The 54,436-nt window shown below is 62.4% G+C and carries 61 protein-coding genes and 1 other RNA gene (1 of these 62 cut by a window edge); 36 read left to right on the top strand and 26 right to left on the bottom strand.

The window, feature by feature from the left end; translation table 11 throughout:
* A protein-coding gene (locus LCM4573_RS02910) for an N-formylglutamate amidohydrolase (RefSeq protein WP_071004308.1) crosses the window boundary here: on the bottom strand, positions 1-161 show its start. 631 nt of this gene lie to the left of the window's left edge; 161 of the gene's 792 nt are visible here — the first part of the coding sequence; its start codon is at positions 159-161; the stop codon falls past the left edge of the window.
* A 246-nt stretch (positions 162-407) separates the two neighbouring features.
* Here LCM4573_RS02910 and LCM4573_RS02905 point away from each other — a divergent pair, with 246 nt between their 5' ends.
* Entirely contained in the window at positions 408-839 is a 432-nt protein-coding gene (locus LCM4573_RS02905; protein ID WP_244505238.1) for a DUF1036 domain-containing protein, read from the top strand.
* Positions 839-2,278, top strand: a complete 1,440-nt coding sequence (gene pyk / locus LCM4573_RS02900; protein WP_071004306.1) for a pyruvate kinase — start codon at positions 839-841, stop codon at positions 2,276-2,278. The genes LCM4573_RS02905 and pyk overlap by 1 nt, the downstream gene beginning before the upstream one ends.
* Positions 2,279-2,334: 56 nt before the next feature.
* On the opposite strand, the gene LCM4573_RS02895 is transcribed toward pyk, so the two are convergent.
* The 6 genes from LCM4573_RS02895 to LCM4573_RS02870 all read right to left on the bottom strand — a co-directional run bounded on the left by LCM4573_RS02895 (position 2,335) and on the right by LCM4573_RS02870 (position 6,198).
* Positions 2,335-3,378, bottom strand: a complete 1,044-nt coding sequence (locus LCM4573_RS02895; protein ID WP_071004305.1) for an alpha/beta fold hydrolase — start codon at positions 3,376-3,378, stop codon at positions 2,335-2,337.
* Positions 3,379-3,405: 27 nt separating this feature from the next.
* Positions 3,406-4,038, bottom strand: coding sequence for a hypothetical protein (locus LCM4573_RS02890; protein WP_071004304.1), 633 nt, complete (start codon positions 4,036-4,038; stop codon positions 3,406-3,408).
* Between the two features lie 95 nt (positions 4,039-4,133).
* Positions 4,134-4,259, bottom strand: coding sequence for a type B 50S ribosomal protein L36 (ykgO, locus tag LCM4573_RS02885; protein ID WP_003497670.1), 126 nt, complete (start codon positions 4,257-4,259; stop codon positions 4,134-4,136).
* Positions 4,260-4,388: 129 nt separating this feature from the next.
* Positions 4,389-5,468 (bottom strand): 5-(carboxyamino)imidazole ribonucleotide synthase, encoded by a 1,080-nt coding sequence (locus LCM4573_RS02880; RefSeq protein ID WP_071004303.1) that lies wholly within the window; start codon positions 5,466-5,468, stop codon positions 4,389-4,391.
* A gap of 21 nt (positions 5,469-5,489) precedes the next feature.
* On the bottom strand, positions 5,490-5,981 hold the full coding sequence (purE, locus tag LCM4573_RS02875; protein ID WP_046794629.1) for a 5-(carboxyamino)imidazole ribonucleotide mutase: 492 nt from the start codon (positions 5,979-5,981) through the stop codon (positions 5,490-5,492).
* Positions 5,982-5,994: 13 nt separating this feature from the next.
* On the bottom strand, positions 5,995-6,198 hold the full coding sequence (locus LCM4573_RS02870; RefSeq protein WP_046794628.1) for a YdcH family protein: 204 nt from the start codon (positions 6,196-6,198) through the stop codon (positions 5,995-5,997).
* Positions 6,199-6,428: 230 nt separating this feature from the next.
* On the opposite strand from LCM4573_RS02870, the gene LCM4573_RS02865 reads away from it, so the two are divergent.
* Positions 6,429-6,605, top strand: a complete 177-nt coding sequence (locus tag LCM4573_RS02865) for a YdcH family protein (protein WP_046794627.1) — start codon at positions 6,429-6,431, stop codon at positions 6,603-6,605.
* 124 nt (positions 6,606-6,729) lie between these two features.
* Here the strand turns inward: LCM4573_RS02865 and LCM4573_RS02860 are convergent, their stop codons facing one another.
* Positions 6,730-6,990: a helix-turn-helix transcriptional regulator gene (locus LCM4573_RS02860; RefSeq protein WP_071004302.1), complete on the bottom strand. Its 261-nt coding sequence runs from the start codon at positions 6,988-6,990 to the stop codon at positions 6,730-6,732.
* A 277-nt stretch (positions 6,991-7,267) separates the two neighbouring features.
* Here LCM4573_RS02860 and LCM4573_RS02855 point away from each other — a divergent pair, with 277 nt between their 5' ends.
* Entirely contained in the window at positions 7,268-7,921 is a 654-nt protein-coding gene (locus LCM4573_RS02855) for a thiamine phosphate synthase (RefSeq protein WP_071004301.1), read from the top strand.
* Positions 7,921-9,105 carry a tetratricopeptide repeat protein gene (locus LCM4573_RS02850; protein WP_116285276.1) on the top strand — a complete coding sequence of 395 codons (1,185 nt, stop codon included), beginning with the start codon at positions 7,921-7,923 and terminating at the stop codon, positions 9,103-9,105. The genes LCM4573_RS02855 and LCM4573_RS02850 overlap by 1 nt, the downstream gene beginning before the upstream one ends.
* Before the next feature lie 66 nt (positions 9,106-9,171).
* Here LCM4573_RS02850 and LCM4573_RS02845 read toward each other — a convergent pair whose 3' ends face one another.
* Together LCM4573_RS02845 and LCM4573_RS02840 are read right to left on the bottom strand one after the other, a co-directional pair.
* Entirely contained in the window at positions 9,172-9,828 is a 657-nt protein-coding gene (locus tag LCM4573_RS02845) for an SdpI family protein (RefSeq protein ID WP_071004300.1), read from the bottom strand.
* On the bottom strand, positions 9,825-10,127 hold the full coding sequence (locus LCM4573_RS02840) for an autorepressor SdpR family transcription factor (protein WP_071004299.1): 303 nt from the start codon (positions 10,125-10,127) through the stop codon (positions 9,825-9,827). Before LCM4573_RS02840 ends, LCM4573_RS02845 begins: the two co-directional genes overlap by 4 nt.
* Positions 10,128-10,303: 176 nt before the next feature.
* On the opposite strand from LCM4573_RS02840, the gene LCM4573_RS02835 reads away from it, so the two are divergent.
* From LCM4573_RS02835 to LCM4573_RS02820, 4 genes are all read left to right on the top strand, one after another.
* Positions 10,304-11,104, top strand: coding sequence for an inositol monophosphatase family protein (locus LCM4573_RS02835; protein ID WP_071004298.1), 801 nt, complete (start codon positions 10,304-10,306; stop codon positions 11,102-11,104).
* A gap of 109 nt (positions 11,105-11,213) precedes the next feature.
* Entirely contained in the window at positions 11,214-12,269 is a 1,056-nt protein-coding gene (locus tag LCM4573_RS02830) for a flagellar motor protein MotA (RefSeq protein ID WP_071004297.1), read from the top strand.
* A 3-nt stretch (positions 12,270-12,272) separates the two neighbouring features.
* Positions 12,273-13,304, top strand: coding sequence for a peptidoglycan -binding protein (locus LCM4573_RS02825; RefSeq protein ID WP_071004296.1), 1,032 nt, complete (start codon positions 12,273-12,275; stop codon positions 13,302-13,304).
* 14 nt (positions 13,305-13,318) lie between these two features.
* Positions 13,319-13,537 (top strand): hypothetical protein, encoded by a 219-nt coding sequence (locus LCM4573_RS02820; RefSeq protein WP_071004295.1) that lies wholly within the window; start codon positions 13,319-13,321, stop codon positions 13,535-13,537.
* Between the two features lie 10 nt (positions 13,538-13,547).
* Here LCM4573_RS02820 and LCM4573_RS02815 read toward each other — a convergent pair whose 3' ends face one another.
* Positions 13,548-15,467 (bottom strand): ABC transporter transmembrane domain-containing protein, encoded by a 1,920-nt coding sequence (locus LCM4573_RS02815; protein ID WP_407071704.1) that lies wholly within the window; start codon positions 15,465-15,467, stop codon positions 13,548-13,550.
* A 64-nt stretch (positions 15,468-15,531) separates the two neighbouring features.
* On the opposite strand from LCM4573_RS02815, the gene rpmE reads away from it, so the two are divergent.
* Positions 15,532-15,753 carry a 50S ribosomal protein L31 gene (rpmE, locus tag LCM4573_RS02810; RefSeq protein WP_071004294.1) on the top strand — a complete coding sequence of 74 codons (222 nt, stop codon included), beginning with the start codon at positions 15,532-15,534 and terminating at the stop codon, positions 15,751-15,753.
* A gap of 337 nt (positions 15,754-16,090) precedes the next feature.
* On the opposite strand, the gene LCM4573_RS02805 is transcribed toward rpmE, so the two are convergent.
* The 3 genes from LCM4573_RS02805 to LCM4573_RS02790 form a co-directional block, all read right to left on the bottom strand.
* Entirely contained in the window at positions 16,091-16,603 is a 513-nt protein-coding gene (locus LCM4573_RS02805) for a DUF1465 family protein (protein WP_071004293.1), read from the bottom strand.
* A 339-nt stretch (positions 16,604-16,942) separates the two neighbouring features.
* Complete coding sequence (locus LCM4573_RS02795) at positions 16,943-17,134, bottom strand: DUF1192 domain-containing protein (RefSeq protein ID WP_071004291.1); 192 nt, start codon at positions 17,132-17,134, stop codon at positions 16,943-16,945.
* Complete coding sequence (locus LCM4573_RS02790) at positions 17,118-18,413, bottom strand: MFS transporter (RefSeq protein ID WP_071005150.1); 1,296 nt, start codon at positions 18,411-18,413, stop codon at positions 17,118-17,120. Before LCM4573_RS02790 ends, LCM4573_RS02795 begins: the two co-directional genes overlap by 17 nt.
* A gap of 196 nt (positions 18,414-18,609) precedes the next feature.
* Here LCM4573_RS02790 and LCM4573_RS28230 point away from each other — a divergent pair, with 196 nt between their 5' ends.
* Positions 18,610-18,771 carry a hypothetical protein gene (locus LCM4573_RS28230; RefSeq protein ID WP_198539676.1) on the top strand — a complete coding sequence of 54 codons (162 nt, stop codon included), beginning with the start codon at positions 18,610-18,612 and terminating at the stop codon, positions 18,769-18,771.
* Here the strand turns inward: LCM4573_RS28230 and LCM4573_RS02785 are convergent, their stop codons facing one another.
* The 7 genes from LCM4573_RS02785 to tkt all read right to left on the bottom strand — a co-directional run bounded on the left by LCM4573_RS02785 (position 18,772) and on the right by tkt (position 28,000).
* Positions 18,772-19,677, bottom strand: coding sequence for a PhzF family phenazine biosynthesis protein (locus tag LCM4573_RS02785; protein WP_071004290.1), 906 nt, complete (start codon positions 19,675-19,677; stop codon positions 18,772-18,774). It abuts the gene before it with no gap.
* A gap of 113 nt (positions 19,678-19,790) precedes the next feature.
* Positions 19,791-20,237 carry a hypothetical protein gene (locus LCM4573_RS02780; protein WP_071004289.1) on the bottom strand — a complete coding sequence of 149 codons (447 nt, stop codon included), beginning with the start codon at positions 20,235-20,237 and terminating at the stop codon, positions 19,791-19,793.
* A 191-nt stretch (positions 20,238-20,428) separates the two neighbouring features.
* The gene (locus tag LCM4573_RS02775; protein WP_071004288.1) at positions 20,429-21,325 is read right to left on the bottom strand and encodes a fructose bisphosphate aldolase; all 897 of its coding nucleotides are present in this window, start codon (positions 21,323-21,325) and stop codon (positions 20,429-20,431) included.
* Positions 21,326-21,542: 217 nt separating this feature from the next.
* A complete protein-coding gene (locus LCM4573_RS02770; RefSeq protein ID WP_071004287.1) occupies positions 21,543-22,745 on the bottom strand; it encodes a phosphoglycerate kinase in 1,203 nt (400 codons plus the stop codon).
* 70 nt (positions 22,746-22,815) lie between these two features.
* A complete protein-coding gene (locus tag LCM4573_RS02765; RefSeq protein ID WP_071005149.1) occupies positions 22,816-24,669 on the bottom strand; it encodes a potassium/proton antiporter in 1,854 nt (617 codons plus the stop codon).
* Between the two features lie 294 nt (positions 24,670-24,963).
* Positions 24,964-25,974, bottom strand: a complete 1,011-nt coding sequence (gap, locus tag LCM4573_RS02760) for a type I glyceraldehyde-3-phosphate dehydrogenase (protein ID WP_071004286.1) — start codon at positions 25,972-25,974, stop codon at positions 24,964-24,966.
* 43 nt (positions 25,975-26,017) lie between these two features.
* Positions 26,018-28,000, bottom strand: coding sequence for a transketolase (gene tkt, locus LCM4573_RS02755; protein ID WP_071004285.1), 1,983 nt, complete (start codon positions 27,998-28,000; stop codon positions 26,018-26,020).
* Positions 28,001-28,326: 326 nt separating this feature from the next.
* Between tkt and LCM4573_RS02750 the strand changes: the two genes are divergently transcribed.
* The 8 genes from LCM4573_RS02750 to LCM4573_RS02715 all read left to right on the top strand — a co-directional run bounded on the left by LCM4573_RS02750 (position 28,327) and on the right by LCM4573_RS02715 (position 34,078).
* Positions 28,327-28,599: a DUF4164 domain-containing protein gene (locus LCM4573_RS02750; RefSeq protein ID WP_071004284.1), complete on the top strand. Its 273-nt coding sequence runs from the start codon at positions 28,327-28,329 to the stop codon at positions 28,597-28,599.
* Positions 28,600-28,612: 13 nt separating this feature from the next.
* Positions 28,613-28,990 carry a cell division protein ZapA gene (locus LCM4573_RS02745; protein ID WP_071004283.1) on the top strand — a complete coding sequence of 126 codons (378 nt, stop codon included), beginning with the start codon at positions 28,613-28,615 and terminating at the stop codon, positions 28,988-28,990.
* A 72-nt stretch (positions 28,991-29,062) separates the two neighbouring features.
* A non-coding RNA gene (ssrS, locus tag LCM4573_RS02740) (6S RNA) lies at positions 29,063-29,222 on the top strand.
* Positions 29,223-29,542: 320 nt separating this feature from the next.
* Complete coding sequence (locus tag LCM4573_RS02735; RefSeq protein ID WP_083347282.1) at positions 29,543-30,823, top strand: hemolysin family protein; 1,281 nt, start codon at positions 29,543-29,545, stop codon at positions 30,821-30,823.
* Positions 30,823-31,401: a 5-formyltetrahydrofolate cyclo-ligase gene (locus LCM4573_RS02730; RefSeq protein WP_071004282.1), complete on the top strand. Its 579-nt coding sequence runs from the start codon at positions 30,823-30,825 to the stop codon at positions 31,399-31,401. The genes LCM4573_RS02735 and LCM4573_RS02730 overlap by 1 nt, the downstream gene beginning before the upstream one ends.
* Positions 31,402-31,412: 11 nt before the next feature.
* On the top strand, positions 31,413-32,237 hold the full coding sequence (locus LCM4573_RS02725; RefSeq protein ID WP_071004281.1) for a TIGR00282 family metallophosphoesterase: 825 nt from the start codon (positions 31,413-31,415) through the stop codon (positions 32,235-32,237).
* 126 nt (positions 32,238-32,363) lie between these two features.
* On the top strand, positions 32,364-33,209 hold the full coding sequence (locus tag LCM4573_RS02720) for an MBL fold metallo-hydrolase (RefSeq protein WP_071004280.1): 846 nt from the start codon (positions 32,364-32,366) through the stop codon (positions 33,207-33,209).
* 122 nt (positions 33,210-33,331) lie between these two features.
* Positions 33,332-34,078 carry a YebC/PmpR family DNA-binding transcriptional regulator gene (locus LCM4573_RS02715; RefSeq protein ID WP_071004279.1) on the top strand — a complete coding sequence of 249 codons (747 nt, stop codon included), beginning with the start codon at positions 33,332-33,334 and terminating at the stop codon, positions 34,076-34,078.
* 112 nt (positions 34,079-34,190) lie between these two features.
* Here LCM4573_RS02715 and LCM4573_RS02710 read toward each other — a convergent pair whose 3' ends face one another.
* Positions 34,191-35,198, bottom strand: coding sequence for an LLM class flavin-dependent oxidoreductase (locus LCM4573_RS02710; RefSeq protein ID WP_071005147.1), 1,008 nt, complete (start codon positions 35,196-35,198; stop codon positions 34,191-34,193).
* Positions 35,199-35,315: 117 nt separating this feature from the next.
* On the bottom strand, positions 35,316-36,293 hold the full coding sequence (locus LCM4573_RS02705; RefSeq protein WP_071004278.1) for a methyl-accepting chemotaxis protein: 978 nt from the start codon (positions 36,291-36,293) through the stop codon (positions 35,316-35,318).
* A 203-nt stretch (positions 36,294-36,496) separates the two neighbouring features.
* On the opposite strand from LCM4573_RS02705, the gene ruvC reads away from it, so the two are divergent.
* From ruvC to LCM4573_RS02665, 8 genes are all read left to right on the top strand, one after another.
* On the top strand, positions 36,497-37,006 hold the full coding sequence (ruvC, locus tag LCM4573_RS02700) for a crossover junction endodeoxyribonuclease RuvC (RefSeq protein WP_071004277.1): 510 nt from the start codon (positions 36,497-36,499) through the stop codon (positions 37,004-37,006).
* 59 nt (positions 37,007-37,065) lie between these two features.
* The gene (locus LCM4573_RS02695) at positions 37,066-37,320 is read left to right on the top strand and encodes an AbrB/MazE/SpoVT family DNA-binding domain-containing protein (protein ID WP_071004276.1); all 255 of its coding nucleotides are present in this window, start codon (positions 37,066-37,068) and stop codon (positions 37,318-37,320) included.
* Between the two features lie 3 nt (positions 37,321-37,323).
* Positions 37,324-37,755, top strand: a complete 432-nt coding sequence (locus LCM4573_RS02690; protein WP_071004275.1) for a type II toxin-antitoxin system VapC family toxin — start codon at positions 37,324-37,326, stop codon at positions 37,753-37,755.
* Positions 37,752-38,369 carry a Holliday junction branch migration protein RuvA gene (gene ruvA / locus LCM4573_RS02685; protein WP_071004274.1) on the top strand — a complete coding sequence of 206 codons (618 nt, stop codon included), beginning with the start codon at positions 37,752-37,754 and terminating at the stop codon, positions 38,367-38,369. Before LCM4573_RS02690 ends, ruvA begins: the two co-directional genes overlap by 4 nt.
* A gap of 72 nt (positions 38,370-38,441) precedes the next feature.
* On the top strand, positions 38,442-39,482 hold the full coding sequence (gene ruvB / locus LCM4573_RS02680; protein WP_071004273.1) for a Holliday junction branch migration DNA helicase RuvB: 1,041 nt from the start codon (positions 38,442-38,444) through the stop codon (positions 39,480-39,482).
* Positions 39,483-40,379 (top strand): metallophosphoesterase, encoded by an 897-nt coding sequence (locus LCM4573_RS02675; RefSeq protein ID WP_071004272.1) that lies wholly within the window; start codon positions 39,483-39,485, stop codon positions 40,377-40,379.
* Positions 40,380-40,384: 5 nt separating this feature from the next.
* Entirely contained in the window at positions 40,385-40,894 is a 510-nt protein-coding gene (locus LCM4573_RS02670; RefSeq protein ID WP_071004271.1) for an NUDIX hydrolase, read from the top strand.
* Between the two features lie 52 nt (positions 40,895-40,946).
* Positions 40,947-41,327, top strand: a complete 381-nt coding sequence (locus LCM4573_RS02665; RefSeq protein ID WP_083347281.1) for a hypothetical protein — start codon at positions 40,947-40,949, stop codon at positions 41,325-41,327.
* Here the strand turns inward: LCM4573_RS02665 and LCM4573_RS02660 are convergent.
* From LCM4573_RS02660 to LCM4573_RS02650, 3 genes are all read right to left on the bottom strand, one after another.
* Positions 41,311-42,198 carry an NAD(P)-dependent oxidoreductase gene (locus LCM4573_RS02660; protein WP_071004270.1) on the bottom strand — a complete coding sequence of 296 codons (888 nt, stop codon included), beginning with the start codon at positions 42,196-42,198 and terminating at the stop codon, positions 41,311-41,313. The genes LCM4573_RS02665 and LCM4573_RS02660 overlap by 17 nt on opposite strands.
* The gene (locus LCM4573_RS02655; protein WP_244505211.1) at positions 42,195-43,007 is read right to left on the bottom strand and encodes a glycosyltransferase; all 813 of its coding nucleotides are present in this window, start codon (positions 43,005-43,007) and stop codon (positions 42,195-42,197) included. Before LCM4573_RS02655 ends, LCM4573_RS02660 begins: the two co-directional genes overlap by 4 nt.
* A 201-nt stretch (positions 43,008-43,208) precedes the next feature.
* Positions 43,209-44,429 (bottom strand): NAD-dependent epimerase/dehydratase family protein, encoded by a 1,221-nt coding sequence (locus LCM4573_RS02650; protein ID WP_071005145.1) that lies wholly within the window; start codon positions 44,427-44,429, stop codon positions 43,209-43,211.
* A 123-nt stretch (positions 44,430-44,552) separates the two neighbouring features.
* Between LCM4573_RS02650 and ybgC the strand changes: the two genes are divergently transcribed.
* From ybgC to ftsH, 9 genes are all read left to right on the top strand, one after another.
* Positions 44,553-45,002 carry a tol-pal system-associated acyl-CoA thioesterase gene (gene ybgC, locus LCM4573_RS02645; RefSeq protein WP_071005144.1) on the top strand — a complete coding sequence of 150 codons (450 nt, stop codon included), beginning with the start codon at positions 44,553-44,555 and terminating at the stop codon, positions 45,000-45,002.
* A gap of 270 nt (positions 45,003-45,272) precedes the next feature.
* Positions 45,273-45,992, top strand: coding sequence for a protein TolQ (tolQ, locus tag LCM4573_RS02640; RefSeq protein ID WP_071004268.1), 720 nt, complete (start codon positions 45,273-45,275; stop codon positions 45,990-45,992).
* Between the two features lie 15 nt (positions 45,993-46,007).
* Positions 46,008-46,466, top strand: a complete 459-nt coding sequence (gene tolR, locus LCM4573_RS02635; RefSeq protein WP_071004267.1) for a protein TolR — start codon at positions 46,008-46,010, stop codon at positions 46,464-46,466.
* A gap of 6 nt (positions 46,467-46,472) precedes the next feature.
* The gene (locus tag LCM4573_RS02630; RefSeq protein ID WP_071004266.1) at positions 46,473-47,600 is read left to right on the top strand and encodes a hypothetical protein; all 1,128 of its coding nucleotides are present in this window, start codon (positions 46,473-46,475) and stop codon (positions 47,598-47,600) included.
* A gap of 26 nt (positions 47,601-47,626) precedes the next feature.
* Positions 47,627-48,934: a Tol-Pal system beta propeller repeat protein TolB gene (gene tolB / locus LCM4573_RS02625; protein WP_071004265.1), complete on the top strand. Its 1,308-nt coding sequence runs from the start codon at positions 47,627-47,629 to the stop codon at positions 48,932-48,934.
* A 190-nt stretch (positions 48,935-49,124) separates the two neighbouring features.
* Entirely contained in the window at positions 49,125-49,658 is a 534-nt protein-coding gene (gene pal, locus LCM4573_RS02620) for a peptidoglycan-associated lipoprotein Pal (RefSeq protein WP_071004264.1), read from the top strand.
* A 172-nt stretch (positions 49,659-49,830) separates the two neighbouring features.
* Positions 49,831-50,847 carry a tol-pal system protein YbgF gene (ybgF, locus tag LCM4573_RS02615; protein WP_071004263.1) on the top strand — a complete coding sequence of 339 codons (1,017 nt, stop codon included), beginning with the start codon at positions 49,831-49,833 and terminating at the stop codon, positions 50,845-50,847.
* A gap of 16 nt (positions 50,848-50,863) precedes the next feature.
* Positions 50,864-52,177, top strand: a complete 1,314-nt coding sequence (tilS, locus tag LCM4573_RS02610; RefSeq protein WP_244505210.1) for a tRNA lysidine(34) synthetase TilS — start codon at positions 50,864-50,866, stop codon at positions 52,175-52,177.
* Positions 52,178-52,278: 101 nt separating this feature from the next.
* Positions 52,279-54,213 (top strand): ATP-dependent zinc metalloprotease FtsH, encoded by a 1,935-nt coding sequence (gene ftsH / locus LCM4573_RS02605; protein ID WP_071004261.1) that lies wholly within the window; start codon positions 52,279-52,281, stop codon positions 54,211-54,213.
* The last annotated feature ends 223 nt before the right edge of the window (positions 54,214-54,436 follow it).

Below are 54,436 nucleotides of genomic sequence, written 5' to 3'. Positions count from 1 at the left end.
TCTATACCGATGTCGTAGGCGATGTGACGCCGGAAGGCCTCGTCGGGCAGGCCGAGGGTTCCATAGGCCGGCGGCAGGCGGTTCATCGCATGGTCGGCGAGAAGCACCATGCCGCTGTCATAATCGCCGTCTATGATTTCGAAAGGAATGAAGTCCTGCATGTCGCCGAAACAGTAAATCAAGAAGTCATGGATGGATGGGTGTTGATGGCATGCGCAGAATGCGGGCGCAAGCAGTGCCAGCGTATGGTGCGATACAGTTCCTTCCAAGAACGAGGCTATAATCGATTAGACCTTCGTTGACTTTCGCAACCTGTCGCGCGAAGAAAGTCTCTCACGAATAACCATGGAGTCCCATCGGAAACCGTGTCGAAGAGATCCTCCGTTTTTCCCATCCGCTCCTTTTCCATTTTCCCGGCACTGGCATTCGCAGCGGCGCTCGGTGCGCCGCTCTTTGTCGCCGATGCCGCACATGCGGATTTCCGCGTCTGTAACGGGACCCAGAACCTCGTCGGTGTGGCGATCGGCTACCGGGCCGAGGAAGGCTGGACCACCGAGGGCTGGTGGCAGGTGCCGGCCTCCACCTGCGCCACGCTGATCGAGGGCGAGCTGAAATCCCGCTATTACTACCTCTATGCGGAGGATGCCGCGCGCGGCGGCCGCTGGACGGGCGACATCAACATGTGCGTCGCCGAAAACGAGTTCAAGATCGCCGGTGTTCAGGACTGCTTTGCCCGCGGCCATCAGCGGATGGGCTTCAAGGAATATGACACCGGACGACAGGGAAGCTGGATGGTCCAGCTTTCCGATACGCCTGCCACGCAGGAAGGCCAGAATTGATGAAGCGTAATCGTAAAGTAAAAATCCTCGCGACGCTGGGTCCCGCCTCGTCCGAGGAGGAAATGATTCAGAAACTGCACGAGGCAGGCGCCGACCTCTTCCGCATCAACATGAGCCATGCCAGCCACGACGTGATGCGCAGCCTGATCAAGCGCATCCGTGCTGTGGAAGCCCGCTCCGGCCGGCCGATCGGCATTCTGGCGGACCTCCAGGGGCCGAAGCTGCGCGTCGGGAAATTCGCCGCGACCAAGGTTGCACTGACGCCCGGACAGACCTTCACGCTCGACAATCGCGACGAGCCGGGCGATGAAACCCGTGTCTTCCTTCCGCACCCGGAAATTCTCGAAGCCGTGAAGCCCGGCCACCGGCTGCTGATCGATGACGGCAAGCTGACGCTCAGGGCCGAAAAGACGGATGGCAAAAGCATTGTCTGCACCGTCGTCGCCGGCAACGGTATTTCCGACCGCAAGGGTGTCAGCCTGCCCGATACGCTGCTCCCCGTCGGCGCGCTCACCGACAAGGATCGCGTCGATCTCGACGCCGTGCTGGCCACGGACGAAGTCGACTGGGTGGCGCTTTCCTTCGTGCAGCGGCCGGACGACCTTGCCGAAGTGCGCAAGATCGCCCGCGGCCGCGTCGGCATCATGTCGAAGATCGAGAAGCCGCAGGCCCTGGAGCGCATCGACGAGATCATCGAGCTTTCCGACGCGGTCATGGTGGCGCGCGGCGACCTTGGCGTCGAAATGCCGATCGAAGCCGTTCCGGGCATCCAGAAGCAGTTGACGCGCGCTTGTCGCCGCGCGGGCAAGCCCGTGGTCGTTGCTACCCAGATGCTGGAATCGATGATTACCGCGCCGGTGCCCACGCGCGCCGAGGTTTCGGACGTTTCCATCGCCGTCTTCGAAGGCGCCGATGCGATCATGCTCTCCGCCGAATCCGCGTCCGGCCAGTATCCGGTCGAGGCGGTCTCGATGATGGCGTCGATCGCTCACCAGGTGGAGCAGGACCCGCTCTATCCGACCATCATCTACGCCCAGCGCGCGACGCCGGAAGCGACGGGGGCGGATGCCATTTCGCTTGCCGCCCGCCAGATCGCCGAAACGCTGAAGCTCTCGGCAATCGTGACCTATACCTCGTCCGGCACGACGGGCCTGCGCGCCTCGCGCGAGCGGCCCCAGGTGCCGATCATCGCGCTCTCGCCGATCATCCAGACGGCGCGGCGGCTCTCCGTCTGCTGGGGCCTGCATTGCGTCGTCACGCATGACGCCACCGATCTCGACGACATGGTCAACCGGGCTTGCCGGATCGCGGTTTCGGAAGACTTCGGCAAGCCGGGCGACCGGATCATCATCTCGGCGGGCGTGCCGCTTGGAACTCCCGGTGCCACCAATATGCTGCGCATCGCCTATATCGGCTCGGACGGTCAGACGGGTGTCTGAAGACAAGCCTCATTCAGGAAAAGAACCCGCTGGAGCGATCCGGCGGGTTCTTTTCTTTATGAGGTCTTTTCGATCGAAAGATCGATGATCGGCTCGGGCTCCGCTGCACGAGGGGCGAGCCTCGTCTCGGCGATGCGTGCAGCAGCCTCAAGGTCCCGCTCGAACCCTGAGAGTTTCTCTATCGCCGCGATTACCACATCGGTCGCCATGTAATCCGGCTTGTGGCCGAGATTGCGGATGAAGACGAGCTCGGACCCCTCGATATCGCGCGCCAGGCCGCGCGAGTGGATTTCCTCGGCAACGATTGCGTCACTATCTCCGGTGACGACGATCGTCGGGGCCGCAATCTCGCGGTAGCGCGGTGAAACGCGAGTCACATATTCATTCAGATTGGCCACATCGATCGCATTGTGACGGAATGCCTTCGGCCTCAGCACCAGCGCCGGCGCGCCATCCGAAAGATAGGTTTCGGGTCGCGGATTGGGGTGGAAGACGGAGTGCGTCGCGCGCTCGATCAGCGCCAGCCCGGCCGGAAGTGCAAGCAGGCGGCTGAAGAGCCAGCCCGAAAAGGGGCGCTTGGCGAGCTTGTAATACCAATCGATATCGCCGGGCCAGGGATGCGTGGCGGGTGCGAGGAGGAGAAGGCCGAGCGTCTTTTCCGGATGATGGAGGGCGAAACTCGCGGCGATCGCCGCGCCGAAGGAGTGGCCGCAGATGATCGCGCGCCCGATGCCGCGCTTCTCCATCAGCCTTGCTATCGCCGCCGCCTGCCCATCCGGAAAGCCGTTCTCGGGTCCGCCGCGCTCGGAATAGCCGTGGCCGGGGCGATCGACGAAAAGAAGTTCAGCGCGGCCTTCGAGCGGCCTGCGGAAAGCCGTCTCCTGATCCTTGAGATTGCCGCTCGCGCCATGAATGAAGACGATCGGCGGGCACTCCGCCGGGGCGCGGGCGGGGACATGCAGCGAGTTCATCGAAAACCCGCCAACGTCTACGAGTTCTCCCCCATTCGGGAATTCGGCCTCGATGGCGGAGGCCTTCCAGGCGGAGAAGCCGAAGGCGGCTGCGATCAAGCCGGCGAAAACGAGAGGCAGGAGGAGCATGGAAGGCAATATAGCAGCAGCCGGCTGTTACGTCCTGCTGCCGGCGAGCTTCTCGGAAATTTTCGTCACTGCTTCCTGCGCATCGCGATCGGCCGGATAGATTTCGAGATAGCGTTCCCAGGCCTTGAGAGCGAGTTCATCCTGTCCGGCCTCGGTGAGGATCGCGGCCATGCCGGCAATCGCGCCGAAATGGCGAGGCTCGCGCTTCAACACCTCATTGATGTCACCCATGGATTTGCGTTTGTTGCCCATGGCGTAGTGCAAGGTGGCGCGGCGGTTCCAGGCTTCCGTATAGGCGGGCTGCAGCAGCGTTGCCCGATCAAGGAAATCGAGCGCGGCGGCGTTGCGCTTCTCCTCCACCGCAGTGGAGGCCCATTGCATCAGGAGGTTGACGGTGGGGCTGCCGGAATCGCTCATCTCGGTGGCGATCTGGCTTGCGATGCCGCGCGCCTTGTCCGGATTTCGCTCGCGCTTCAGCGCCTCGAACAGCGGATTGAGCGGATTGGCGGGCGCTGGGGCTGCCTGCGGAGCGGGCGCGGGTGTCGTCGCCTCGGGAGCGGGTGCAGGGGAGGGAGCCGCGGCATCGGGCGCCTGCGCCCAGCCGGGTGGGGCAAGAAGGGCGGTGCCGAGAATCAGGGTCGCGAAACGAAAACAGCGCATGCGGATAAGGTAATCCGCATGCGCTGAAGTTCAAACCCGAATTGTCGCGTTATCGACAATGTGATCGGCGGCAGCGCAAAAGCTGCCGGTATCGATCAGCCCTGGCGGGCCTTGAAGCGCGGGTTCTGCTTGTTGATGATGTATACGCGGCCCTTGCGGCGAACCAGACGGTTATCGCGATGACGAGCCTTCAGCGCCTTGAGCGAGTTCTTGATCTTCATTGTACTGGTCCAGCAGTCTGTGGGCCTTTTTGAGGCCGCTTGTCTTTCTATCAATCAAAAGCGCGCCGCCTGTTGGTGCGAGGGGCGCGCTCTCAGTTGGGGTGCAGATAACCCGAGCTACCGCATCTGTCAACCTTGCGAGGGCGTTTTCCGGCCCTTCAATTCGGTCACATGCCCCATTTTCCGGCCGGGCCGGGCTTCCGTCTTGCCGTAGAGATGCACCAGCACGTCCTTTCGGGCGAGCCATTCGGGCACGGCATGGATGTCGTCGCCGACGAGATTCGTCATTACGCAATCGGAATGGCGGGACGAATCGCCCAGGGGAAGACCGGTGATGGCGCGGATATGCTGCTCGAACTGGGAGACGACCGAGGCCGCTTCCGTCCAATGGCCGGAATTGTGGACGCGCGGGGCGATCTCGTTGGCAATCAGCCGGCCGTCCACCATCACGAAGAACTCCATGCCGATGACGCCGACATAATCGAGCGCGGCGAGCAGTTTCTCCGCGGATTCTCGGGCGGCTTGCGTCGCATCCTCCGAAATGTGGGCGGGCAGGGTAGAGGTGTGGAGAATACCGTTCCTGTGGACGTTTTCCGCCGGATCGTAGCACGAAACCCTGTCGTCCCTGCCGCGTGCGGCGATGATCGACACCTCGCGTTCGAAAGGCACGAAGCTCTCGAGGATGAGCGGCACGCCRCCCAGGGCCTCAAATGTCCCTGCCGGATCGTCGGCTGCGGAGCGGAAGACGCGCTGGCCCTTGCCGTCATAGCCCAGGCGGCGGGTCTTCAGCACGCCCTTGCCGCCGAAATCAGCAAGCGCCGCTTCGAGGTCGGCCTGGCTGCCGACGGCATGGAACTTCGCCGTCTCGATGCCGCAGGCATTGAGAAATGTCTTCTCGGTCAGCCGGTCCTGGGAGACCTCCAGCGCCTTGGCGGGCGGATAGACGGGAACCGTCTTCTGCAACGCTTCGGCGGCGGTGACCGGCACGTTCTCGAATTCATAGGTCACGACGTCCGAGCGGCGCGCGAGTTCGGCAAGAGCGGCGGGATCGTCATAGGCGGCGGCGATCTGTTCGTTCGCCACTTGGGCGGCCGGACAGTCCGGCTGCGGCTCGAGGATGACGGTGCGGAAATTCAGCCTTGCGGCGGCGACGGCAAGCATGCGGCCCAATTGTCCGCCGCCGATGATGCCGATCGTCCTGATGGTCATATGGTCTTTACTCTCGGGCACTCAATCGATCGGATAGTCGGCAACGGTGGCGGTCTGGCGGAGACGCCATTCATCGAGCCGATCGGCGATATCGTCGTCCTGCAGGGCGAGCACGGCGGCGGCGAGCAGGGCGGCATTGATGGCGCCGGCCTTGCCGATCGCCAGCGTTCCGACGGGAATCCCGGCCGGCATCTGCACGATCGAAAGCAGGCTGTCCTGGCCGGAAAGCGCCTTCGACTGCACCGGCACGCCGAAAACCGGCAGTGGGGTCATGGCGGCGGCCATTCCCGGCAGGTGGGCGGCCCCACCCGCGCCGGCGATGATGACCTGGAAACCTTCCTCGCGGGCGCCCTTGGCGAAGCTCACCAGGCGGTCGGGCGTGCGATGCGCCGAAATGATACGAGCCTCGTAACCGATATCCAGCGCTTCCAGCGTATCGGCGGCGTTCTTCATGGTTTCCCAGTCGGACTGGCTGCCCATGATGATGGCTACGGCGGGTCTTTCTGGCGACATGATCGGGCCCTCCTTACGCAATGATATCCGGGATGATCTGGTCCTCGAGCTGGCTCATCTTATCCTTCAGCGCGAGCTTTTTCTTCTTCATACGCTGGATTCGCAGAGCGTCGCATCCGACCTGGATCATGGCATTGATGGCAGCGTCGTAATCCTCGTGCTCCTGGCGGAGCCGCGCGAGCGCCAGCCTGACATCCGCCTGTTCCTGATCGGCCATTTTTCCTGTCCCTATTCCGCTTCCGGTCTCTGCCTGGTTGCCGCGACGTGCGCAAGCTCCTACCACCAAATGCCTTTAACTGGAAGTTAGGCTTCGCCATGATTTTGCCGCGCCGATAACAAGATTTGACCTTCGACAAACGGCTCTGATCGTGTCACACTCCCGTCGCAAACCTGAAGCCTCCGGCCCAGGAGTTGGCGGGGGCAGGTACCTAAAGGAGGACATGCCACATGACCATTCAGGCTCATCTTGCATCTCTCGAAAAGAAGCACAGTGCTCTCGAAGAAGAGTTGCAAAGTGTTCTATCGTCCCCCTCTTCCGACGACCAACAGATCGCAGCAATCAAACGGCGCAAGCTGCTCCTCAAAGACGAGATGGAGCGCCTGAGGTCCAAGACCCGCCACTGATCGTCGTGAACGAAAACATCCTTCGCCGCCCGCGCCGGGTTTGTTGAGTATCAGGGAATGCAGGCGGCAAACCAATCCAGAAATAAACTTCAAGAAATCATCACGGTTCTGGTCGCGGCCGGTGTCACGACCAGAACTGATCCAGCCACAGGTTCAGCCTGTCGAATCCCTTGTTATTGACGGAATAGACCCGTCGGGTTCCCCTGGCGGTGACCGTCACGAGATTGCTTTCGAGCAGCGCCTTCAAATGCTGGGAAACGGCGGGGCGGCTGATCGGCAGGCCCTGCGCCAGTTCATTGACCGTTTTCGGGGAGCGCCGAAGCTCTTCCAGCAGATGCCGGCGGTTCGGATCAGCTATGGCTGCGAAGGGATCAACGCTCGTCATTCCCTGAACTTACGGTAAACGCCGGATGACGGCAAGATTTTATTGTGCATTGCAGCAGGAGCTTTCCTTGCGCTCCACACTTTCCGTCTTGAAGCGCGTCGCGATCCTTCAGATTCGCTTCTTGCGCCTTAAATCCTGTTTTGAGGCAGTCGTTATCGCAAAACCGCCGCGCACTTTTGCGCGACATGCATTGGGCCGGCGATTGATCCTTGCCGCTGTCCGGTCTATCGGATTGTTCCAGAAGATAAACAAATGCCGTGCCTGAACAGGATATGCCATGACCGAACCGGAAGACCGTTGCCGCCTCGTGCTGATCGTGCCGGAAAACGAGGATGCGGCAGTCCAGGCGAAAGGTATCGAGGATGCTTTGCGCGGCGGTGACGTATCCTCCGTCATCCTGCCGCAATACGGCCTGGACGATCAGACCTTCCAGAAGCGGGCCGAGAAACTGGTGCCGATCATCCAGGCGGCGGGTGCTGCGGCGCTGATCGCAGGCGACAGCCGGGTTGCCGGTCGGGCGAAAGCGGACGGCCTGCACATGACCGGCGGCCCCGCCGAAATCGGCGAGGCGATCGAGAAGTTCACGCCGAAGCTCATCGTCGGCGCGGGTGGCGCGGCCGACCGCCATGCGGCGCTGGAGATCGGGGAACTGAGGCCCGACTACATCTTTTTCGGAAAGCTCGACGGCGACATCAAGCCGGAGGCGCATCCCAAGAACCTGGCGCTCGGGGAGTGGTGGGCCTCGATGGTGGAAATCCCCTGCATCGTGATGGGCGGCAGCGAGATCGCCTCGGCTCTCGCGGTGGCCGAGACGGGGGCGGAATTCGTTGCCCTCCGCTCGGCGGTCTTCGCCCACCCCGCCGGCGCGGCTGTCGCGGTTGCGGAAATCAACGCGATGCTGGACGAAAAAGCGCCACGGTTTGAGGTTTGATGGAGCCCATGCCGCTGAACCGCCGAACCCGACTGATCCGTGATGCGTTGCTGGCGACGGCGTTCGCCTGCGCCGTCCTGCCTGGGCTTGCCGTGGCGCAGGCCCAGCCGCCGGCTGTCTCGCGTCCGCTGGAGCCGGTCGCCGAGCCGATCAAGAAGGGGCGGGTCGGAGCGCAGGAGGGCAATGCGGAGACGGGCGGGCTGCAGGAGCCGGAGGCCCAGCCGGACGGCATCGTGCCTTCCGGAGGCGTTGAACTCTATCAGCGCATGGGCGCGAGACTGCCGCCGGCACCGGCTGAAAAGCCCGCTACAGTGCCCGCCGACGATGCTTACGGCGCCTATCAGCGAGGCCTTTACGTGACCGCGCTCGACCTGGCGCTCGCCCGCGCCCAGAAAGGGGATGCCGCAGCCCAGACGCTGGTCGCCGAAATGATGATGAAGGGGTTCGGCATCAAGCGCGACGCGGAGGCGGCCACGTTCTGGTATGGGCAGGCGGCGGAGCGCGGCGATCCGGCCGCGATGTTTCAATACGCGCTGCTCCTGATGAGCGGCCGGCATGTTGCGCATGACAAGACCAAGGCCGACGAATACATGCGCAAGGCTGCGGAAGCCGGAAACTCCTCTGCGCAGTTCAACTGGGCGCAGATCCTGGTTTCGGACAATCCCGGCGAGAAAGGGCTGAAGCTCGCGCTGCCGTTCTATGAAAAGGCGGCCGCGCAGGGGCTCGCCGACGCGCAATATGCGGTTGCGCAGCTCTACGTCGCCGTCAAGGACGCGCCGGCGGAGAAGAAGACCCAGGCCCGCGAATGGATGGAGCGCGCCGCCAAGGCCGGCTTCGATACCGCCCAGCTTGATATGGGGCTTTGGCTGGTGAACGGCGTCGGAGGCCCGCGCGATTACGAGAAGGGTTTCGACTGGCTCAGGATTGCGGCTCATCGCGGCAATGTGGTGGCCCAGAACAAACTCGCGCATCTCTATATTAATGCGCTCGGCACCAGGCCCAATCCGGTAGAAGCGGCGAAATGGTATGTGCTCTCCCGCCGTGCCGGCCTGCAGGATCCGGCGCTCGAGGATTTCTATCTCGGCATCAACGACGAACAGCAGCGCCAGGCGATCGACGCCGCGAACAAGTTCCGGCGCGGTGTGAGCACCGGTTCGGCGCAGCCGAAGCAATCGATCCAGTGAATCGATTGTCGATGCGAACGCACCAAGCGCAGGCGAGGGAGCGGGAAGGTGTCGGTTCGACGCAGCTCAGGTCGCTTTCCGCCGAGAGAGCCAGAAGGAATACCCCGTCGGCACGACCGCGGTTGCAATCAGTGCCCCAATGCCGATGATGCCCACTAGGTGAGTCGATTTCGCGAAGAGCGCGGCAAGGATGACGGCGAGCCCGCAAACGACTGAAAACCACCCGTAAAGGCGATGCGTTTTTGTCCAGTTGTCGCCGTCGGCGAGCGTCCAGGGTGTTCTGACGCCGACGGTGCGATTGGGCCGGATCTTCCCCGCGATATTGCCGGTCGCGATTAGCAGCAATCCTAAGCCCCCTACCATGCCGTGAGTCACCGAGACTTCGATGCCGAATGCCCGCGCAAGGATAAAACCGTGGGCGGCGGCCAAAAGAACGAGGGTTACGGCCCAGACGGTCGCATATGCGCGGCCGGAGCGAGCAAGATTTTCGCGCCGCTTTTCGAAACGCGGAGCAAGGCAGAACATCAATATGGCGAAAAGGGCCGCCGTCGGCATTATGGAAACGGCCAAGAGCGGCGTGGCGAAGCGGTCCGGATTGCCGCTCAGGTCGAAATGGACGCCTATCGAGGCATCGGCCGGAAGTATTGCAAGAGCAATGGCCGAGGCGGCCGCCATGGCCGCCAGCAGAATGAGGCTGAGGGTCAGAGGCACGGCGATCTTCATGGCTGCTTCTCCTTTCCCGTCATGGCTTCCGAAACCGTTTCCCCGATGCCGAACTTATCCATGAGCAGGCGCAGAGCGTCCTCGAGCACGGAAAGGTGCAGGCTGTAGGTGATGGTTGTTCCCGCCTTTTCACCGTGGATCAGGTCCGCCTCGCGCAGTACCGCGAAATGGCCGGTGAGCGTCGGTTTCGCCAGCGAGAAATGGGAGGCGATCTCGCCGGCACTCATGTCGCGCTTTCGCAAGAGGCGCAGGATTTCGCGCCTGGTCGGGTCGGCAAGRGCTTTGTAAACGGTATCCATATTTGTAATTTAGGAAACTACCAAAATATAGTCAAGCGCACGGCTGTGCATGGAGTAGGGGCCGCAAGGCTTGAATTTCCCGCGGTTTTGTGGTCTTGAACCGCCAATCTCGACATCGCCCGTAAAACGCCCGTCCCGATCACACCAGTACGGGACACCCGCCAAGGATTTCCCGCATGGCCCGCTCCGCCCTTCTCAACGTCATGGTTCAGGCTGCCATCAAGGCCGGCAAGTCTCTCAGCCGCGATTTCGGCGAGGTGCAGAACCTGCAGGTTTCCGTGAAGGGGCCGAGCGATTTCGTGTCCCAGGCGGACCTGCGGGCGGAGAAGATCGTTCGCGAAGAGCTGATCAAGGCGCGTCCCACCTATGGCTTCCTCGGCGAGGAGAGCCAGGAGGTGAAGGGCACGGATGGCGCGCATCGCTGGATCGTCGATCCGCTCGACGGCACGACGAACTTCCTGCACGGCATTCCACAGTTCGCGGTCTCGATCGCGCTGGAGCGCAACGGCGAGATCGTCGCCGGCGTCATCTTCAATCCTGCCGCTGACGAGCTCTACACCGCCGAAAAGGGCGGCGGCGCCTTTCTTAACGATCGCCGCATCCGCGTCGCGTCGCGCCGCGTGCTTTCCGACTGCGTCATCGGCTGCGGCGTACCGCATCTCGGGCGCGGCAACCATGGCAAGTTCCTGGTGGAGCTGCGCCATGTGATGGGCGAAGTGGCCGGGATGCGGCGCATGGGCGCGGCAGCACTCGATCTCGCCTATGTGGCGGCGGGCCGTCTCGACGGCTTCTGGGAAGCCGACCTTTCGCCATGGGACATGGCGGCGGGCCTCATCCTCATTCGCGAGGCGGGCGGGTTCACCAGCGACATGAAGGGTGCGACCGATATTTTCGGCAGCGGCAACGTGGTCGCCGGCAACGAACTCATCCACAAGGCGCTGATCGAGGTCGTCAACCGGCCGATACCGACCCGCTGAGCGCTGCCGACGGGCAATAGTCCCGTCTTTTCCACGGCCTGCACACTTCAATTCGTCGCATTTTTCCACTAGCCTCCGGCCAATGGTACCCGGAGGCAAAAGGCATATCATGATGGATGCGAGGGTGGACGATCTGGACGAAGCGGAAACGGACCGCGGCTACAACTACAAGCTCTCCAATCCCGTTCCCTTCCTCTGGACGATGGTGCTCTTCCTCATCATCGTCGGATTCGTCTCCGCCATTCTCTACCGACAGGCCGCGCATGCCTTCCAGACCAATCCAGGTCTCAACGGCCTCATCCTCGGCGTATTGCTGATCGGTATCGTTCTCGTCTTCAACCAGGTGATCGGCCTCATTCCGGAGGTGCGCTGGTTCAACTCCTTCCGGGCTGCCGGCAGCGCCGAAAAAGTTGGCCGCGAACCAAGACTGCTCGCGCCGATGCGTTCGCTGATCGGGCGACGGCAGACGCGGCTCTCGACCACGGCCTTCCGCTCGATCCTCGATTCGATCGGCACCCGGCTGGACGAATCGCGCGATACTTCCCGCTACCTCATCGGCCTCCTGGTCTTTCTCGGCCTGCTCGGCACCTTCTGGGGCCTTATCCAGACGATCGGCTCGATCAGCAACGTCATCGGCGCGCTGGACCCCAATTCCGGCGAATCGAGCGATGTGCTGGCGGCGATCAAGAGCGGGCTTGCCCAGCCGCTCGGCGGCATGGGCACGGCGTTCTCCTCCTCGCTGCTCGGCCTTTCGGGATCGTTGATCCTCGGTTTCCTCGATCTGCAGGCCGGCCGTGCGCAGAACCGCTTTTATACGGAGCTCGAGAACTGGCTTTCCTCCGTGACCGATGTCGGTTCCGACCTGCCTTCCGCGCTCACTGGAACAGCCGTCGCGTCCGGTTCGGCGGATGATCTGCGGCTGGTGGCGGAGCAATTGCGCAAGCTTGCCGCCAGCCAGGCTGCGCTCGCCAAGAGCCAGGACGGGCCGCAAAGCGACCGCTCTCTCGCCGCCATGGCCAATCTCGCCGAAGGCATTCAGGGCCTCGTGCGCAACATGCGCAACGAACAGCAGATGCTGCGAGACTGGATCGAGGCGCAGCAGGAGGAATCCAGGGCCCTGCGGCGGACCCTGGACCGGCTTTCCGACAAGATCGGGGGCAAGTAGGCGATGGCGCTCGCAAAGAACCGCCGTCGCGAGCGGGGTGTCGACTACTGGCCGGGCTTCGTGGACGCGCTTTCCACGCTGCTGCTTGCCATCATGTTCCTGCTCACCGTTTTCGTGCTGGCGCAATATCTGCTCAGCCGCGAGATCAGTGGCCGCGACGAGGTTTTGAACCGGCTCAACAGCCAGATCGCCGAGTTGACGCAGCTCCTGGCGCTGGAAAAGGGCAACAACCAGGACATGGAGGATATGCTGGCGACGCTGCAGTCCTCGCTTGCCACGTCTGAAAGCGAGCGTTCCCGCCTACAGACCCTGCTCGACCAAGGCGCCGGCAGCAGCAATGCCGCCAATGCGCAGATCGGCGAGCTGACCGGCAAGCTCTCGGAGGAGCAGCAGGTGAGCGCGCGGGCCATGAACCAGATCGAGCTGCTCAATCAGCAGATTGCTGCGCTTCGCGCTCAGATCGCCGCGGTGGAGGCGGCATTGCAGGCTTCCGAAGCAAAGGATCAGGCCTCGCAGACCCAGATCGCCGATCTCGGAAGGCGTCTGAACGTTGCTCTTGCCCAGCGCGTGCAGGAGCTCAACCGCTACCGTTCCGACTTTTTCGGCCGGCTCAGGGAAATCCTCTCCGATCGCGAGAACATCCGCATCGTCGGCGACCGTTTCGTTTTCCAGTCGGAAGTGCTCTTCCCGCCGGGCGGCGATCAGCTCGACCCCGCAGGACAGGCAGAGATGGACAAGCTGGCTACCGCGCTGCTCGATCTTGCCAAGGAAATTCCTCCGGAAATCAACTGGGTGCTGCGGGTCGACGGGCACACGGACAATGTCCAGCTTTCCGGTACCGGCCGTTTCCAAGACAATTGGCAGCTTTCCTCGGCACGTGCCACCTCGGTCGTCAAGCACCTGATTTCCAAGGGCGTGCCGGCAAACCGTCTCGTGGCCGCGGGCTTCGGCGAATATCAGCCGATCGCCGAGGGCGACACGCCGGAGGCGCGTTCGCAGAACCGCCGTATCGAACTGAAGCTGACCGAGCGCTGAGCAAGAACCTATTCATGGTCAATCACAAGCCGGACATGGCCGCTCTTCTGAAGGCGGTCGCCGAGAGCCCCAAGCGCGACAACAGCGCCTACCACAAGGCCATGGCGGAAGCGCGCGAAGCTTTCGAACAGGCGGAGGCGCTGCTCGGCGGACCGGTCGAAGTGCGAGCCAAGACCAAGGTGAAGCGCAACGGCGAGTATGTCGTGAAGTGGACTTTCAAACCCGCAGAGTAACCGGCCGTATTCAGAGAGCGGCGGCGCTCTGCCGTTCGATGTCGTGGAATTGCAGCCGGGCGAGCTTGGCATAGAGCCYGCCGGCCGCGATGAGGCTCTGATGCGTGCCTTCCTCGACGATGCGGCCATCATCCATGACCAGAATGCGGTCCGCCTTCAGCACCGTCGCCAGACGGTGGGCGATCACCAGCGTGGTGCGATCCCGCATGAGACCATCCAGGGCTTTCTGCACAAGCGTCTCGCTTTCGGCATCGAGCGCGGAGGTCGCCTCATCCAGCAGCAGCACCGGCGCGTTCTTGAGGATCGCCCGGGCAATCGCAATCCGCTGGCGCTGGCCGCCCGAAAGCGTGATGCCGCGTTCACCGGCCATGGTGTCGTAGCCCTGGTCGAGCCTGGAAATGAACTCATCCGCCTGGGCAGCGACGGCCGCGGCACGCACCGCATCGCGGCTGGCGTCGGGGCGACCGAAGGCGATGTTGTCGTGGATGGAGGTGGCGAAGATCGTCACGTCCTGAGGGACGATGGCGAGCCGAGAACGGAGGTCGGCGAGCGCTGCCTGACGGAGATCGACGCCATCGAGGCGCACGGCGCCGGCGGTCGGATCGTAGAAGCGCAGGAGCAGCGAGAGGATCGTGCTCTTGCCGGCGCCGGAAGGGCCGACGATCGCGACCGTCTCACCGGCCCGGATGCGGAAGGAAAGATCGTTGAKGGTGATGGCGCTGATGCGCGCCGGATAGGCGAAGGAGACGCCCTCGAACTCCACTTCGCCGCGTGCCGGGGAGGGGAGAGCGACCGGGTTCTCCGGGTCGCGGACGGCCGGCACTTCGTGCAGCAGTTCGGTCAGCCGTTCGGCCGCGCCACCTGCCTGGGAAAGTTCGCCCCAGACCTCGGAAAGCTGGCCGAGCGAGCTGGCGGCAATGACCGAATAGAGCACGAACTGGCCGAGCGTGCCGGCGGTGATGGTGCCGGAAAGTACGCTCTGGGCGCCATACCAGAGGACGCCGACGATGCTGCCGAAGACGAGCAGGATGGCGAAACCGGTGAGCAGGGCGCGTGCCCGGATGGCGGCCCGCGCTGCATCATAGGCTGCCTCCACCGCCCCGCCGTAGCGGTTTTCGGAGGCGGCTTCGCTGCCGAAAGCCTGCACGGTACGGGTCGCGCCGATGGTTTCGGCGGCGAAGGCTGTGGTTTCCGCAAGTGTATCCTGGGCCGCGCGCGAACGGCGGCGCACCGAGCGTCCGAAGGCGACGAGCGGAAAGACGATCAGCGGGATGGCGCCGAGCACCAGGCCCGAGAGGCGCGGGCTCGTATAGATCATCATGCCCATGGCACCGAGACAGAGAATCGTGTTGCGAAGCGCCTGGGATGCCGCCGACCCGAAGGCGGACTTGATCTGCGTCGTATCCGCGGTCAACCGGGACACGATCTCGCCCGACTGATTGACGTCGAAAAAGGAGGGCGAAAGGCGCGTCACATGGGCGAAGACCTCGCGGCGCAAATCCGCCACCACCCGCTCGCCGATAGTGATGACGTAGTAATAGCGCATGGCGCTGGCGACCGCGAGAAGGGCGGCGAGCGCCAGGAGCATGCCGAAATAGTTGTTGATGAAGCTGCCGTCGGCGGCGGCGAAGCCGTGGTCCACCATGCGGCGTACGGCAAGCGGCAGCGCCAGCGTGGTCGCGGCGGCCAATATCAGAAAGAAAACGGCGGCGGCGACCAGCTGGCGATAGCGGGCAAGATAAGGGAGGAGCCTTGCGAGCGGCTTCAGCGCCCTGCCTCTGTTTTCGGTTTCCCGGGCTTCGGCCAATTTTTTCCTCTGTTTTCCTTCGGCCGCTTCAAGGCCATACGGGTACTTGTACTTCCAGCGACCTTCCTGTATAGGCTCCGCATCGAATTGGGAAGCCGTGGCCGGATCGGTCTGCGGCTTCATTTATTGAAGAGGCTTCCCGCTCGCAATTGCGACAAATGGACCTCGTGAGAGCAGGATTATCGACATGAAGGCTGACATTCATCCCGACTACCACACGATCAAGGTCGTCATGACCGATGGTACCGAATACGAGACCCGCTCGACCTGGGGTACCGAAGGCGCGACCATGAACCTTGAAATCGACCCGAAGTCCCACCCGGCCTGGACCGGCGGCAACCAGCAGATCATGGATCGCGGCGGCCGCGTTTCCAAGTTCAACAAGCGTTTCGGCGGCCTCGGCCTCTRATCATCCGCTTGGATGGAACGAACAAGGAGCCTGGCGAAAGCCGGGCTTTTTTGTTGCCAGAGAATCGGGCGGCGCCCTCCTTGAGGGGAGATCAAACCGGAGGTTCGAGAGGAGTGAAGTGACTAAAGCGTATCGTGATCTTCCGGGTTCGCCTTCCGCACTCCAGGTATTAGTTTTATTCGTGCGTTGTGGTGCGTTATGCCTCATCACCCCACCCGGCACCACGTGCCGCCCCCTCAAGGGGAGGGTGAGCGTCTGCCGCAACTGGCACAGTCAATCAGCTCAAACAAAAAGGCAGGCGCATGGCCTGCCTTTTTGTTTTCGGATTTTACTTAGCTCAATTCCCGAACGCGGTGTGCAGTAGGCTGATCTGGGCGCGGACGCTGTTTTCGTTATCCGGGATGACCGGAGCGTCGTTCGGGCGGTAGATCTCGCGATCGAGAAGAGCGATGCGGTTCTGCAGGCGCAGAGAGCGTTCGACGAGATCGCGGAAACCTTCCGGCAGGTCGAGCCAGCCGGGCGCGTTGCGATCCACGTTGAAGCCGTCGAGGCGGACCTTGCTCTTTTCGGAAAGAACCTGCTCGCGGCTCATTTCGCCGTTGTTGACCGCGCGCTGCAGCAGAAGCCAGGAAGCCATCTGCATGAGGCGGGTGGTGAGACGCATGGATTCAGCGGCATAGAGAACGGATGCCATGCGGGGCAGAACCTTGGAGGCGGCGCGTCCGGTGCCATCGAGATAGCTCGCCGTCTCCTCGACCAGCGCCATGCCTTCGGAATAGAGCGCCTTGAACTGCGGGGAGGCAGCGGCGCGCCCAGCAAAGCTGATCGTGTTCAATCCCTGTTCTGACATGATTTCATTCCCGCTAACGCATCACATTCAGGCAATGGGGACGTCGGCAGAAAGTTCCCGTGCCGTTCTAATTGACCTGAACATGAGCCTTATAGCGGAAATCCGCAAGACGTTTCTTAAGGAAAGGTTAATACCCACAATTTCGGTGGGGGCCATTAAAAGAAGAGCCGCAAAAGCGGCTCTCAAGGTAAAACAGGGAGAAAATCAGACCTATTCGCCGAACGGTGAAACTGTCTGAATCCAGAAGGTCTGGATGCCCCATGATATAGTCCATTAATGATTAATACCGCGTTAAACCGGCTACCGGTTTTCACAGAATTCCCGGTTTGACGCAGGCTTTCAGCTCTTGAAGAAACTGTCCGCCGCGCGCCTGCCGGCCGTCTTGCGCTCCTTCTCCGCCTCCATCCGGAGGATCTCCTCCTTCAGCAAGCCGATGCGGGTGTCGAGTTCGTCAACCGAAAGCATCGAAAGATCGGAGCCCAGCTCGTGGGCGGCAGGCTTTTTCGGTCTATCGTCATCGAGAAAGCTCATGCTGACTCTCCTGCGGTTGGTTCATGTCGGTTGCCGCCTCCGTGTTGGCGCGCGGATCGAGCGACAGTCCTTCCGGCGTTCCGAGCGGCGTCGTCGCGGCGGGCGCGGTCGTGTAGGTGTCGCGCTCGTCCACCGGTACGGGGGGGCGGGCTCGGCTGCGCAGGACCGCATAGGCCGACACTAGAATATGCGCGCCGGCGGTAACTGCAAAGACCGCATGCGGCCCGAGCGAAGTCATCACCGGTCCGCCGAGGCTCGGACCGATGATGGTGCCGATACCGAAGAGCAGCAGCAGCCCGCCCGAGACCTTCACGAAATCTTCCGGCGCGGCATAGTCGTTGGCGTGCGCCACTGCGATCGGATAGAGCGCATTGGCTGCGGCGCCATAGCACGCGACGAGCACAATGATGACGTAGACATTGGCGGGCTGAAAGAGGACGAGGGCGAGTCCGGCAACCGCAGAGACCGCGGAGAGCCCCGCCAGCACATGGCGGCGGTCCATCCGGTCGGAAAGCCGGCCTGCCGGAAACTGCGCAATCGCGCCCGCGAAAATGGTGATGCTGACCATGGCGGCGACGGCGGCGTGATCCATCCCCACCCTGGTTGCGAAGACCGCGCCGAGCGTGCCGTAGGCGCCATTGGCAATGCCAATCAGCAGAATGCCGACACAGGCAATGGGGGAGTTGCGGAAGAGCGCCCGGAGATCGAGGTTCACGCGCTTCAGCGGCTGGGGGGAGGCCGCCTTGGAAAGCGTCGTCGGCAATTGCGCCACGCAATAGAGAATGCCGCAGACCATGAAAAGCAGCGGCGTCGAGACATCCGCGAAGGGCACCATGAGCTGGCCGCCGACGACGCCGAACAGAGTGATCGAAATGTAGAAGGAGAAAATCGCGCCGCGGCTCTCGTTGGTTGCCCTCTCGTTCAGCCAGCTTTCGATGATCATCGAGGTGCCGGCCGTGCAGAAGCCGGTAATGGCGCGCAGCACCAGCCAGGAAGTCTGCTCGACGAAAATGCCGGTGATGAGCACGTTGAGGCAGATAAGCGCCAGGAAGCCGGAAAACGCCCGCACATGGCCTATGCGCCGCACCACGTTCGGTGCCACGAAGCAGCCAAGGACGAAGCCTGCCGCCCAGGTTGTTCCGAGAAGGCCGAGGACGTCGTTGGAATAGCCTTCCTGGGTGCCGCGGAGCGGCAGAAGCAACCCCTGGAGACCGTTGCCGAGGAAGAGAAATAGCGTACCGGAAAGCAGGGCGAGGACGGGCAGCAGGTTTCGGCTCATTTCGATACTGTCTTTTTCTTTCGTATCGGCGATCAACCCTGAGAACCCAGGGCGGTGAGTAGCTTTGTTGCCTTGTGGTAAAGCACGCGTTAACGCAGTCCCTGCCGGATGCCGTTCCCGAATCCCTGCAATGGCTATCTGTGGTGAAGCGCAAAAATGTCCAGCCTATGGCGCGCGAGGGCGAGGTTAAAAAGCAATGACGAAAACGATCTCGGTCCTGCTGATCCTGGCCATGCTGGTGCAGATCATTCGTCCGCTCGACCTGCCGGGTCTGAGGCGGCGTGGGGATTTCTGGAAGCTTGCGGTCTTCGCCTTCGCGATATGGGCCGTGGCTCTGTTGCTCAGGGATTTTACCTGATCACCAGTCGATAGCGCCGCGCATGGCGGAAACGCAGCGGCCGGAGATGCGGACGTCGCGGACGATGCCGCCCCGCTTTCTCACATCGAGTTCGATGATGCTCGCGCGGCCCATCTCCACACCCTGCTCGACGATGATTTGGGTATCGAGTTCCGTTTCCTCGGCAAGCGTCACCAGATAGGCGGCGAGTGCGGCCGATGCGCTGCCGGTCGCCGGGTCTTCCGTCACATTGTCGAGCGGCGCGAACATGCGGGCGCGCACCTGCCACGGCTCCTGGCGGACATAGAGGAAAAGCGAGAAATCAGTCACCCGGTGACGGCTTGCCGCTTCACGGAAGGCGGAAAGATCGGGACAGGCGGCGCCGAGCGCCTGGAGCCCATCGATTTCGGCAAGCGCGAAGGGCAGGCCCACGGAGGCGAAGATCGGGGCATGGGTTCGGGTAAGGACTGCGGCGGGTTCGATGGAAGCACAGCGGGCGATGAGATCGGGCGTCACCTCGTCGCCGACATCGAGAGGGCGCGGTGCGCGGATGGTGGCGCCGATGACGCGGCTTTCCTCGCGCTGGAGTTCGACCTCCACCAAGCCCGCCAGTTCCTCGAAGCGCAGCCTGTCTCCGACCGGCTTGCCGAAGAGTTCGGGCCGCTGGCCGAGCACATAGGCGGTGCCGACATTCGGATGGCCGGCGAAAGGGACTTCCGCCGTCGGCGTGAAGATGCGGACAAGGGCGCTGTTTTCCGGACTTTCGGGCGGCAGCACGAAAGTGGTTTCCGAATAGCCGAACTCCGTTGCGATCTTCTGCATGGCCTCGCCGCTAATGCCGCGCGCATCGGGGATAACGGCAAGCGGATTGCCGCTGAAGCGTTCGGAGGTGAAGACATCGACGGTGACGTATTCGGCGGTCGGCATGAGGTCTCCTTTGGGGCGGATGTCCCGATTAAAACGCTTCGTCCCTGCTGCCGCCAGCCAATGTTTTTGATCGCTCCATCAGCAAAACAGAAGCGATCCTGGACGGTCTCGCATCAGGCGAGACCGTGATCCTTCATCGCCTTCTGTTCGTCGGCGGTGACATAGGCGAAAATCTTCGGTTCGCCGCTTGCGATCGCGACGAAATAGAAATTGGTGAAGCAGATATTGCCTGTCTTGCCCGCCTTGTTTTCATAGGCGAATTCCCAGTCGACCGCGGCGACCGCATGCAGGTCGTCGAGCGGTGTGATCTGCAAGCCCTGCAWCAGCATCCGCTTTCCGCCGACCTCGCGATAATGGGCGAAGCCCTGGGGTATCACCTTCCTGAGCTTGGCGTCATTTGCCCCGGCGAATACGCCTTGCGGGGCCGAGCCGACGAAGTGCTCCGCAAAGGCATCGGCAAGGCGCTCGAAGTCCGCCGCCTGCGGAGCCACCAGAGCCTGGTCGCTGATCCGTCCGTAATCATCGAAAAGAGCGCGGACCTGTGTTTTCAAGTCGCTCATGGCTCACCTCCTCTCCATGGAACGCCGGATGCGTAGTTAAGTTCGAAGGCGCAAAATGAAAGGCCGTGCCGGAGCGCCGGCACGGCCTTTCATCATTATCGGTTCGTCCCTCGGCGGCGAGGCTGTCCATCTTGCGCGATGCGAAAAGGCGCGCTGGCCGGCAGATTAACGATATGCCTTACAGCCGATCATCAGGACTTGTTGACGCTTGCGGCGTAGATTTGATCGATCGTTTCGGCCAGGCTGGCATCGAATTCCGCGTCGCTCATCGTGACGCGCAGGTTTTCCGCCAAGGCGCGGGAGAAACTCGCGATCATGCCATGGTTATGGCTGAGCTTTTCGCAGGCTTCCGCGGTGCTGTAGCCGCCGGAAAGGGCGACGACGCGGACGACCGATTTGTGGGCGATCAGAGGAGCATAGAAATCGGCGACCGTCGGGATCGTCAATTTAAGCATGACCGTCTCGCCCGCGGGAAGCTTGTCGAGCTGCTGTGCGATCTCATCGCGCAAAATCGTTTCAGCCTGTTCCTTCGTCGGGCTCTTGATGGAAACTTCCGGCTCGATGATCGGCATGAGGCCCTGGCCGATAATCTGGCGCGCCACCTCGAACTGCTGCTTTACGACGGCGGCGATCCCGGCCTTGTCGGCGTGGCCGATTACCGAGCGCATCTTGGTTCCGAAGATCCCCTTTTCGCGACCGCGGATCAGGAGAGCATCCAACTCGGGCATAGGCTTCATCGTCTGAACGCCGTTTTCTTCGGCATTGAGGCCCTTGTCGACCTTGAGGAAGGGCACGACGCCGCGCTTCTCCCAAAGGTAGGACGGAACGGCTTCACCATCGACGTCGCCGTCCATGGTCCGCTCGAAGAGGATAGCGCCGATAACCTTATCGCCTTTGAACGCGGGCGCGCTCATGATGCGGACGCGCATGGCGTGCACCAGGCGGAACATCTCCTCATCACCCTGATAGTCGGAGTCGGACACGCCATAAAGACGCAACGCTTTAGGTGTTGAACCACCGCTTTGGTCCAGCGCCGCAATAAATCCGGGCGCAGAACTCATCTTGTTCAACATCTTCGCGTCCACCATACTACACTCCTGTCCCTAAAGTTGGCGCGAAACGCGCTCATATCTCCCAATCTGGCAATTCGCCGATAACAGAAGTTATAGAGAAGGAAAATCCTGCCTTAAACGACTGAAACGATTGAAATTATTTCAATCGTTTAAAACAAATGAATTTTTTAAAAGGTCTTGACCGCGCGGCGCCCGGGCCTATGTCCGAGCGCCGTTTCCACCAAAGTTCGGATCAGGCGTTCTTGGCGAGCACCGCTACGCCCGGCAGTTCCTTGCCTTCCATCCATTCCAGGAAAGCGCCACCGGCGGTGGAAACATAGCTGAAATCGTCGGCCACGTCAGCGTGATTGAGCGCTGCCACCGTATCGCCGCCACCGGCGACCGAGATCAGCTTGCCCGCCTTCGTCTCTTCGGCCGCGTGCTTTGCCGCTGCAACCGTCGCAGCATCGAAGGGCTCGATCTCAAAAGCGCCGAGAGGGCCGTTCCAGACGAGGGTATTGGCTCGGGAAATCCAGGAATTGACCGCTTCGACGGACTTTGGGCCCACGTCCAGCACCATGGCGTCGGCGGGAATGGCTTCGATATCAACCACTTCGCTGGCGGCACCCGCCTTGAACTCGCGTGCCACGACGCCATCGACCGGCAGGATGATGGCGCAGCCCGCCGTTGCCGCCTCGATCATGATCTGCTTGGCGGTATCGGCGAGGTCATGCTCGCAGAGCGACTTGCCCACATTGGTGCCGCGTGCGGCAATGAACGTGTTGGCCATGCCACCGCCGATCACCAGCGCGTCGACCTTCTTCACCAGGTTCATGAGGAGGTCGATCTTGGTGGAAACCTTAGCGCCGCCGACGATCGCCACGACCGGATGGGCCGGATTGCCGAGCCCCTTTTCCAAGGCCTCCAGCTCTTCCTGCATGGTGCGGCCGGCATAGGCCGGTAGATGGTGGGCAAGACCTTCTGTGGAGGCGTGTGCGCGATGGGCGGCGGAGAAGGCGTCGTTGACGTAGATGTCGCCGTTCTTGGCCAGTGCTTCCGTGAAGGCTGGATCGTTCTTTTCCTCGCCTTTGTGGAAGCGGGTGTTCTCCAAGAGCAGGACGTCACCGTCCGCCATTTTCGCGATCGCTTCCTCAGCCGCCGGGCCGATGCAATCGGAGGCGAAGAGAACCGCATGATCGAGAGCCTGTTCGACGGCGGGGACAATCAGCGACAGCGACATATCCGCGACTGGCTCGCCCTTCGGACGGCCGAAATGGGCGAGCAGGATTACCTTGGCGCCCTTTTCAGACAGTTCCGTGATGGTGGGCGCGACGCGCTCGATACGAGTCGTATCCGTCACCTTGCCGTCGGCAACGGGGACGTTGAGATCGACACGCACGAGAACGCGCTTGCCTGCGATGTCGGAAAGGTCGTCGAGGGTCTTGAAGGCCGGCATGGCTGGGTGCATCTCCTGGGAAGTGGTTGGAGCCGGACCATACTATGCCTGACCGGTGACGCAAGCCTCATCACACCGCTGTGCCGGGACCTCCCGATGGGCCAGCACTTTTCGGCGGGACCGGCTTGCCTCTCTGCCTGCGCAGGAAGTCGCGGACGCGGTGGGCGATCTCGCGCATGTTGATGAAGATCGGCAGGTTGGTCGCGGGCTCGACCGGTTCCAGGGAGATGCCGATGCCGTGGATGTTGTCGTGCTCGTCGAGTTCGCGCACGATCAGCACGATGGAGCCGAAGCGCATGCGGTCGGCGTAATCCGCCTTGCCGCCGAGCCGGTGGACCATCAGTTCCCCGACGGTCATGTCCTTTTCGGCAGGGGAGAGCAGGCCGGGACCATAGGCCGCATCGAGTTCCTTGGCGGGGCCGGTCGGTGAAATCGAGAAAGCGCCGAAGAATTCGGTATCGTCCTCCTCCACCGGTACGCGGCTGGCAAAGAGCCGGTCGAGCAGGCGCGTATAGGCGGGCGAGACGAAGAGATAGACTTGGTCGCCCTCACGCAGCCGGCCGGCATATTGGTAGCGCATGCTCTTGCCGTCGCGGATGACGAGCGACGGCAAGGCCCAACGCGGAATGCGCTCGCCGCTGAGAATGGGGCTGTCCTTCACGACGCGGTAAGAGATCAGCTCGTGATGGGCGGCGCCGGGCAGGTCGAGTTCCACCTTGTCCACCGCACCCATCCGGGGCGGGGTGATGAGGCCGAGCCGCTGGGCTACCGGCTTGATCGTCCAGCCCTGCAGGAAGAGCGAGACGAGCACGATGATGAAGGCGGTGTTGAAATAGATCACGCCATTCTCGAGCCCGCCGATGACCGGCAGGATGGCGAGCAGAATGGAGACCGCGCCGCGCAGGCCCACCCAGGCGACGAAGCCCGTTTCCTGCTGGGTAAGGTCGTAGGGCATCAGGCTCAGCCAGACGGCGATCGGGCGGGCGACGAAGATCAGGAACAATGCAAGCGCCACCGCCGGCAGGATGATCGGCGGGAATTGCGAGGGCGTGGCGAGCAAGCCCAGCACGAGGAACATGATGATCTGCGCCAGCCAGGTGAGCCCCTCGTGGAAACGGGCGATCGCCTGTTTGGCGAACATCTTGCGGTTTCCGGCATAGATGCCGGCCACATAGACGGCGAGGAAGCCGCTGCCGCCGATCGCGCCGGTGAAGGCGAAGACGAGGAGCGCCAGCGTCAGCGCGAAGATCGGAGCGAGCCCGCGATCGGAGGTGAAGCGGTTCAGCACCCACACGATCATCATGCCGCCGAGTAGGCCGAAGATCATGCCGAGCCCCATTTCCTCGATGAAGAGAAACAGGAAGTGCAGGTCGAGCCCGCCGAAACCCCGGCCCGCCGCCAGCAGGTCGACAAGGGCGATGGTGAGGAAGATCGCCATCGGGTCGTTGGTGCCGGATTCCACTTCCAGCGTGGAGCGCACCTTGTCGCGGATGTTGATGCCGCCGATACGCAGCAGGAAGAAGACGGCTGCCRCATCCGTCGACGCGACAATGGAGCCGAGCAGCAGGCCTTCGAGAAGCGAGAGGCCGAGAAGCAGGGAGGCGGCGAAGGCGAAGATGCCGGCCGTCAGGAGCACGCCGACGGAGGCAAGCGTGAGCGCCGGAAGCGCTGCGATGCGGAAGGAGTGGATCGAGGTGCCGAAGCCGGAATCGAAGAGCACGATCGCCAGCGCCAGTGAGCCCAGCATGTAGGAGAAGGGGAAATTGTCGAACTGGATACCGAGGCCGTCGACGCCGGCGATCAGCCCGATCGACAGAAAGATGAGCAGCAGCGGCGCGCCGAAGCGGTAGGCTAGCAGGCTCGAGAATGCGGCCGCCAGCACCAGGATCGTGCCGACCAAGAGGATGATGTAGAATGCCTCCACGAAGCCGTTCCTTCCTTCACACGCAGCCATGCCGTCCGCACGATTCCCGCCTCCCAGCACCCGCCAATGGCGGGCACTGTGCCGTTGTCGCCGGGCGACCTGGGGTATGAGGCGGACACCGGCGGGGACGCCGGAGAATCGGACAATGAGCTGATTAGGCAGGAACAATTCCGGCAAGAGAAGGGCAGGGAACGAAAAAGAAGAGCGGGCCGGAGATTTTCCGGCCCGCTCTTCTTAGTGCTGTTTCATCTTACCCTCTCCCTGTGGGGAGAAAGTAAGCGGCCATGCCGCTGATCAGATCAACTTCGCGAAAGCGACCGCAGTATCGTTCATGCGGTTGGAGAAGCCCCATTCGTTGTCGTACCAGGTGAGGATACGCACGAAGTTGCCTTCCATGACTTTGGTCTGGTCGATCGCGAAGATCGAGGAATGGTTGTCGTGATTGAAGTCGCGCGAGACGAGCGGCTCTTCCGTATAGCCGAGGACGCCTTTCAGCTTGCCGTTGGCGGCGGCCTTGATGGTCTCGTTGATTTCCTGAACCGTAGTCGCCTTCTTGGCGACGAACTTGAAATCGACGACCGAGACGTTCGGGGTCGGAACGCGGATCGAGGTGCCGTCGAGCTTGCCCTTGAGGTGCGGCAGGACGAGGCCGACGGCCTTGGCGGCGCCGGTGGAGGTCGGGATCATAGACAGAGCGGCAGCGCGGGCGCGGTACAGATCCTTGTGCATCTGGTCGAGCGAGGGCTGGTCGTTCGTGTAGGAGTGGATCGTGGTCATGAAGCCGTGGTCGATGCCGACCGCGTCGTCAAGAACCTTTACGACCGGAACCAGGCAGTTCGTGGTGCAGGAGGCGTTGGAGATGACCATGTGCTCGCTGGTGAGCTGGTCATGGTTGACACCGTAGACGACCGTCAGGTCTGCGCCTTCGGCCGGGGCTGAGACGAGGACGCGCTTTGCGCCGGCGGTCAGGTGTGCTGCGGCCTTCTCGCGTGCGGTGAAGATGCCCGTGCATTCCATCGCGATATCGACGCCGAGTTCCCGGTGCGGCAGGGTTGCCGGGTCCTTGATCGCCGTGACCTTGATCGGCCTGCCGTTGTTGATGATGATGGTGTCGCCCTCGACCTTCACCTCGGCCGGGAAGCGGCCATGGATGGAGTCGTAGCGAAGCAGGTGAGCATTGGTCTCGACGGGGCCGAGATCGTTGATGGACACCACTTCGATGTCGGTGCGGCCGGATTCGACGATGGCGCGCAAAATGTTGCGGCCGATGCGGCCGAAGCCGTTGATGCTCACTTTGACAGTCATTTCACAAACTCCCGCTTGCTTTCAAATCTTCACGTAGGTTGCCTCAGCCGAGGTGCTGTTCAGCAGCGGCGACGACCGCTTCCGCGGTGATGCCGAAGTGCTTGAACAGTTCCTTGGCTGGGCCGGAGGCGCCGAAGGACTTCATGCCGATGAAGACGCCGTCGGAGCCGATGATGTGGTCCCAGCCCTCGCGGACGGCAGCTTCCACGGCAATCTTGACCGGCGCATGGCCGATGATCGCCTCGATATAATCTTCCGACTGTTCGGCGAAGAGCTCGACGCAGGGCACGGAGACGACGCGCGTCGGGATGCCCTTCTGCTCCAGCAGACCTTGAGCCTTGATCGCGATTTCGACTTCCGAGCCGGAAGCGAAGATCGAAACCTTGGCGTCGCTCGCCGAAATCAGCTCATAGGCGCCATAGGCGCAGAGGTTCTTCTCTTCGTATTCCTTGCGCGCCGGCGTCAGGTTCTGGCGGGTGAGGGCCAGGCCGGACGGACGATGCTTCTCCTTCAGTGCAAGCTGCCAGCATTCCGCCGTTTCGGTCTCGTCGGCCGGGCGGAAGAGGAGCAGGTTGGGGATGGCGCGGAGTGCGGCCAGATGCTCGACCGGCTGGTGGGTCGGGCCGTCCTCGCCGACGCCGATGGAATCATGCGTCCAGACATGGACGACGCGGATGCCCATGAGTGCGGCGAGACGAACCGAGGGACGGCAGTAATCGGAGAAGATCAGGAAGCCGCCGGAATAGGGGATGAGGCCGCCATGAAGCGCGATGCCGTTCATGGCCGCAGCCATGGCATGCTCGCGGATGCCCCAATGCACGTAGCGGCCGGTGAAATCGGTCGGGGTGATCGACTTCATCTGGCTGGTCTTGGTGTTGTTGGACGGCGTCAGGTCCGCCGATCCGCCGATCGTCTCGGTGACGATGCTGTTGATGACCTCAAGCGCATCCTCGGATGCCTTGCGGGTGGCGACCGTCGGGTTGTTCTCGGCGACCTTCTTCTTGAAGGCATCGATGGCGCTGTCGAAGCCGCCCGGCAGATCACCGGCGAAGCGGCGCACGAATTCCGCCTTCTTCTCCGGAGCGGTGGCGGCAAGACGCTCTTCCCATTCCTTGCGGGCCTTGGTGGAGCGCAGGCCGGCGAGACGCCAGGCATCCAGCACGTCGGCGGGAACGGTGAAGGCCTCTGCCTCCCAGTTCAGCGCCTTGCGGGTGGCGGCGATTTCCTCCGCGCCGAGCGGCGCGCCGTGGACCTTGTGGGTGCCGGCTTTGTTCGGAGCACCGAAGCCGATGACGGTCTTGCAGGCAATGAAGGTCGGGCGATCCGACTTCTGCGCCTCTTCGATCGCGGCCGCGATCTGGTCGATGTCGTGGCCGTCGATCGCGATGGTGTTCCAGTTGGCGGCCTTGAAGCGGGCGACCTGGTCGGTGCTGTCGGCCAGCGAGACGGCGCCGTCGATGGTGATGGAATTGTTATCCCAGAAGAGGACGAGCTTGTTGAGCTTCAGGTGGCCGGCGAGCGTGATCGCTTCCTGGCTGATGCCTTCCATGAGGCAGCCGTCGCCGCACAGCGCATAGGTGAAGTGGCTCTGAAGGTCGCTGCCGAACTCGGTTTCGAGCTTGCGCTCGGCGATCGCCATGCCGACGGCATTGGCAATGCCCTGGCCGAGCGGGCCGGTGGTGGTCTCGATGCCCGAGGCGTGGCCGTATTCCGGGTGGCCGGCGGTCTTGGAACCGAGCTGGCGGAACTGCTTCAGATCCTCGATCGTCATATCCTCGTAGCCGGTGAGGTAGAGGAGAGAATAGAGCAGCATCGAGCCGTGGCCGGCGGACAGCACGAAGCGGTCGCGGTCGGGCCAGAGCGGGTTCTTCGGGTCGAATTTCAGGTAGCGCGTGAAGAGAACCGTCGCGATGTCGGCCGCGCCCATCGGAAGGCCGGGATGGCCGGAATTGGCCTTTTCCACAGCATCCATGGCAAGGAATCGGATCGCATTCGCCATCCGGTTATGTTTGTCGCGAGAGGTCATGGCTAATCCGTTTTTCCGGTGTCGATCACGGCCTGGGAGAGGACCGTATGAAAGCGGGTGATCCTTAGCAGGTGCAACGCGCAAGTCAATAAAACTGCGCTCCGGAAAAGGGCCCTTTGGCCAACAATCCCGCAGCCTGCCTGAATTATGAGCAGGTGCGGCAAGTGCCTGCAATGCGCCGGGAAAAACGATGATCCACAGGTAGGACAGGCACTTAACCGCGGGTTTGTTGACCGGTTTCGTGACGGGGACTAGTCTCGCGTCATGTCGGAAAGGGCGGCTTCACGATTCGGCCAGCCCTCGGTGCCAGCAGCGGAAAAAAGTGGATGCCCGCGGAAAAGACGGTGGAGCAGGCGATTTCGGAACTCAAGGCGGCGATCGGCGGCCTGGAAAATGCCGTCGATATGCGCATCGAGCGGCAGCGCATGAATAGCGATGTCGAGGGCGAGGTAAGGCGGGTGCATGCCGACCGGGCAAGACTCGCGCAGGAACTCGATCAATCGCAGTTCAGGGCGAACCGCTTGGAAGAGGTCAACCGGGAGGTTTCCCGGCGGCTGGTAACGGCGATGGAGACGATCCGCGCCGTGCTGGACCGTTAAACGAGGATATGCGATGGCCCAGGTTACGGTGACGATCGACGGCAAGGCCTATCGCATGGCTTGCGAGGAGGGGCAGGAGGATCACCTGGCCGAACTCGCCGATCGCTTCGACCGCTATGTCAGCCATTTGAAGAGCCAGTTCGGCGAGATCGGCGATCTTCGCGTCACGGTCATGGCCGGCATCATGATCATGGACGAGCTTTCGGAAATGACGCGCAAGATCGCGGCGCTGGAAGGCGAGATCGCTTCGCTCGCGTCCAATCGCGACGGCGCTCTGGAAGTGCGGCAGCGAAGTGACGAGGCCTTGGCGCTTGCGCTCAGCGACCTCGCCGTACGGCTCAACGGGCTGACGGCCAAGCTCAACGGCCGTGTCGCCGCAACGGTCAATTGATACGAACCAGACAAGCCGGGAAAAAATCAAAGCGCCACTGGCGCAAGTCTCGGTTCGCCCTTATATTGCGCGGGCGGTCTGCGCTTCTCGACAGGAACAAATGAATCCTCGGGGCCATACCCGATCCTAAGGGAGCTGTCCCTGGCCAGACTCGTGGGTCTGGACACACGGCGCCCACCTACGTTTGTAGGCGCCCAGGATCGAAAGTTTCCACCGGTTGTGTGGATCGCGCTTCCTTCTTTTTCGAAATTCGTAAAGCGGTGCGCCGCCGTTTCACGACGTCCGCAAGCTGGCCGCCTCGTCGGGTTTTCACCGGCTTGAGGCATTATCCGCCAAACATTGCCGTTGCCTTTGTTCCAAGCATTGCATTGGCCGAGCTGCCCCCCTATGATCCAGCCGAGTGAAGGTGCATAGCTCCGAAAACCGGTTCCGGTTTTCTGAACTGTGCGCGAAATATCGTTTCCGGAATTGCCGGCTGTTTTGCGGCGGCACGGCCTTCGAAGCGGTAAGCTGTTTCGTGCGCAGGATATTGTCCCAGCTAAAGAGCTTCTCTTGTTAACTGAAATATTCATCGTCATTGCCCTCACCGTTCTGAACGGTGTCCTCGCAATGTCGGAACTTGCCGTTGTTTCATCCCGCCCCATCCGTCTGAAAGTCATGGCCGAGCAGGGCAACCGGGGGGCGGCGACCGCCATACGGCTTGCGGAAGATCCCGGCCGCTTTCTTTCCAGCGTTCAGATAGGCATTACACTCGTCGGCATTCTGTCCGGTGCCTTCTCGGGCGCGACGCTCGGCACCCGTTTCAGCAACTGGCTGCAGGTCCAGGGCCTTTCGGCAAGCGCGGCGGATGCGCTTGGCGTCGGCTCGGTCGTGGTCGCCATCACCTATCTTTCGCTGATCGTCGGCGAACTCGTGCCGAAGCAGATCGCGCTGCGCGCTCCGGAAGCGGTCGCGGCGCGCGTTGCCCCTGCCATGAAGCTGATTGCCACGCTGGCAGCGCCGATCGTCTGGTTCCTGGACGTATCCGGCCAGACGGTACTGCGGCTTCTCGGGCAAAGGGGAGATACCGGCGACCGTGTGACGGACGAGGAGATCCGCACCGTGCTTGCCGAGGCGCAGAGCGCCGGAGTGATCGAGACCGAGGAATCGGCGATGATCTCGGGCGTCATGCGGCTTGCCGACCGTACTGCGCGCGGCCTGATGACGCCGCGACGCGACGTCGAGGTGGTCGACACGGAGGATGATCCGGAAGAGCTCCGGACGCAGCTCAGGGCGACGACCCGTTCCCGCCTGCCGGTGCGCAAGGGCAGTTCCGACGAAATCATCGGCGTGCTCTTCGTCAAGGATGCCTATGATTTCATGGCCGGCGGCAAGCTGTTCGATATCAAGAGCATGATGCGCGACGCGCCGGTGGTTTCGGATCTCACCGGGGCACTCGATGTGATCCAGGCGCTTCGGCGTGCGCCGGCTCATATGGTGCTGGTCTATGACGAATATGGCCATTTCGAAGGCATCATCACCTCCGGCGACGTGCTAGAGGCCATTACCGGCGTCTTCCAGGAAGATGAGGAGCAGGAGCCTGCCGTGGTATCGCGCGAGGATGGCTCCTTCCTCGTCGCCGGCTGGATGCCTGTCGATGAGTTCGCCGACCAGATGGGGGTCTCGCTAGGCAACAATCCGGACTACGAGACGGTTGCCGGCTTCGTGCTGGACGAACTGAAGCATATCCCCGAACTGGGCGAGAGTTTCACAAAGGACGGCTGGTGCTTCGAGGTGATCGATCTCGATGGACGCCGCATCGACAAGCTGCTGGTGCGGCGGGCGGACGACTGATGACGGAAAGCCGCAGGAAAGCAGCCCTGAGGGAGGAGCGACTTGCCGCGCGCGACGCGATCCCGCCTGAAGAGCGCATCGAAAAGAGCCTTGCCCTGACGGCTTTCGGGCAAGAGGTGGTCGACGTCCGTCTCGGCACGATCGTTTCCGCTTTCCTTCCCATACGGTCAGAGGTCGACCTTCGGCCTCTGATGACTTTCCTGAGGGATCGTGGGGCGCGAATCTGCGTCCCCGTCATCCTGGACAAGCAGACCATCGTCTTCCGCGAACTGATCCGCGGCGCGGAACTGGTGAAGGGCGTTTTCGGCACTTCGGCGCCTGGACCGGAGGCGCCGGAACTCGAGCCCGACATCATGCTCGTGCCCCTTTCGGCCTTCGACGCGGCCGGTCATCGGATCGGCTACGGAGGAGGTTATTACGATCGCGCCATCCAGCGGCTGCACGAAAAAGGCAGGGACCCGCTGCTGATCGGGATTGCATTCGATTGCCAGGAGGTGGCATTTGTGCCCGCTGAAGATCATGACGTCAGATTGAATGCCGTCCTGACCGAAAGCGGTTTCCGGCCTTTCAGCCGGTAGATTGGATTGATATGCGTCTTTTGTTCCTAGGGGACATGGTGGGCAAGACCGGCCGTACGGCGGTCTGGGAAAAGCTGCCAGGCCTCGTCTCCGACCTTAAGCTGGACTTTGTCATCGTCAACGGCGAGAACGCCGCGGGCGGTTTCGGCATTACCGAGGAAATCTTCCTCGAGACGGTCAATGCCGGCGCCGACGTGGTGACGACCGGCAATCATGTCTGGGACCAGAAGGAGGCAGTCTCCTTTTCCGAACGGCACGACCAGTTCCTGCGGCCGGCGAACTATCCGGCCGGAACGCCGGGCAGGGGCTCGGGCATCTATTATGCCCGCAACGGCGCCCGCGTGCTGGTCGCCAACATCATGGGACGGGTCTTCATGCATCCCGAACTCGACGATCCCTTCAAGGCAGCCGAAGCGATCCTCGCGGCCTGTCCCTTGAAGGAACAGGCGGATGCCATCGTATTCGATTTCCATGCGGAAGCCACAAGCGAGAAGCAATGCTTCGGGCATTTCGTCGACGGCCGCGCGAGCCTGGTGGTGGGAACGCACACGCATGTGCCGACCGCCGATTGCCAGATCCTGAACGGCGGCACGGGCTACATGACCGATGCGGGCATGTGCGGTGATTACGACTCTTCCCTCGGCATGGACAAGGAAGAGCCGCTCAACCGCTTCATCTCGAAGATGCCGAAGGGACGTTTCGAAGCCGCGACCGGTCCGGCCACTCTCTGYGGCCTCGGCATCGAGATTTCGGACGCGACGGGTCTTGCCGAAAAGATCGCGCCGCTTCGGATCGGGCCGAGGCTTTCGGAGAGCATTCCGGACTTCTGGAACTGATAGCCTGCGCGGCCCCCGCGCCACCGCTGAAATGACGGAAAAGTGAGGCCCGGCCGGCGAAATCCGGCTGGACCGGGTTTTCGCATTGCCGCATCTTCTTGGCCGTTGAATGGACTTGAGGGTGGCATGATGCTGCGGACCGTCGCATTCGCATTTTCCGGCTTTCTTCTTCTCTCCGCCGCGTCGGCCAGCGCGCAGGACGCGCCCGTCAGCCAGTGCCATGCGATCGCGCAGAAGCTTCCCGGCGTCACCTTCGCGAGCCTCAAACCTGCAGACCTACTGCTCGCTCAAGCAAAAAATGGTGATGCGCTCTCGGCCAGGGAGGAGGTGAGGATCACCTTCGTCGGCCACTCCACCTATTTCATCGAGTCCCCCGGCGGCATCGGGATCGCCACGGATTACAGCGGCGTTCACCAGCCCGACCGTCTTCCCGACGTGGTGACGATGAACAAGGCGCATTCGACCCATTACACCCTCAATCCCGATCCCGAAATCGAGCATGTGCTGCATGGATGGAGCGACGTGCCGGGAGAAATGGCAAAGCATAACGTGACGGTGGGCGATGCCTATATCCGCAACGTCACCACCGATATCCGCTCGTGGGGCGGCGATTTCGAGGAGAACGGCAACTCGATCTTCATCTTCGAGATCGCCGGACTCTGCATCGGCCATCTCGGACACCTGCATCACGAATTGACCGACGATCACTATACCGAGATCGGCCGGCTGGACGTCCTTATGGTGCCGGTCGACGGCGGGCTTACCATGGGTGCGGACAGCATGAGCCGGGTCGTGCAGCGGCTGCGCTCGGCGCTCATCCTGCCCATGCATCGCTGGGGACCGCCGCTCGACCGCTTCCTCTCGATGTTCGACGGCCGGTTCGACATCACCCATGCGAGCGAGCGCACGCTTCGCGTCTCGCTGCGCACGCTGCCCAGGAAGCCGACCATCATGGTGCCGCAGGGCCTTTGACGACCAACGGTGTTTGYCTTCGCCCTGGCAGCAAAAGCATCGAATGCCCTTGAACGGGCAGCCCTTCGAAATTATAAGGCGCCCATTCCCAAACAAGCCGAAGCTAAAACATCAGGGGTGCCATGGCTGGCCATTCACAGTTCAAGAACATCATGCACCGCAAGGGTCGTCAGGATTCGATCCGGTCCAAGCTGTTCTCCAAGCTCGCGCGCGAAATCACCGTGGCGGCAAAGGCGGGTCTGCCCGACCCGGCCATGAATGCGGCTTTGCGTCTGGCGGTTCAGAACGCCAAGGCGCAGTCCATGCCGAAGGATAATATCGATCGCGCCATCAAGAAGGCGTCCGGCGCAGATGCCGAGACCTATGATGCGGTCCGCTACGAGGGCTACGGTCCGGGTGGCACGGCCGTCATCGTCGAGGCGCTGACCGACAACCGCAACCGCACGGCTTCCAACGTCCGTTCGATCTTTTCCAAGGCGGGCGGTGCGCTCGGGGAAACCGGATCGGTTTCCTTCTCCTTCGACCATGTGGGCGAGATTACCTACAAGGCAAGCGCCGGCGATGCCGACAAGGTGATGGAAGCGGCGATCGAGGCGGGTGCGGACGACGTGACCTCCGACGAGGACGGCCACACCATCATCTGCGGCTTCGAAAACCTCGGCGAAGTCTCCAAGGCGCTTGAAGCCACGCTCGGCGAGGCCGAAACGGTCAAGGCGATCTGGAAGCCGCAGAACACCATCGAAGTGGACGAGGAAAAGGCCCAGTCGCTGATGAAGCTCATCGACAATCTCGAGGACGACGACGACGTGCAGAACGTCTATTCGAACTTCGAGGTCTCGGACGAAGTCATGGCCAAGCTTTCGGCTTGAGGCACTCCACCTCCCCCTCGAGGGGGAGGTCATCGCGAAGCGATGGGTGGGGGTGAATTTTGGCGTCTCCGGACGTTCACCCCACCCCGGCACTACGTGCCGACCCTCCCCCTCAAGGGGAGGGTGGAGTCTTCTCCATCATCGGCAGCGTCGCAAACAGCTCTACCGAGCGCAGCCGGGCCTCGATGTCATGGATCGGCATCGAAATGATGAGTTCGTCGGCTTCCGTTTCCTTGAGGAAATCCGTGAGCTTCGCCTCGATCGTGGAAATCGAACCCACCGCGGCATAGCGAAGCGTATGCTCGACGCTCAGCTTCTCCATCGGCGTCCAGAGGTCTTCCATGCTGTCGACGGGTTTCGGGAACCGCGTGCGAATGTTCTTGCGCAGGTTCACGAACTGCTGCTGCGACGAAGTGAAGAGCCGGTTGGCTTCGGTATCCGTTTCCGCCGCAGCACCCATCACGCCCACCATGACATAGGGCTTGTCCAGCGAGGCGGAGGGCTGGAAGCGGTCGCGATAGATGGAGATGGCATCGATCAGCATGTCCGGTGCGAAATGCGAGGCGAAGGCGTAGGGCAGGCCGAGAGCGGCTGCGAGGTGGGCGCTGTAGAGGCTCGAGCCCAGGAGCCAGATCGGAACTTGGCTGTTCATTCCGGGCACGGCCAGGATGGGCTGGTTTTCTTCCGGTGCCCCGAGAAGGCGCTGCAATTCGACGATATCATGCGGGAAATTTTCGGCGCCGGATTCCAGGTTGCGGCGCAGGGCATGAGCGGTGCGCATGTCGGTTCCCGGAGCCCGGCCGAGACCGAGATCGACGCGACCGGGCAGAAGGGCTTCCAGCGTGCCGAATTGCTCGGCGACCACCAGCGGCGAATGGTTCGGCAGCATGATGCCGCCGGAGCCGACGCGGATTGTCTTCGTGGCAGCACCGACATGGGCGATGACGAGCGAAGTCGCTGCACTGGCGATGCCCGGCATGCCGTGATGCTCGGCAAGCCACACGCGCTTATAACCCTCTTCTTCGGCCTTGATCGCCATGCGGCGGGACTGTTCGAGGGCATCGCGCACGGAATGGTCTTCACCGATCGGTGAAAGATCGAGAATGGAGAAGGGAAGCATCGGCACGTCCAGTGAGGCAGGTTGAGGGTAGGAAGGTTCTTCCCTCATGTAGGCACTCGCCGGCGAAATACGACCCCTCGGTGAAACACCGAAATCAGGCTTGCCTGAGGCCGCCGCTCATGATTTCACGAGGCGCAGATGGGAGCCCGGACGCGATGGTGCCGGAGGCTGCGGCGGCAAGACGGTGATGGGAATATACCGGCCGGCCTGCTGGCCGATTGCAGCGATCTCCCGATCCATCCGGTCCAGGATCATCCGCAGCGCGTGTTCGCCGGCATTGCTCTGGCGGCTTGCCCTGGCGAGCTCGGAAAGGTCGGTCTGCAAGGCGGAAGCCGCGTCGGCCTCGATGCCCGCGCCCGTCGCAAGATCGCGGACATGCTCGTCCAGGGCATCGACATAGAGGGAGATGGCAGCGATCTCGCGGCCTGTCCGCTCGACGCAATCTCGGGCAAAGTTTGCCGCTTGCGCCGACTTCGCCGCCACCGCCGAGAGCATGCCTGCCGTGGCTGCAAAGCCTTCGGCCAGCGCGCGAAGTTCCTCGCCGGTGGCCTCGTTTCCTGCCCTTAATGCCAGTTTCCCGGCTTCACCGGCGATCTGCTCAAGCGCATCGGCCAGCGGCATCAGATCGAACGATGCTTCATCGACGCTGCCGAGCGCCGCAACGGAAGCCTCGCAGGCCTGCCGGGGCTCGCGCATGTCGAGCCGCGCATTATGGACGATCGCGCCAGCATGCTCCGCCTGGGTCCTCTGCCGTCCGGCGGTGAGAGCGAGTTCGCTCGCTTCGGCGGAGGCTTTGGTCAGCATAGACGCCTGGGCGGCTCTCGTATCGGCCCGGCCTTCCAGCTCCTGACGCAGTTCGCGTGAGGCATCGCGCAGCAGATCGGATCTTTCCGCCACCGCCTCCATGCTGCCCGCGATCATGCGCAGGCTTCGGTTGAAATCGTTGCGAAGCCCTTCGTAGGCTCTCGGAAAGGGCGTTTCGATGACATGGGAGAGATCGCCGGTGGCGAGGCGGCGCAGGCCCGCATCCAGCGCGCTGACGACGCTACGCAGATTCTGCACTTCGATCTCGATGTTTTCGCGATCCTTCAGCATGGTCGGCTCTCCTGGCGTCTCGGGCCCGCATTTCGTCGAAGCGGAACGCGGAAAGGAAGAGGCCGTTGCATCGAAGAGGACCGTTCTCCCCGAAACCTTGGCCGAAAACTTAACAGCCGGTTAACCTAGACCAGGCACATGCCCCGTTTTTGTTTTGTTCACATTCTCGTGGCACTTGCCGGAGCCGAAAGGTAGGGTGAGGCATGACAGAGACGATTCGCATCATCGGCATCGATCCGGGCCTCCGGCGCACCGGCTGGGGCATTATCGAGACGCTCGGCAACAGCTTGCGGTTCCTGGCGTCGGGAACCGTCACTTCCGATGGCGACATGGACCTCGCCTCTCGCCTCTGCCAACTCCACGACGGCCTTGCCGAGGTGGTGCACGCCTACCGGCCGGACGAGGCGGCGGTGGAGCAGACTTTCGTCAACAAGGATGCCGTCGCCACGCTCAAGCTCGGCCAGGCGAGGGGGATTGCCATGCTGGTGCCGGCGCGTGCCGGGTTGCCGGTTTCCGAATACGCTCCGAACGCGGTGAAGAAGTCGGTGATCGGCGTCGGCCATGGGGAGAAGCAGCAGATCCATATGATGCTGAAGATCCTGATGCCGAAGGCGACATTTACCGGCAACGACGCGGCCGACGCTTTGGCCATCGCCATCTGCCACGCTCATCACAGGGGTGGCCAGCGAATGCGGGCAGTGCTTGCCGGTTAGTTTGTTCTTGACTTGTTCTTGATGTAAGGATATTTCTTACTCGTGTTACGGAGGGCGTGATGCGAGTGACATCGAAAGGCCAAGTGACGATACCCCGTGATCTGCGCGAACTCGCCGGGATTGAAGCCAATAGCGAGGTAGTCTTTGCTATGGAAGGCGGGAAGATTACCATCGTTCCGAAAGTGGATCGGCGCATGGAGGCCGACCGGCAGCGGCTCGATCGTTTCATGCAGGCGCTTCGCAGGGTGGAGGGAACCGGCGATCAGGCCGTGGATGCGGACGCGTTGATGCGCATCACGCGGGATCGTGATTAACCGGTGGCGACGCTTGTCGATACGAATGTGCTGGTCGATGTCGCCGTTCGCGACCCAAACTGGCATTCATGGTCGCTCAATCAGCTGTTCGCTGCGGCCGGGCGCGGTGCCGTTATCATAAACCAGATCATCTATTCCGAATTCTCCTATCGCTACGACGATCCCGACGAGGTGGAGGCGCTGCTTCCCGAAACCGAATTTTTGCGGGAAGGTTTGCCCTGGCCGGCTGCGTTCGCGGCAGCGCAGGCGTTCCGGCTTTATCGGGCGGGAGGGGGCAGAAAGGAGCGGGTGCTTCCGGATTTCCTGATCGGTGCCCATGCGGCCATCCGAGGATACCCGATCCTCACACGCGATCCTTCCGGATACCGCAATTATTTCCCCATGGTCGAGCTGATCACGCCGGAAACTCACCCTATGAAGGAACAGACCAGATGATCGGCAAGCTCAAAGGCACCATCGACGAGATCGGCGAGGATTACCTGCTCGTGGACGTGCATGGCGTCTGTTACGAAGCCTTCTGCTCGGGGCGCACGCTTTCGAAGGTCGGTTCGGTAGGCGAGGCGGTGGTGCTATTCATCGAGACCTATGTGCGCGAGGACCAGCTCAAGCTCTTCGGTTTCGCTTCGGCTCTGGAGCGCGAATGGTTCAACCTCCTGCAGAGCGTGCAGGGGGTGGGCGCCAAGGTGGCGCTCGCCGTGCTCTCGACGCTGACGCCTTCCGAACTCGCCAACGCCATTGCTCTTCAGGACAAAACGACGGTCACCCGCGCGCCGGGGGTCGGTCCGAAGGTTGCAGTGCGTATCGTCACCGAACTCAAGAACAAGGCGCCTGCTTTTGCGGGGGAGGCCGCTGCCAATATCGGCATCAAGCAGGAGCTTGGCGAAGGTGTGGCCTCCGCGCCTGTCGCGGATGCCGTCTCGGCGCTCACCAATCTCGGCTATTCGCGCGACCAGGCCGCCAATGCCGTTGCCGCCGCGTTGAAGAACGGGGGAGAGGAGGCCGATAGCGCCAAGCTTATCCGGCTGGGGCTGAAGGAGCTGGCGCGATAGCTGCCTTTGCCGCTGCCCAAATCCGTCCATGTCGTGTATTGAACAAGTCGAGTTTCAAACGGAAATGTCGCAATGAATGAACCCGCCCGCCTGATAACGCCGGAAAAGCGTGGCGAAGACCTGGATACGACGCTGCGGCCGCAGACGCTGGACGATTTCACCGGCCAGGCGGAGGCGCGCGCCAACCTGAAAATCTTCATCGAGGCGGCGAAGAATCGCGGTGAGGCGCTGGATCACGTTCTCTTCGTTGGGCCGCCGGGGCTGGGCAAGACGACGCTTGCGCAGATCATGGCCAAGGAACTCGGCGTCAATTTCCGCTCGACCTCCGGCCCGGTGATCGCCAAGGCCGGCGATCTGGCGGCGCTGCTCACCAATCTCGAGGAGCGCGACGTGCTCTTCATCGACGAAATCCACCGGCTCAATCCGGCGGTGGAGGAAATCCTCTATCCGGCCATGGAGGATTTCCAGCTCGATCTCATCATCGGCGAGGGGCCGGCGGCGCGCTCCGTCAAGATCGACCTTTCGAAGTTCACGCTGGTCGCCGCGACCACCCGGCTCGGCCTCCTCACGACGCCGTTGCGCGACCGGTTCGGCATACCGGTGCGGCTCAGCTTCTATACCGTTGAGGAACTGGAGCTGATCGTCCGGCGAGGGGCGCGGCTCATGAACCTGCCGATGACGGACGACGGTGCTCGCGAGGTGGCAAGGCGCGCACGCGGCACGCCGCGTATCGCCGGGCGCCTCTTGCGCCGTGTGCGCGATTTTGCCGAGGTGGCGCGCGCCGAGGCGGTCACGCGCGAGATTGCCGACGAGGCGCTCAACCGCCTGCTCGTCGACAATATGGGGCTCGACCAGCTCGACCGGCGCTATCTCAGCATGATCGCCATGAATTTCGGCGGTGGGCCGGTGGGCATCGAGACGATCGCGGCCGGGCTTTCCGAGCCGCGGGACGCCATCGAGGACATCATAGAACCCTACATGATCCAGCAGGGTTTCATCCAGCGCACGCCGCGCGGCCGTGTTTTGACCGCAAATGCCTGGAAACATCTGGGTCTCCAGCCGCCGAAGGACCTCGAGGCGGCACAGTTTCGTTTGTTCACAGAGGACGAATGAGTGATTACGCGGCGGGGGCTCTTCAAAAGAGTCGGCGGCAGCTTCGCGGCGATGCTGGCGCTTGGTGGCTACGCCTTCGCCGAACCATTCGTTCGCCTCAATGTTACGCGCTATGCCTTGAACCCGCCGGGCTGGACGCCGGGCCTGAAACTGCGGGTCGTGGTGCTGGCCGATATTCACGCCTGTGAGCCGTGGATGCCCGCGGATCGTATCGCCAAATTCTGCCGGACGGCGAACGATCTCGAACCGGACGTCATTCTGCTTCTGGGGGATTACATCTCCGGCATGCGCCTTTCCACCGGTCGGGTGGAGCCTGCGGTATGGGCAGGGGTATTAGCCACCCTGAAGGCGCCGCTCGGGGTCCATGCAGTGCTCGGCAATCACGATTGGGGAGAGGACGCGGCGGTGCAACTGGCCGCCGGCGGAATACCATTTACCCGGGCGGCGCTGGAGGCCGTAGGAATTCCGGTCTACAGCAACAGTGCCGTTCGGCTTGAGAAGGACGGACGCCCGTTCTGGCTTGCCGGTCTGGAGGACCAGCTTGCCTTTTACTACAGGCCCGGCCATCCGAGAGATCAGGTGGGGCTGCACGATCTTCCGGGCACGCTGGCGCAAGTGACCGATGACGCGCCGATCATTCTTATGGCACATGAGCCGGACATCTTTCCGCAGGTTCCCGATCGCGTCTCGCTCACCCTTTCGGGCCATACCCACGGGGGACAGGTGCGGCTGTTCGGCTATGCGCCCGTCGTGCCCTCGCGATATGGCGACCGCTATGTTTACGGACATGTGCAGGAGGATGGCCGCAACATCATCGTTTCCGGCGGCCTTGGCTGTTCCGGCCTGCCCATTCGCTTCGGGTCGCCTCCGGAAATCGTGTTCATCGAACTCGGCTGAATCACATGAGCCGCACCCGTATCCGCATCGAGACCAAGCCGAAGTGCGTTTTCCAGATGCGGGTGGCTGGTCTCGGTTTTCGCGATGGGCATGTGCTGGTGCACCGGGCGGTGCATGAGACGTTCTGGACCTTTCCGGGTGGCCGGGCGGAAATCGGCGAGACCTCCGAGGAGACGCTCCGGCGCGAGATGGTCGAGGAACTTGGCGTCGAGGTGGGGATAGGGCAGCTTCTCTGGGTGGTCGAGAATTTCTTCCATTACGAGGAGCGCGAGTGGCACGAGCTAGGCCTTTATTACCTGATGGAAGTGCCGGCACATTTTCCATTCCGGTCCCACGACATCGTCCATCGGGTTCAGGACGAGCACGAGCTGGAATTCAAATGGGTGCCGGCGACGGTCGCGTCGCTCCGGGCGCTCGACATACCGCCCTATTTCATAGCGGAAGAGATCGAAAGCCTGCCGCCGAGCCCCCGCCATCTCGTCTGGCGCGACGGCGATCTCAACCTGAACCCCTGATTTTCGGAACATCGCGAGGGGTTTCCGGTTCTCCTGCAGAAGGAGAAACCTCATGCAACATATCGAGAAGGCTGAAGAATATCCCAGCCGTGTCCCGCCGCCAGAGGTGGCCGTGGCTGCCGAGAAGGGGTTGAAGCTCCGCACCCAGTTTCGGCGGGGAGGCACGATGGCAGCAATTGCTAGGGCGCGCGATCTCAAGAACCGCAGACCGCTTTCCGAGCAGACGATGCGGCGCATGATCCGTTACTTCAAGCGCCAGAAGAGCGAGAGCCGGGCTGAGAATTTCGGAAACGAGGAAGACCCTTCCACCGGTTATATCGCCTGGCTGCTCTGGGGAGGGGATGCCGGGAAGGCCTGGGCGGAAGAGCACAGGCAGGCCATGGAAAAGGCGAAGGACGAGGCGCGGATGCGACGGTTCAGCCGGTCGGGCTGAAAGCGGCGGCGATCTCGCGGATGGTTTCACGGAAGAGGTCTTCGCCTCCGGGGCGCCAGCCGATCGTTTCTATCTTATCCGTCGACATGAGATTGATCGCGCCGCGATCGGCCGCCGACGGCAGTTCATGCGGCCGGTCGGGCAGGGCGGAAAGGATATCGCGCGTATCCACCAGAATGTCCGAGACGTTGAAGGCCTGCCGGTCGATCCTGCCGGCTTCCGCTTCCAGCATCAGCCGCACGGCGGAGGCGACATCGTGCCCGTGCACTTCGGTTCCGGCGCGCGGGGGAACCGGTTTTCCCGCCAGATAATCGGCAAAGAGGCCATCCCATTTGTTGGGCGTGAAATGGCCATAGACGCCCGTGAGCCGCAGGCTGGCCGTCGCAAAGCCGGGCGCGGAGAGGGCGGCAAGCGCCGTCTCACCGAGCAGCTTGATCTCGCCGTAAAGGCTTTGCGGCTCAAGGGCGAGGTCTTCAGTCAGCGCGGTGCCTGCCGGAAGGCCATCATAGACGGCCCGGCTCGAGAGGAAGACCGCGCGCCGCGTGCCGGCTTTCCGCGCCGTCTCGAAGAGGCGCACGGTGCCGTCGAGGTTCAGCTTGCGAAACCGATCGGGGTCATCGCCTTCGCCCCCGCGGTATTTTCTCGGCACATGATCGAAGGCGGCGTGGATGAAGAAATAGGCATCGTCGAAGGCCTCGATCTGGTCGGCCTCGGGATCGAGCAAGAGGGGGACGAAGCCGACCGGCTGTGAAAACCAGCCGCCCGGCGGCGGGCGCCGCCCGCCCACAATCACGCGATAGCCGCTCGTCAGCAGGCCCTCCACGATATAGCGGCCGACAAGACCGGTTCCGCCGGAAACCAGCGCCTTCATGGGCTTGGCTTCGGTTTCGGCATGCTGGAAAGATCTGGGAGGCTGGCACCGTCATGGACGGAATGCCAGAGGTCGATCAGGGGCCGCAACCGCTCCATCTTAGGATGATCCTTTTCCCAAGGCTTTTCATACTGGTAGTGGAGGATGCAAACGCTGTTCCAGTCCCAGAGTTCCGGCAGATTGAACCATACATATTGCAGCATGTTCATGAATACCGGCAGGCCGTGCCAGTCCGGAAAGAAGCTTTCGAGAAAGGTCTGGTCGGTGCGCCGCCAGAAGGCCTCCGGCTGGTCGAGCGCCGCCAGCATCCGGTCGAAGGTCTCGGTGGAGGGCTTCGCAACGAAAACGCCGGAATTCAGCCGGTGGAAATCCGCAAGGCTTTCATAGACGTTCGGCGCGGCGGAAAATTCCGGATAGCGGAAGAGCTTGTCGACGTTTCTCAGCACCAGCGCGTCGGCATCGATGAAGACGCAAGTCTCGTATTCGATGAGCTGCCAAAGCCTGAGCTTGCAGAAATTGTCGAGCGGCGTGTGGAAATCCGGCTTGCGGCCCTTGGTGAAGGGGGCGGCGCTATGCAGGTTGCGGCGGGTGTGGCGCTCGTTGAAGTCATCGGAGAGCGGCAGATGGCCGACCTCCACCAGCCGGCAGCCCAGCGCATCGAGCGGCGCGAGTTCCGAATGCGTTACCCCGCCGGTATGCAGCACGACAATTTCCGCCATCGTTCCCGTCAGGCGAAGCGAATGGGCAAGCGCGGTGGCTCCCATCGCGTAATCGGCATTGGTGACAAGGGTGACGAAGGCATTGGTCATGGCGTGTGGTGCTCTCCACATCCTCCGTCATTCCTGTGCTTGTCACAGGAATCCAGCCACGGCGCGTTTGCGCCGTGAATGAAAGCTCTATTTTCTCGAGTGTTCTGCGCCATGGACATGGCGCCGCTGGAGCCCTGTGACAAGCACAGGGATGACGGGAGGTTGGCGAGCCGCCAGTGCTCCATTAATGCACTCCTGATTTCATGAGACCGACTTCAACCGCTTGCCTTCCGGATCGTGCTCGATCTTGGCGGCGATGTCCCTCGTCCAGGCGGAAACGGCCGGAACGCGAGTCCTGTCAACGCGATAGGCGAACTTCTTCGCAACGTCGACGATCTCGCCGAGCAGGCCCTCGCCGAGCGTGATCGGCTCGAGGCCGAGGCCGAGAAACTTTTCGTTCTTCACGACCAGCTCGTTTTCCGGCGCTTCCTTGCGCGGGTTCGGCAGCCAGGCGATCTGCGAGCCGGTCATCCTGGCGACCATTTCCGCCAGATCGCGCACGCGGTGGGTCTCCGTCATCTGGTTGAAGATTTCCGCCCGGCTGCCGCGCGCCGGCGGGTTGTTGAGCGCGATTTCGATGCAGCGGACCGAATCTTGGATGTGGATGAAGGCGCGGGTCTGCCCGCCGGTGCCGTGCACGGTCAGCGGATAACCGATCGCCGCCTGGATGAGAAAACGATTCAAGACAGTCCCGTAATCCCCGTCATAATCGAATCTATTGATCAATTGCGGGTGGCGGCGGGTCTGCTCGGTATGGGTGCCCCAGACGATGCCCTGGTGCAGGTCGGTAATCCTCAATCCATCGTTCTTCGCGTAGAACTGGAAGAGGAGCTGATCCAGGCATTTGGTCATGTGGTAGATCGAGCCGGGATTGGCCGGATAGAGAATCTCCTGGGAGACGGTGCGGCCATCGGCGGTCTCGATCCCGACCGGCAGATAGCCTTCGGGGATGGCAGCGCCGACCGTCGAGTAACCGTAGACGCCCATGGTGCCGAGATGCACCAGATGCGCATCGAGTTCGAGTTCCACCAGCGCGTTCAACAGATTGTGCGTGGCGTTGACGTTATTGTTGACCGTGTAGTTCTTGTGCCGGTCGCTCTTCATCGAGTAGGGCGCGGCGCGCTGTTCGGCGAAATGGATGATGGCGTCCGGGCGGTGTTTTGYGAGCCAGCCCTTGAGCAGCTCGTAGTCCTTGGCGAGATCGATAAGATGGAAATGGATGCGCCTGCCGGTTTCCGCATGCCAGACACGGGTGCGTTCCTGGATGCTGTCCATGGGGGTCAGCGATTGCACGCCGAGCTCGGTATCGATCCAGCGGCGGGAGAGGTTGTCGAGGATATGCACCTCATGGCCGGCCTCGGAGAGGTGAAGCGATGTCGGCCAGCCGACGAAACCGTCGCCGCCCAGGACTGCTATCTTCATGAAATTCGTCTCCACTGGTTTTCGCCAATTTTCCTGATAGGGAGGAAGTGTGACAGGCTTTCAATACTGGGTCAGCGTTCCACGATTATCCAGTGAGCAATGAGGATTTTCCAAGGCAAGCGCATGAACGAACACAGTTTTTTATTGTCTGGCGAATTGACGGAAATGGGCCACAGGCTCGCCCAGCGGGTCTATTATGAAGACACGGATTTCTCGGGCCTGGTCTATCACGCCCGCTATCTGCACTTTCTGGAACGCGGCCGGACCGACTATCTCCGTTGCCTGGGATGCGAGCAGAGTACGCTCTTGTCGGCGGATGAGGAGGGGCTCGTTTTCGTCGTCCACCGCATGGAAATCGACTTCAAGCAGCCGGCTCGGATGGACGATATTCTGACGATCGAGACCGTCACGGAGAAGGCGGGAGGCGCGAAGATGGTACTAAGCCAGGAGATACGCCGGAACGGTACGCTGCTCATCGCAGCCAAGGTGATCATTGCCGTCATCAACAAGCACGGGCGCCCGCGCCGTCTTCCAGAAAGTGTCGCGGAGAAGTTCCTGAGTCATCCCAAGTAGATAGACTCGCCTCCTGTAACGCATTCTTAACGATAATGATGTCTTAATCGTCACTAGAGCGATTCCGGATAAATGGAATCACTCGCAAAGGATTTGTGCGATGCACGCCTTCCTTTGACCAAAATTGAAGGCGAGAAGCCAAGCTGAAAGCTCAGGGCACCTATGGGTAGAGAGCGCATTCAGCGGTTACGGTAAGGCGTCTTTCGCGAGCGCGCTTTTGAACCCGCCCGGTCTCAAGGCCGGGCGTTTGGATTCGGGGATGTTGAATAGATGGAACAGGTAGGTTTGGCCGCAGCGACGCATGATGTCAGCTTGTGGGCGCTGTTCATGCAGGCGGGTCTCGTCGTCAAACTGGTCATGATCGGGTTGCTTGGCGCATCCGTCTGGACCTGGGCGATCGTGATCGACAAGTATCTCAGCTTCAACAAGGCGCGTCGTCAGTTCGACCAGTTTGAACAGGTCTTCTGGTCGGGACAGTCGCTGGAAGAGCTCTACAGGACACTCTCGGACCGCCAGAACGGCGGATTGGCGGCGATCTTCGTCGCGGCCATGCGCGAGTGGAAGAAGAGCTTCGAGCGCGGCGCGCGTTCGCCAATCGGCCTTCAGATGCGTATCGACCGGGCGATGGATGTCACCATGGCCCGCGAAAGCGAGGGCTACGAGGCGCGCCTCGGTTCGCTCGCCACCATCGGTTCCGCCGGGCCCTTCATCGGCCTTTTCGGAACGGTCGTCGGTATCATGACTTCGTTCCAGGCAATTGCCGGTTCGCAGTCCACCAATCTCGCGGTTGTCGCGCCGGGTATCGCCGAGGCGCTGCTTGCCACCGCGATCGGCCTCGTTGCGGCTATTCCCGCTGTCGTCGCGTACAACAAGTTCACCGCCGACGCGGGCAAGCTCTCGGCGCGGATGGAAGGTTTCGCGGACGAATTTTCCGCCATCCTGTCGCGCCAGATCGATGAAAAGCTGCAGACGCGCCAGGCGGCGCAGTAAGCCGGAGTAACGTCCATGGGTATGTCGGCAGGAGGTGCAAACGCATCGGGCGGCGGTGGCCGCAGGCGTCGCGGACGCAAGCACGGTCCCGTCAGCGAAATCAACGTGACGCCGCTGGTCGACGTCATGCTCGTGTTGCTCATCATCTTCATGGTGGCGGCCCCGATGATGACGGTCGGCGTTCCGGTCGATCTGCCTCAGACGCAGGCTTCCGCACTCAATTCGGAAACGCAGCCGATCACCATCTCCGTCAACGCCAATGGTCAGATCCATCTGCAGGAAACGCCGGTGACGGCCGACGAGATCACCGCCAAGCTGCAGGCGATCTCCACCACCGGTTATTCCGAGCGGATCTTCGTGCGCGCCGATTCCACGTCCGCCTATGGCATCGTCGCCGATGTCATGGCCCGCATCCAGGGGGCCGGATACAAGAATATCGGCCTCGTTACGCAGCAACGGCAGGAAAACCGATAAACGGCAATGAAGGCGAGCCTTACCACATCCGCGATCATCCATGCGACGGCGCTGACCTTCGCGCTGGTATCGCTTGGCGCGCCGGAGCCGCTTGACGTTTCCTATTCGGAATCATTGCCGGTCGACCTCGTGCCGATCGAGGAGTTCAGCCAGATCCAGCAGGGCGACAAGAATGCGCCCAAGGCCGAGAGAGCGGCACCGGTGCCGACGACGAGGCCCGATCCGGTGGAAAATGCCGAGAACTTCGGCGACAACGACGTGGATATCAAGGCGCCGCCGATGCCGACGGCCAAGCCGAGCGACAACGAGTCCGCGGCAGCTCCCGCCAAGCAGGAAACGCCCGCGCCGGTGGTCGATGACAAACCGACCGCATCCACCGAAATCGCCAAGGAAGATACGGCGCCTCCGCCGCAAGAGGTTGCCTCCTTGCCTCAGCCGAAACCTGAGGTGACGCCGCCTACTCCGGTGACCGAGCCCAGTCCGCAGCCGGAAACGGCCGCCCAGCCGGAAGAGCAGATGCCGCTGCCCGACAGTGTGCCGGTGCCGGCCATGCGGCCGAAGCCCGAGCCTCCGAAGGAGCAGGCCAAGCCCGCCGAGAAGCCGCCGGAGAAGAAACCCGAAACGCCCAAGGCGGCAGAGAAACCGAGCGACAAGAAGATCGCCGACAAGAAGCAGGAAGTGGCCAAGGCATCCTCCTCCAAGGAAAGCGACTTCAACGCCGACGAGATCGCCGCGCTGCTGAACAAGCAGGCGCCCGCGAATGGCGGGGCAAAGCGTTCGCAGCAGCAGGCGGCGCTTGGCGGCAAGAAGACGACGGGCGGTTCCACGCTTTCTCAGACCGAATTGGATGCGCTTAAGGGACAGGTGGAGAAGAATTGGTCCCTCGTCGCGGGTGTCGAGGGGGTGGAAGGCATGATCGTTACCGTAACGATGCAGCTCGATGAGGCGGGTGCCATCGTCGGCCGGCCGCAGGTCAAGACGAACGGTGGCACCTCGGATGCCGCGCGCAGAATGGTTGAAGGGAGCGTAGTCAGGGCCGTCATGCGCTCGAGCCCGTTCAAGAACCTCCCTCCGGAAAAATACGACACCTGGAGCGAAGTTGTCATCAACTTCGACCCCAGCGGATTGCTTTAATTCGAGTAGCTGAAAGGCTTGAACTCATGATGAAACGCTCCTTCATCCGCCTCATGATCGCGTTTGCGGGGATGGCGATGATGTTCTCCACACCAGCGGTTGCGCGCGTGGAAATCAATATCAACAAAGGCAATGTCGAGCCGCTGCCGATCGCGATCACCGATCTCCTTTCGGGCAACGAGCTTGGCGCCCAGATCTCCCAGGTGATCGCCGCCGATCTGCAGCGCTCCGGCCTTTTTGCGCCTATCAACAAGACGGCCTTCATCGAAAAGATATCCAACCCGGACCAGCAGCCGCGTTTCGAAGACTGGAAGGTCATCAATGCCCAGGCGCTCGTCACCGGCCGCGTGACGCGTGAGGGCGACGGACGCCTGCGCGCCGAATTCCGCCTGTGGGACACTTTCGCCGGCCAGCAGATGACCGGCCAGCAGTTCTATACCCAGCCGGAGAACTGGCGTCGCGTGGCGCATATCATCGCCGACGCGATCTACAAGCAGATCACCGGCGAGGACGGCTATTTCGACACCCGCGTCGTCTTCGTTTCCGAAAGCGGCCCGAAGACCGCCCGCAAGCGCCAGCTCGCGATCATGGATCAGGACGGCTTCAATGTCCGCATGCTCACCAACACGAACGACATCGTGCTGACGCCGCGCTTCTCGCCGAACCGGCAGGAAGTCACCTACATGTCCTTCGAGGGCAATCAGCCGCGCGTCTATCTTCTGCAGCTCGAGACGGGGCAGCGCGAAGTGGTCGGCAATTTCCCCGGCATGACCTTCTCTCCGCGCTTCTCGCCGGATGGCCAGAAGGTGATCATGAGCCTTCAGCAGGAAGGCAATTCCAACATCTACACGATGGACCTGCGGTCGCGCACGACCACGCGCCTCACCAACACCGCCGCCATCGATACTTCGCCCTCCTATTCGCCGGACGGCGGACGGATCGTGTTCGAGAGCGATCGCGGCGGACGTCAGCAGCTTTACGTCATGAACACCGACGGTTCCGGCCAGACGCGCATTTCGTTCGGCGACGGCGCCTATTCCACGCCGGTCTGGTCTCCGCGCGGCGATCTCATTGCCTTCACCAAGCAATCGGGCGGCAAGTTCTCGATCGGCGTGATGAAGCCGGATGGTTCGGGCGAGCGCATCCTGACGACCGGCTTCCACAACGAGGGGCCGACCTGGGCGCCGAACGGCCGCGTGCTGATGTTCTTCCGGCAGAATGCGGGCGCGGGCGGTCCTCAGCTCTACTCGATCGACCTGACGGGCTATAACGAGCAGGCGATCAAGACCCCGGCCTACGCCTCCGATCCGGCATGGTCGCCGCTGCTCGAATAAGGCGGGATCAAGGACAAGAGGCGCGGATGCGCCTCTTTCCCGCCCGAATCTCCTGAAAAAGGAGCCATTAAGGGACGTGTTGCCAAATCATTAACCATAATCGTTCGAGCATGGTTAACCGAAAGCGGTTAGGGTCTGGCAACTCTGAAATACCGTTCTTCTGAAATACTGATCCAAGGAGAGACCGGCCATGAGCCGTACCGTTACCCCGGCGATGAGCCGCATGCAGAACCTCGCCCGCAACCCCGCCGTCATCGCGCTGACGCTGGCGCTCGCCCTTGCGGGTTGCGCCAACAAGAAGAACCTGCCGAACAGCGCAGGCGATCTCGGCCTCGGTGGCGCAGGCGCCGCAACGCCCGGTTCGCAGCAGGACTTCACCGTCAACGTCGGCGACCGCATCTTCTTCGATACCGACTCGACCTCGATCCGCGCCGATGCGCAGCAGACGCTGGACCGTCAGGCTCAGTGGCTCGCCCGCTATCCGAACTATGCGATCACCGTCGAAGGCCATGCCGACGAACGCGGCACCCGCGAGTACAACCTCGCGCTCGGCGCCCGCCGCGCGGCCGCTACCCGCGATTATCTCGCCGCTCGCGGCGTTCCGGCGAACCGCATGCGCACGATCTCCTACGGCAAGGAGCGCCCGGTTGCCGTCTGCGACGACATCTCGTGCTGGTCGCAGAACCGCCGCGCGGTCACCGTTCTCGGCGGCGCCGGTTCGTAACTTCGGTCACACGGCGAGGAATAAAAGGCGGCCTTCGGGCCGCCTTTTTGCTTTTTCCATAGTTTGGCCCTGATTCTTAGGATTTTTGATCGTCGGCTTGGTTGCTTTTTCGGGGCAGTTGGAAAAATCTCCTTCTCGCGCCAAATCAGGTGCAGATCAAAGGACGGACGACATGAAGAAACTTGTCTTGGCAGCAATGCTGGGGCTCATGGTGGCGAGCGGCCCGGCTGGGGCGCTCACGCTGCCGAAACTTTTCCAGGGCGGCAATCAGACTGCGGCCGAGCCGCGTCAGGGCGGGCAACCGCTGATTCTCGCCCAGAGCGGGGATGCGGCCATCCGCGTCCAGCAGCTCGAGGAAGAGATCCGGCAGCTCAACGGTCGTATCGAGGAAATGAGCTTCCAGCTCCTGCAGATGCAGGAGCAGATACGCAAGGCCCAGGAAGACAATGAGTTCCGCTTCCAGGAGCTGGAGAAGAGCGAGAACGGAGCGGCCGGGAAACCGGCCGCTACCGCCTCCAACCGCGCTCCGGCTGCTCAGCCGCCCAGGCAGGAAGACGATGTCGCCCGCGTGATCGAGACGCCGCAGCCAGGCCAGGGCGGAGCTCAAGGCCAACGCAGCGGCCGCAATCCCGATACCGGCGCGCCGGAAACGACGCTCGGGTCGATCGAGTTCGATCAGGGCGGCAATCCCGTCGGCGCGACGCGCAACGAGAACGCCAACAACTCCTCCGGCCTTCCCGGCGTCGAAAGCCCGTCGAACCCGCGCGGGGGCACACGGCCGGACCCGCAGCAGACTGCATCGCTCGGCAGCGAGAACGACGTCTACCAGGCCGCTTACGGCCATGTGCTTTCCGGCGACTATCAGCTCGCCGAGCGTGAGTTCACCAGCTATCTAGAAAGCTACCCGAAGGGCGCGCGCGCGGCGGACGCCAATTTCTGGCTCGGCGAGGCCCAGTATTCGCAGGGCAAGTTCAACGAGGCGGCCAAGACCTTCCTCAACGCCCACCAGACCTATGCCAGCTCCCCCAAGGCTCCCGAAATGCTTCTGAAGCTCGGCATGTCGCTTGCCGCGCTCGACAACAAGGAAACCGCCTGCGCCACCCTGAAAGAGGTGAGCAAGCGTTACCCGAGCGCGCCGCGTTCGGTGCTCGGCAAGGTAACGAGCGAGCAGAAGCGCCTGAGTTGTTGATCGGCGGCCCATCCATTTGACCGCCTCCCCGCAGCCGCTTTCTCCCCAAGACGCGATCCGCCGCTTCCTGGCGGAGCTTGAGAGGCCGGCGCACCTGCTCGTCGCGATCTCCGGCGGCAGCGACTCCACCGGCCTGCTTGTCGCCCTTTCCCGTTCCGCCGCTGACGGCGTTTCCCTTCATGCCGCGACCATCGACCACGGTTTGCGCGAGGAATCCGCCCGCGAGGCGCAGGAGGTGGCCGCACTTTGCGAGAAACTGGGCATCCCGCATGTCACCCGCCGCTGGGAAGGCGAAAAGCTGAAAAGCGGGATTTCCGCAGCCGCGCGCGAGGCCCGCTACCGCCTGCTGACCGAGCTCGCGGAGGAGATCGGCGCCTCGGCGATCCTGACTGGCCATACGCTGGACGATCAGGCCGAGACGGTGGCCATGCGTGGCGCCCGCAGCGCCGACGAGGCCGATCCGGGGCTTGCCGGCATGGCGGAGGCCGTCCTCATCGAGCGGAAATTCTGGCTGCTGCGGCCCTTCTTGCGGACGTGCCGCGCCGATATCCGCGCCTTTCTTCAAGAGAAGGGGTTTGGCTGGATCGACGATCCCAGCAATCTCGACCCTCGCTATGAACGGGTGCGAATGCGCCAGCGGCTTGCGGGGGAGGAAACCGTCGACCTCCCAAGCCTCGATGCCGCCGCCGAACGCCGCGCGCGGCTTTCGCACCAGGCCGCGAGCCTTCTGGCCGATCATGCAGTCGCTCACCACGGCGTACTCGTTCATCTCGCGCCGGATTTCTTCGCGGCCGATGTGGCGGTCCGGCGGCATGCGCTCGGATATCTCGCGGCGGCTCTCGGTGGACGGATATATGTGCCGGGCCGGGAGAGCATGGACCGGGTCATGGCCGTGCTCGACGGCAGCGGGGCAGGGCGGATCACCGCCGGGCGAGTGATCTTCGACCGTCGGCGCGAGGGGCTCTACCTCTCCCGCGAGAACCGTGGCCTGCAGCCCCTCCACCTCATCGCCGGAGAACGGGCTCTCTGGGATGGCCGCTACCGTATCGCCAATCGCGGCGACGGAGAAATCGTCGTCGGCCCGACCGCGCCGGACCGCAAGGACGCCTCGATATTGTTCCCGGAGGTGCCGCCGCCGGTTGCGATGCGGGCGATGGCCGTGATGCCCTGTATCTCGGCGGCAGACCAGGCAGTTATCCAGCCGGTGCTCGCCCCTTTCGACCGTTTTTTGCCGCAGTTCGACTATACTCTGGCGGCTCGCCTGGCGTATTTGCTCAGATGCGACGATTTTCCCCCTATGCGCGTTAAGGTTTCCGCACGCAAAAGGTGATCGTAGCCGCCGCTTGCCTTGGCAAGGCCGTGGCGTAACCCTATGTTATGGGCAAGCAAGGCGGTGGCCGGAAGTCGGCCGTCGCAGTTCCGGGGAGTTCGATGAACCCAAACTTACGTAATTTCGCCCTCTGGGCCGTTATTGCCCTCCTGCTGATCGCTCTGTTCAGCATGTTCCAGACGGCGCCTTCGCAGACCAGCTCGCGCGAGATCCCTTATTCGCAATTCTTGCGTGAGGTTGATGCAGGCCGCGTGCGCGACGTCGTCATCACCGGCAATCGCGTACTCGGTACCTATGTCGAGAACGGCGCAGGCTTCCAGACCTATTCGCCCGTCATCGACGATGCGCTCGTAGAGCGGCTGCAGTCCAAGAACGTCACCACGGTGGCGCGCCCGGAAACCGATGGGTCCTCCGGCTTCCTGAGCTATCTCGGCACGCTTCTCCCCATGCTGCTGATCCTCGGCGTCTGGCTGTTCTTCATGCGGCAGATGCAGGGCGGTTCGCGCGGCGCCATGGGCTTCGGCAAATCAAAGGCCAAGCTTCTGACGGAAGCGCATGGCCGCGTCACCTTCGAGGATGTCGCCGGCGTCGACGAGGCCAAGCAGGACCTTGAAGAGATCGTGGAATTCCTGCGCGATCCGCAGAAGTTCCAGCGCCTTGGCGGCCGTATTCCGCGCGGTGTGCTGCTTGTCGGCCCTCCCGGCACGGGTAAGACGCTGCTCGCCCGCTCCGTTGCCGGCGAAGCCAATGTTCCCTTCTTCACCATTTCGGGTTCCGACTTCGTCGAAATGTTCGTCGGCGTCGGCGCCTCCCGCGTCCGCGACATGTTCGAACAGGCGAAGAAGAATGCGCCCTGCATTATCTTCATCGACGAAATCGATGCCGTCGGACGTCACCGCGGCGCTGGCCTCGGCGGTGGTAACGACGAGCGCGAACAGACGCTCAACCAGCTGCTGGTCGAGATGGACGGTTTCGAGGCGAACGAGGGCATCATCCTGATCGCCGCGACCAACCGTCCGGACGTTCTCGACCCGGCGCTTCTGCGTCCCGGCCGCTTCGACCGTCAGGTCGTCGTGCCGAACCCGGATATCGTCGGGCGCGAACGCATTCTCAAGGTGCATGTGCGCAACGTGCCGCTGGCTCCGAACGTCGATCTCAAGGTGCTGGCACGCGGCACGCCCGGCTTCTCCGGCGCCGACCTCATGAACCTCGTGAACGAAGCAGCCCTGATGGCGGCGCGCCGCAACAAGCGTCTCGTCACCATGCAGGAATTCGAGGACGCCAAGGACAAGATCATGATGGGCGCGGAGCGCCGCTCCTCGGCGATGACCGAGGCGGAAAAGAAGCTCACTGCCTATCACGAGGCCGGTCACGCGATCACGGCCTTGCATGTGCCGGTAGCCGATCCGCTGCACAAGGCGACGATCATTCCCCGCGGCCGCGCGCTCGGCATGGTCATGYAGCTTCCCGAAGGCGACCGCTATTCGATGAGCTACAAGTGGATGGTCTCGCGCCTCGTCATCATGATGGGTGGGCGCGTTGCCGAGGAACTGACCTTCGGCAAGGAGAACATCACCTCCGGCGCATCCTCGGACATCGAGCAGGCGACCAAGCTTGCCCGCGCCATGGTCACGCAATGGGGCTTCTCCGACGTGCTCGGTCAGGTCTCCTATGGCGAGAACCAGCAGGAAGTGTTCCTCGGCCATTCGGTTTCGCAGTCGAAGAACGTCTCCGAGGCGACCGCTCAGAAGATCGACGTCGAAGTTCGGCGCCTGATCGACGAGGCCTATCAGGAGGCACGCCGCATCCTGACCGAGAAGCACGACGAGTTCGTTGCGCTGGCTGAAGGCCTTCTCGAATACGAGACGCTTTCGGGCGACGAAATCAAGGCGCTCCTGAAGGGCCAGAAGCCCTCCCGCGATCTCGGCGACGATGCGCCGCCGGCGCGCGGTTCGGCCGTGCCGAAAGCCGGCGCCAAGAAGGGCCAGCCCAAGGGCGACGAGCCGGAAAGCGGCCTCGAACCCCAGCCGCATTAATCCGGCCGCGCAGCACTCAAGAAAACCGCCGCGGAGCGATCCGCGGCGGTTTTTGTTTACTGACAAAACCTTTCGGCATACGCGACGTCATCCTCGGCCTTGTGCCGAGGATCTGTTCATGTCGCCAAACTATTGAGTTTGGAGAGTTTCACAGACGTGGTCGGGTGCTCGGGACAGGCCCGACCATGACGAAAGAGATGTTGCTGCCCTTTCCTTACGGTTT

The organism is Rhizobium sp. LCM 4573, assembly GCF_001854865.1.
GTDB lineage: Bacteria > Pseudomonadota > Alphaproteobacteria > Rhizobiales > Rhizobiaceae > Neorhizobium.
The sequence above is the reverse complement of the archived record's forward strand: the minus strand, read 5'-3'. Positions and strand labels throughout refer to the sequence as shown.

What these genes read in the sequence shown, in the direction of transcription:
- pyk (WP_071004306.1), top strand. Translation starts at nt 839, where the DNA reads ATGAAGCGTAATCGTAAAGTAAAAATCCTCGCGACGCTGGGTCCCGCC.
- LCM4573_RS02895 (WP_071004305.1), bottom strand. Translation starts at nt 3,378, where the DNA reads ATGCTCCTCCTGCCTCTCGTTTTCGCCGGCTTGATCGCAGCCGCCTTC.
- LCM4573_RS02890 (WP_071004304.1), bottom strand. Translation starts at nt 4,038, where the DNA reads ATGCGCTGTTTTCGTTTCGCGACCCTGATTCTCGGCACCGCCCTTCTT.
- ykgO (WP_003497670.1), bottom strand. Translation starts at nt 4,259, where the DNA reads ATGAAGATCAAGAACTCGCTCAAGGCGCTGAAGGCTCGTCATCGCGAT.
- purE (WP_046794629.1), bottom strand. Translation starts at nt 5,981, where the DNA reads ATGTCGCCAGAAAGACCCGCCGTAGCCATCATCATGGGCAGCCAGTCC.
- LCM4573_RS02870 (WP_046794628.1), bottom strand. Translation starts at nt 6,198, where the DNA reads ATGGCCGATCAGGAACAGGCGGATGTCAGGCTGGCGCTCGCGCGGCTC.
- LCM4573_RS02865 (WP_046794627.1), top strand. Translation starts at nt 6,429, where the DNA reads ATGACCATTCAGGCTCATCTTGCATCTCTCGAAAAGAAGCACAGTGCT.
- LCM4573_RS02860 (WP_071004302.1), bottom strand. Translation starts at nt 6,990, where the DNA reads ATGACGAGCGTTGATCCCTTCGCAGCCATAGCTGATCCGAACCGCCGG.
- LCM4573_RS02855 (WP_071004301.1), top strand. Translation starts at nt 7,268, where the DNA reads ATGACCGAACCGGAAGACCGTTGCCGCCTCGTGCTGATCGTGCCGGAA.
- LCM4573_RS02850 (WP_116285276.1), top strand. Translation starts at nt 7,921, where the DNA reads ATGGAGCCCATGCCGCTGAACCGCCGAACCCGACTGATCCGTGATGCG.
- LCM4573_RS02845 (WP_071004300.1), bottom strand. Translation starts at nt 9,828, where the DNA reads ATGAAGATCGCCGTGCCTCTGACCCTCAGCCTCATTCTGCTGGCGGCC.
- LCM4573_RS02835 (WP_071004298.1), top strand. Translation starts at nt 10,304, where the DNA reads ATGGCCCGCTCCGCCCTTCTCAACGTCATGGTTCAGGCTGCCATCAAG.
- LCM4573_RS02830 (WP_071004297.1), top strand. Translation starts at nt 11,214, where the DNA reads ATGATGGATGCGAGGGTGGACGATCTGGACGAAGCGGAAACGGACCGC.
- LCM4573_RS02825 (WP_071004296.1), top strand. Translation starts at nt 12,273, where the DNA reads ATGGCGCTCGCAAAGAACCGCCGTCGCGAGCGGGGTGTCGACTACTGG.
- LCM4573_RS02820 (WP_071004295.1), top strand. Translation starts at nt 13,319, where the DNA reads ATGGTCAATCACAAGCCGGACATGGCCGCTCTTCTGAAGGCGGTCGCC.
- LCM4573_RS02805 (WP_071004293.1), bottom strand. Translation starts at nt 16,603, where the DNA reads ATGTCAGAACAGGGATTGAACACGATCAGCTTTGCTGGGCGCGCCGCT.
- LCM4573_RS02795 (WP_071004291.1), bottom strand. Translation starts at nt 17,134, where the DNA reads ATGAGCTTTCTCGATGACGATAGACCGAAAAAGCCTGCCGCCCACGAG.
- LCM4573_RS02790 (WP_071005150.1), bottom strand. Translation starts at nt 18,413, where the DNA reads ATGAGCCGAAACCTGCTGCCCGTCCTCGCCCTGCTTTCCGGTACGCTA.
- LCM4573_RS28230 (WP_198539676.1), top strand. Translation starts at nt 18,610, where the DNA reads ATGACGAAAACGATCTCGGTCCTGCTGATCCTGGCCATGCTGGTGCAG.
- LCM4573_RS02785 (WP_071004290.1), bottom strand. Translation starts at nt 19,677, where the DNA reads ATGCCGACCGCCGAATACGTCACCGTCGATGTCTTCACCTCCGAACGC.
- LCM4573_RS02775 (WP_071004288.1), bottom strand. Translation starts at nt 21,325, where the DNA reads ATGGTGGACGCGAAGATGTTGAACAAGATGAGTTCTGCGCCCGGATTT.
- LCM4573_RS02770 (WP_071004287.1), bottom strand. Translation starts at nt 22,745, where the DNA reads ATGCCGGCCTTCAAGACCCTCGACGACCTTTCCGACATCGCAGGCAAG.
- gap (WP_071004286.1), bottom strand. Translation starts at nt 25,974, where the DNA reads ATGACTGTCAAAGTGAGCATCAACGGCTTCGGCCGCATCGGCCGCAAC.
- tkt (WP_071004285.1), bottom strand. Translation starts at nt 28,000, where the DNA reads ATGACCTCTCGCGACAAACATAACCGGATGGCGAATGCGATCCGATTC.
- LCM4573_RS02750 (WP_071004284.1), top strand. Translation starts at nt 28,327, where the DNA reads ATGCCCGCGGAAAAGACGGTGGAGCAGGCGATTTCGGAACTCAAGGCG.
- LCM4573_RS02745 (WP_071004283.1), top strand. Translation starts at nt 28,613, where the DNA reads ATGGCCCAGGTTACGGTGACGATCGACGGCAAGGCCTATCGCATGGCT.
- LCM4573_RS02730 (WP_071004282.1), top strand. Translation starts at nt 30,823, where the DNA reads ATGACGGAAAGCCGCAGGAAAGCAGCCCTGAGGGAGGAGCGACTTGCC.
- LCM4573_RS02720 (WP_071004280.1), top strand. Translation starts at nt 32,364, where the DNA reads ATGATGCTGCGGACCGTCGCATTCGCATTTTCCGGCTTTCTTCTTCTC.
- LCM4573_RS02715 (WP_071004279.1), top strand. Translation starts at nt 33,332, where the DNA reads ATGGCTGGCCATTCACAGTTCAAGAACATCATGCACCGCAAGGGTCGT.
- LCM4573_RS02710 (WP_071005147.1), bottom strand. Translation starts at nt 35,198, where the DNA reads ATGCTTCCCTTCTCCATTCTCGATCTTTCACCGATCGGTGAAGACCAT.
- LCM4573_RS02705 (WP_071004278.1), bottom strand. Translation starts at nt 36,293, where the DNA reads ATGCTGAAGGATCGCGAAAACATCGAGATCGAAGTGCAGAATCTGCGT.
- ruvC (WP_071004277.1), top strand. Translation starts at nt 36,497, where the DNA reads ATGACAGAGACGATTCGCATCATCGGCATCGATCCGGGCCTCCGGCGC.
- LCM4573_RS02695 (WP_071004276.1), top strand. Translation starts at nt 37,066, where the DNA reads ATGCGAGTGACATCGAAAGGCCAAGTGACGATACCCCGTGATCTGCGC.
- ruvA (WP_071004274.1), top strand. Translation starts at nt 37,752, where the DNA reads ATGATCGGCAAGCTCAAAGGCACCATCGACGAGATCGGCGAGGATTAC.
- ruvB (WP_071004273.1), top strand. Translation starts at nt 38,442, where the DNA reads ATGAATGAACCCGCCCGCCTGATAACGCCGGAAAAGCGTGGCGAAGAC.
- LCM4573_RS02670 (WP_071004271.1), top strand. Translation starts at nt 40,385, where the DNA reads ATGAGCCGCACCCGTATCCGCATCGAGACCAAGCCGAAGTGCGTTTTC.
- LCM4573_RS02665 (WP_083347281.1), top strand. Translation starts at nt 40,947, where the DNA reads ATGCAACATATCGAGAAGGCTGAAGAATATCCCAGCCGTGTCCCGCCG.
- LCM4573_RS02660 (WP_071004270.1), bottom strand. Translation starts at nt 42,198, where the DNA reads ATGAAGGCGCTGGTTTCCGGCGGAACCGGTCTTGTCGGCCGCTATATC.
- LCM4573_RS02655 (WP_244505211.1), bottom strand. Translation starts at nt 43,007, where the DNA reads ATGACCAATGCCTTCGTCACCCTTGTCACCAATGCCGATTACGCGATG.
- ybgC (WP_071005144.1), top strand. Translation starts at nt 44,553, where the DNA reads ATGAACGAACACAGTTTTTTATTGTCTGGCGAATTGACGGAAATGGGC.
- tolQ (WP_071004268.1), top strand. Translation starts at nt 45,273, where the DNA reads ATGGAACAGGTAGGTTTGGCCGCAGCGACGCATGATGTCAGCTTGTGG.
- tolR (WP_071004267.1), top strand. Translation starts at nt 46,008, where the DNA reads ATGGGTATGTCGGCAGGAGGTGCAAACGCATCGGGCGGCGGTGGCCGC.
- LCM4573_RS02630 (WP_071004266.1), top strand. Translation starts at nt 46,473, where the DNA reads ATGAAGGCGAGCCTTACCACATCCGCGATCATCCATGCGACGGCGCTG.
- tolB (WP_071004265.1), top strand. Translation starts at nt 47,627, where the DNA reads ATGATGAAACGCTCCTTCATCCGCCTCATGATCGCGTTTGCGGGGATG.
- pal (WP_071004264.1), top strand. Translation starts at nt 49,125, where the DNA reads ATGAGCCGTACCGTTACCCCGGCGATGAGCCGCATGCAGAACCTCGCC.
- ybgF (WP_071004263.1), top strand. Translation starts at nt 49,831, where the DNA reads ATGAAGAAACTTGTCTTGGCAGCAATGCTGGGGCTCATGGTGGCGAGC.